Origin of the sequence: Stenotrophomonas sp. ATs4, from assembly GCF_051861585.1 — a bacterium.
Taxonomy (GTDB): Bacteria; Pseudomonadota; Gammaproteobacteria; order Xanthomonadales; family Xanthomonadaceae; genus Stenotrophomonas; species Stenotrophomonas maltophilia_AS.
Genome location: NZ_JBLYPK010000017.1, coordinates 1 through 47,453, shown reverse-complemented (window position 1 = coordinate 47,453; position 47,453 = coordinate 1). Strand labels below are relative to the sequence as shown.

Here is a 47,453-nt window from a genome sequence, read left to right as displayed (position 1 = left end):
CGGGTTTACGGCGTCTCCCGCAACCGGCCCCACCCCGCCAACCCTCAGGAAACCAGCTTCTGCCGTTGCCGTTGCCGTTGCTGTTGCTCTGGATCGTAGCGGGTGCAGGGCGCAGCCCTGCCGACCAACCCTATACTTGCCGCCGTGACTGCCTTCCCTGCCCTCGTTCCGCTGGAAGCGCCGCTGCTGGTGGGCTACAGCGGTGGTGTCGACTCCACCGTGCTGCTGCACTGGCTGTGGCGCTGTGCGCAAGCCTCTGGTATCCCGCTGCGCGCAGTACACATCCACCATGGCCTGCAAGCTGCCGCAGATGAGTGGGTGAAGCACTGCCAGCAGCAATGCGATGCATGGGGCATTGAACTGGCCGTGCATCGCGTGCGGGTCGAGAACGGCACAGGCCTGGGCACCGAGGGCGCGGCGCGACTGGCGCGACGTGCCGCGTTCGCGGCCGAACTGCGCGACGGCGAAACGCTGGCACTGGCGCAGCATCAGGACGACCAGGCCGAGACCTTGCTGTTGCGCGCTCTGCGCGCTTCCGGCGTCGATGGTCTTGCGGCGATGTCCACGCACAGCCGCCTTGGCGAACATCCCTTGTGGCGGCCGCTGCTGGCGGTCCCGCGCAGTGCACTGCTCGATTACGCGCGCCACCACGCACTGCGCTGGATCGAAGACCCCAGCAATGCCGACGACCACGCCGATCGCAACTTCCTGCGCCTGCAGGTACTGCCGCTGTTGCGCCAACGCTGGCCGCAGGCCATTGCGGCACTGGCGGGCAGCGCAGCGCACTGCGGGCAGACCCGCGAACTGCTCGATAAGGAAGACGCCGAGCTGGTCGCACACCTGGAAGTGGCACCCCGTGTGCTGTCACTGCCGCTGCTGCGTCAGGTCTCGCCGGGCCGTGCCGCACGCGTGCTGCGTGCCTGGGTGGTCCTGCACGGTGCGGCACCGCTGCCGGCCACGGTGCTGCAGCAGGCGCTGGACGAGTTGCTGCCGGCCGACAATGATCGCCAAGCGCGCGTTCGCTGGCACGATCACGCGATCCAGCAATGGCGCGACCACGCCTACCTGCTGCCTGCACAATGTCCCACGCTGCCGAACGACTGGCAGGCCGAATGGGATGGACGCGCACCGCTGCCCCTGCCCGATGGCGGCCAGCTGCGCCTGCAGGGCGCCCCAGCCTTCGAACGCCCGCTGCAGGTCCGCGCACGCGTGGGGGGTGAGCGCATTCTGCTGCCCGGTCGCCAGCATTCGCACGCGCTGAAGGACTGCCTGCAACGCGAACATCTCGCACCGTGGCGACGCGCGCAGCTGCCACTGCTCTTTGATGGCCCGCAGTTGCTGGCCGCCGCCGACGTTGTCATTGCTGCGCCCCTGCAGGCCTGGCTGCAGGCCCACGATGCGCAGTTGCACTGGCGCCCGGGCGGCTGGTGAATTGACCCCCGCGCGCGGCCCGTCCACACTTGCCGCATGGCCAAGAAGTCCCCCGAAAACGCCTCCCCTGTCGCCCAGTTCGAGCAGTCGCTCGAATCGCTGGAGCAACTGGTGGAGCAGATGGAAACCGGCGAGCTGAGCCTGGAAGCTTCGCTCAGTGCTTATGAACGCGGCGTGGGCCTGTACCGTCAGTGCCAGCAGGCGCTGGAGCAGGCGGAACTACGCGTGCGCCTGCTCAGCGATCCGGCACAGCCGGAAGCATCCGAGCCTTTTAATCCGCCCAGCCATGACGGCTGAGACGTTGTTCGCGCGCTGGCGCGACCGTATTGAAAGCCAGCTCGACGCCGCCCTGCCCTCGCCAGCCGAGGCTCCGCAGCGCCTGCACCAGGCCATGCGCTATTCGGTGCTCGGCGGTGGCAAACGCATGCGCCCGCTGCTGGTGTACGCCAGTGGCCAGCTGTTCGGCGCGCAACCGGAAAACCTGGACGCGGCGGCGATGGCGGTCGAGCTGATCCACGCCTATTCGCTTGTGCATGACGACCTGCCGGCCATGGACGACGACGCCCTGCGTCGCGGCAAGCCAACCACGCACATCGCCTTCGACGAAGCCACCGCGATCCTCGCCGGCGATGCGCTGCAGACCCGTGCCTTCGGTTTGCTGGCCGATGCACCGCTGCCGGCGACGCTGCGCGTGGCCTGCCTGCAGACCCTGGCCCAGGCATCAGGCGCATCCGGCATGTGCGGCGGCCAGGCGCTGGATATCGATGCCACCGGCCAGCAGCAGACGTTGGCGGCACTGACACGCATGCACGCATTGAAGACCGGCGCGCTGATCCGCGCGGCGGTGCGCATGGGCGCGCTGTGCGGCCAGGCCCACGAACCGCAGCTGGCCCAGCTCGACAGCTTCGCCGATGCACTCGGCCTGGCCTTCCAGGTACGTGACGACATCCTGGATGTCGAAGCCAGTTCCGAGCAGTTGGGCAAGACCGCCGGCAAGGACCAGGCGCAGGACAAGAGCACCTTCCCCGCCCTGCTTGGAATGGACGGGGCGAAGACCCAGCTGCGCGAACTCGCGGCGCGCATGCAGGCCACTCTCGCCGGATACGGCGAGGAAGCCGACGCGCTGCGCGCGCTGGCGACGCTGGCGGTGGAACGCGATCACTGATCGCTGGCGCGGAGCTGCCGCACTGCGCGCTCGCCGGCCATGGCACGGCGCTACCGGCCGTGCAGATAAAAACGCCCGGCAGTGCCGGGCGTTCTTGTTTTCTACGTGCAGCCGACCTTACTTGACCAGGCGCAGTGCGAACGGGTAGCGGTAGGCTTCGCCGTTGTTCGCCTTGACTGCGGCAATGATGCAGAACACCAGGTTCAGGATGCCGACGATCGGGGCCAGGATGCCGCCGATGATCACAATGGTCAGCACGATGCAGATCAGCATCGCGATGGTGATGGTGATCTGGAAGTTCAGCGCTTCCTTGGCCTGGTCGGTCACGAAGGCCTTGCTGGCGTCATCCTTGTTGATCAGCCAGATGATCAGCGGGCCGATGAACCAGGTGAAGATGCCCAGCAGATGGGCGGCCAGAGCCATGGTGCGCTGGTCGGCCGGTGCGGTGGTGGTGGCCGGCGGCGGCGGGACGTTATCGAATTCGCTCACGACAAAACTCCTTTTTATTGGGTGGTCTTGACCCACCAGCACCAAGCTGGCTGCGTCAGGCGGGCATAGCTTACGCCATCGACGCCATCAATCATTACCGGCGATGGTCATCCGCCCCAGCAGAATCGAGCCGGTCCGGATGTGCGAGCGTGGGTCGACATCACTGCCGACCGCCTCGATCGAACGGAACATCTCGCGCAGGTTGCCGGCGATGGTGATGCCGTCGACCGGATACTGGATCTCGCCGTTCTCGACACGGAAGCCACCGGCACCCCGCGAGTAGTCACCGGTGACTCCGTTCACGCCCTGCCCCATCAGCTCGGTCACCAGCAGGCCGTCGCCCATCTGCCGCGCGATGTCCTGCAACGTGCCGGCATTGGCAGCCAGCTGCAGGTTGTGCACGCCACCGGCGTTGGCGGTGGTCTGCAGGCCCAGCTTGCGCGCCGAGTAGCTGCCCAGCACATAGCGCTGCAGTACCCCGTCGCGGACCAGGGCCGAGGCCCGGGTGGCCACGCCGTCGCCGTCGAAGGTGGCCGAACGCAGGCCACGGCGCAGGTGCGGCAGCTCCTCGATCTGCATCCAGTCCGGGAACAGCTGCTGGCCGACGCTGTCCAGCAGGAAGCTGGCCTGGCGGTACAGTGCGCCGCCGGACACGGCCGACAGCAGATGACCAACCAGGCTGCGCGCCACTTCCGGGGCGAACAGCACCGGCATGCTGCCAGTGGGCAGCGACCGTGGCTGCAGGCGGGCGACGGTGCGCTCGGCGGCACGTCGGCCGACCAGGCCCGCATCCTCCAGGTCTTCACGGGCCAGCGCACCGGTATACCAACCGTCGCGCTGCATGCCATCGCCCTGGCCGGCGATCAGCGCACAACCGATCGAATGGTGGGTGCCCCGCTCGCGGCCGATGAAGCCATGCGAATTGGCATACACCGACAGGCTCTGCATGCTCGACACCGAGGCGCCGTCGGAATTGCGGATCTGCGCGTCAGCCTCGCGGCCGGCGGTTTCACAGGCCAGGGCCAGGTCCACCGCCTCATCGGCCTGCAGCGCCCACGGGTGCCAGGCATCCAGATCCGGGAATTCGGTGGCCATCAACGCGGCCTCGGCAAGTCCGGCGGCCGGGTCGTCCTCGGTATGCCGGGCAATCGCGCAGGCCTGCTCGACGGTGGCCGCCAGGCTGGCCTCGTTCAGGTCGCCGGTGCTGGCACTGCCCTTGCGCTGGCCGAAATAGACGGTCACCGCGATGCCGCGGTCGCGGGTGGACTGCACGGTCTCCACTTCACCGAGGCGGACATTGACCTCCAGGCCACGGTCCTCGCTGCAACTGACCTCGGCCTGGCTGGCGCCCAGGGCGCGCGCACGGTCGAGCAGCTGCTGGGAGAAGTCGGCCAGCCGTTCCAGCCGGGCCGGGCTGTCGTCGCCAACGGCGACTTCAGGGGCGATCACGTTCAATGCTTTATCCTGTACAGGTTGGGCCCGGCATCACGCCGGGCGACTTTTTTAGAAATCAGGTATGGACGATGCGCGGACGCGACGAAGAAACCGGTGAATTCCACGACAAGAGCCGCAGCCAGAACCGGCGCGATGCGCTCGATGTTCTGGCCCTGGGCGAGAAGCTGGTGTCGCTGACCCCGGCCCAGCTGGCGCGCCTGCCGGTTCCGGAGGATCTGCTGCCGCACATCGCCGAGTGCAAGCGGATCACCGCCCACATCGCCCACAAGCGCCAGCTGGCGTTCCTGGCCAAGCACATGCGTCGCGAGGAAGATGCCACCCTGGATGCGATCCGCGATGCGCTGGATGCCAACAGTGAGACCGGCCGCCGCGAAGTGGCGATGATGCACCGTGCCGAAGACTGGCGCGAACGCCTGCTTGCCGAGGGCGACAAGGCGCTGGCTGCACTGCTCGATGATTACCCGCAGGCCGACCGCCAGCAGTTGCGCACGCTGGTACGCAACGCCCAGGCCGAGAAGGCCAAGAACAAGCCACCGCGTGCCTACCGCGAGATCTTCCAAGTGCTGCGCACGCTGATGCTGCCTGCCGCGCTGGGTCTGAAGGCCGGCGACGACGGCATCGAAGCCGACGACGCGGCCGACGCCAGCGACGAGGACTGAGTTCCCATCGGGCCTGGCGGTGGCGGTGGCCATCGCCCGGCTCAGGCCTGGGTACCGCCGACGGTAATGCCCTCGATCAGCAGCGAGGGCTGGCCGACGCCCACGGGCACGCTCTGCCCGTCCTTGCCGCAGATGCCCACGCCCTCGTCCAGGGCCAGGTCGTTGCCGACCATGCGCACCTTCTGCATGGTTTCCGGGCCGTTGCCGATCAGGGTCGCCCCCTTCACCGGCGCGGTGATCCGGCCATCCTCGATCAGGTAGGCCTCGGTGGCCGAGAACACATACTTGCCGCTGGTGATGTCGACCTGGCCGCCGCCGAAGTTGACCGCATACAGGCCTTTCTTCACCGACCGGATCATTTCCTGCGGATCGTGCTGGCCGGCACGCATGTAGGTGTTGGTCATGCGCGGCATGGTCAGGTGCGCGAACGATTCACGGCGACCGTTGCCGGTCGGCGCCATGCCCATCAGCCGTGCGTTGAGGCTGTCCTGCATGTAGCCGACCAGGATGCCGTCCTCGATCAGCGTGGTGCACTGGCTCGGGTGGCCTTCATCGTCGATGTTCAACGAGCCACGGCGGCCATCCAGGGTACCGTCGTCGACGATGGTCACGCCCGCTGCGGCCACGCGCTCGCCGATGCGGCCGGCGTAGACGCTGGTGCCCTTGCGGTTGAAATCGCCTTCCAGGCCGTGTCCGACCGCTTCGTGCAGCAGCACACCGGGCCAGCCTGGGCCAAGCACCACCGGCATCACGCCGGCCGGGGCGGGTACCGCGTCCAGGTTCACCAGTGCCTGGCGCAGCGCCTCGCGGGCAAACGCTTCCGGGCGCCCCTCGGCGAACAGCTCTTCATAGCCATAGCGGCCACCGCCACCGGAATAGCCGGATTCACGGCGACCGTTCTGCTCGACGATCACCTGCACGTTCAAGCGCACCAGCGGGCGCACGTCGGCGCCCAGTACTCCGTCGCTGCGGGCGATCAGCACCGTATCGACACCGCCGGACAGGCTGACCATCACCTGCTTCACGCGCGGATCGGCGGCGCGCAGGTAGCCGTCCAGGCGCTTGAGCACCTCGACCTTGGCCTCGTTGCCGATGCCGTCGATCGGGTCCAGTGCCGGGTACAGCGCGCGCGCGTTGCCGCGCAGCAGTGAACGCCCGGACTGGGCACCACCTTCACGCGAGATCGCACGCGCAGACTGTGCTGCCGCCAGCAGTGCGTCGGCATGGATGTCATCGGAGTAGGCGAAGCCGGTCTTCTCCCCGGCAATCGCGCGCACGCCCACCCCCTGCTCGATGGAATGGGCACCATCCTTGACGATGCCGTCTTCCACGCTCCAGCTCTCGCGGCGCGCGTGCTGGAAATAAAGGTCGCCGAAGTCGACACCGGGGCCGAGCAACTGGCCGAAGGTGCGCTCCAGGCCAGCGGTATCCAGGCCACCGGGGCGCAACAGGCGGTCTTGGGCAAGCGTCAGGGCGGTATCAGTCATGGTCTCGATCTGGGGATGCGGGGGCGCTCAGGCAAGCCCCGTGAACAGGAAGGCCACGCTCAGCGCGAGCGCGGCAGGTCGGTGACGGTCGGCGGAATGGCCGGTGCCGGCTTGGGCGCAGGCGGCGGGGTCTTGTCGCGGCTGCGTTCGATCACTTCCACTTTCGGTTCCTTCCATGGACCGGTCACCTTGTACGTGCGGGCGCCGATTTCGCCCAATGGCTTGGACAATACCGCATTGGTGGCGGCACCGAGCGCGGCGCCCACCGGCCCGCCGGCCACCGCACCGACCACGGTCAGCAGGTTGCCGGCACGCGGGTTGACGTCGATGGTCTGATCGAACTGCTGGTTGCGCAGGTCAGCCTGGCCGCGGATGGTGATGTTCGCTGCCGGGCCCTCGATCAATACCTTGTCGGTGCGCGCCATGCCTTGGCCGAACTGCATGCTGCCGTCGATCTGGTTGAACGCGAAGCCCTTGGAGAAGAAGTCGCGGAAGTCGAACATCAGGCGCCGCGGCAGCTGGGTGACACTGAGCAGGCCCAGCACGCGGCCGGCACCGGGTTCCAGCTCCAGCAACTGTCCGTTGCGCGCGTGCAGATCGAGGGTGCCCTGCAGGTTGCCCAGCTGGAAGTCCGACGGGCCGCCGCTCCATGACGCCTGCAACTGCGCCCGGCCCGAACCGCCGCGCAGCTGGCCGCCGTAATCGAGGTTCTGCATGAGTCCGCCCAGATCCTCGCTGCGCACCTGCGCGCTCAGCTCGGTACGGGCACCGCCGGTGCGGCCGAGCCAACGGCCACTGATGTCGATCTCCTGGTCCGGCGCGCGGAAGCGCAGCTCATCCACGTTCAGGCCATTGGCCAGCGGCCGCGTGCGCAGCACCGTCTGGCCGAGCACGACCTTGCCGAACTTCAGGTCGGCGATGTCCAGTGCGAACGGCGGCAGCTTGGCCGGATCCATGTCATCGGCACCGGCCTGCACCCGCGCCGGAGCGGCCGCGCCCGGCGATGGCGGCAGCGATTGCCAATGCACACGGTCGAGCTGGCCACTGATGGTGCCGCCCGCAGCGTTGGGCACGGTCAAACGGCCGGCCAGCGTAGGTCCATCCAGGCGCACGTCCAGTGCCTGCGGGCCGGGCTGCAGCTGCAACCGGGTCTGTTCGAAGACGCCGCCGATCAGCATCAGCTTGCCGACCTGCACATCCACCGCACGCAGCGGCATCGTGTCATCGTCGCCGCCACCACGGGCCAGGCTGATCCACTCCAGCGCATCCAGGGTCGGGCTGCGGCCGTTGACGGTGAGCCCGCTCGGCGGCGGCTCGCGATCGACATGGTCGCTGCCCAGCGTGACCTGCACACCGGTGCGGTTGTTGTGGCTGCGTGCGGCCAGGGCCAGACGCTGGCCGAAGGCCACATCGATACGGCCGGCGCCCATTGGCAGCTGCGCGGCCACCGTGGTCGCCAAAGGCTCCCCGGCCGGTTTATCCAGCGGAGCCGGCAGGTCCAGACGGGTGCCGACCAGGTCCGAGCTCAGCCGCAGTTCGCTGGGAGGTGCCGGTGCACCGGGCGCGACCTTGGGCAGGTTGACCGCGATGGTCCAGGGCGAGACGCCACTGATATAGGGCTTGAGCCAAGCCATCTCCGGTGCGCGGTCGATCAGCACGCCGGCGTCGAGATTGGCCGACAGCTGCGATTCGAACGCCAGCTTGCTGTCGCGCACGTAGCCACCGGCACGCAGGCTCAGGCGACCGTCCTGGCCGAGATGGCGCACCGACAGCTCTTCAGCATCGAAACCGCCGTTGCCGTAGCGCGCCTGCCCGTGCATGTTGTCGAAGGTCAGCTGGAAGCGCTTGTCGACCAGCTTCACCCCCGCCAGATCGACCGTCCCCTGCAGGTGACCGCCACCTTCGTCGTGATGCAGCGGCTGCAGCAGGTCGAAGGTCACATGCGCCGGACCTGCTGCCGTCAGGTTGTCCAGGGTGTCGCCATAATCCTTGTGCAGCGGGCTCTGCCGCAGCATCGCCAACAGCTTGCCGGCCTCGCTCTGCGTGTCGGCACGCACATACAGCGGTTGTTGGCCGAAGTCCTGGATGCCCGCCTCGAATTTCTGCACCGCCACGCCGGCCAGGTCGCCACGCCCGTGCATGTCGAAGCCGGGGCCGATGAAGGCGATATCGGCATCGACCTGGCTCATCAGCGGCCAGTCGTGCTGGAAGCGGATGTCACCATTGGTGATGTGGCCGGTCGCCTCGAAACGGCCATCGTTGTTGTCGAACGGCCAGTCGTCCAGGTCACCACTGACCAGGCCGATGCCGTTGCGCACCTGGCCGCCGGCCAGTGCCATGTCCAGCCAATCGGTGGCGCCCTTGCTCATCCTGGAATGGATCCAGAAGCGCTTGGCCGCGGTCATTGGCACATCGTCCAGCTTGGCCGCCAGCTGCATCCACGGCCGCGTGCCGTCGCCCTGGAACCACAGCCCGCCGCGCACGTCGGCCGCGTAATCGGTTCCCTCCACGCGCATCGCAGCGGTGCCGATGCGCCAGCCGCCGCCTTCATCGCGCCAGCCCACCACCTGGCCCGCCAGGTGCAGATCGTGGCGCACGCCGAAGCCGGTGGGCCAATCGAACTGCAGTTGGCGTTGCGGCTGCAACTGCAGGCTGAAGCCATTGGCATCGCCCTCGAAGCGGCCGCCCAAGCCGCGCAGGCCAGGCGAATTGCCCACGCTGGCAAAACCCAGCGACTGCAGCTCGCCTTGTGCCCACAACGGGCCATCGCGCTCGCCGGACACCTGCAGCTCTGCGACGTCCAGCTGCGGCTTGGACAGGAACAGCCAGCGGCGCAGCCCCGGCTCAAGGCGATCGCTCAGTGCCAGTGCCCGCAGCGCGGTGCCGGCCTGTACTTCACCGGAACTCACCCGCAGCTGCTTGCCGACCTGCAGCTGCAGGCCATCGAGCTGTTGCTCGCCCTCTTCCGTCTTCAGGCGCAGGCGTGGTACCTGCAACGCCCAGCCATCGGCCTGCCGTTGCCAGCGCAGGCGTGCCTGCAACCGCTGCAGCTGCAACCGTGGTGCAGCCAGGCCCGGCATCGGTTCACCGTCGACGCGCACGTCGCGCAGGTCAGAATCGGTGGTCAACGCCACCGGTGCAAAATCACGCAGGGTCAGCCACAGGTTGAGTTCACCCTTGCCCTCGCGCAGGCGCACACCGCCGGCGGCCAGCAGCGGCGACCAGGCATGGAAATCGACCGGATCGGCCCCCAGCCAAGCCTGGCCGTTGCCGTGCACGCGGTCTACGTCCAGCACCGCAGTCAACGGCAGCGCTTCGGTCTGGGCCCAGGCGCGCACGCCCACCCGCAGGCGCTCACCATTGACGCGCAAGCGCAGGTCGATGCGTGGCAACGTGGTGTCGATGCCCAAACCGGGGGCATGCACGCCCAGACGGCCACCAATCACCTGCAGTTCGCCCAGCCGGCGCAACGCCTCCAGCGGGTCCCCGCCATTGTCGGCCTGCGGCAGGCCACGCACCGACCAACGGCCGTCCTCGCCCTGCTGCAGGTCCAGCGCCAGGCCACGCAGGCGCAGCTCGGTCAGCGAGCGGCCCGGCAGCAGGCCGCTGTACATTGACACCAGCACTTCGGCTTCACCAATGGCCAGGCCCTGGCCGGCGCCGATGCGCAGGCCCTTGAGCTGCAGCAGCGGACCGCGCCGGGTCCAGGTGGTATCCAGTTGCTCGAAGCGCACCGGCTGTCCGGCGCGTTCGCTCAGCCACGCAGCAATCTTCTCGGGATGGCGCTCAGCCAGCGGCAACAGCTGGCTGAGGGTGCCGACCAGCAGGGCAAGCCCAACCAGGCCAACCGCGCAGGCGGCGATGAAATGACGGCGGATCCTTCGCAGTCGCAGGCGCGGCGGCGCGCTCATCGGCCACCGAAAGCAGACAGTCGGCCTGGATCAGAGCAGAACAACATCGAACTGCTCCTGCAGGTACTGCTCGTCCGCCTGGAAGCGGATGCTCTTGCCGAGGAACTCCTCCAGCTCGGCCACGGCCGTGGATTCCTCATCGGTGATCCGTGCCACCACCTTGGTGGAGGCAATCACCAGCAGGCGTGCCGCATCGAACTGGCGTACCGCGCGGGTGATTTCGCGGAAGATCTCATAGGTCACCGTTTCGGTGGTCTTGATGGTGCCGCGGCCACTGCACTGCGGGCAGGTTTCCGAGAGCTGGCGTTCCAGGCTTTCCACTGTGCGCTTGCGGGTCATCTCCACCAGGCCCAGCGGCGAGAAGTCGTACACGGTGGTCTTGGCATGGTCACGCGCCAGCGCCTTCTCCAGGGTGCGCAGCACCTGGCGGCGATGTTCGGCATCGTCCATGTCGATGAAGTCGATGATGATGATGCCGCCCAGGTTGCGCAGGCGCAGCTGCCTGGCCACCGCCTGCGCGGCCTCCAGGTTGGTGCGGAACACCGTCTCTTCCAGGTTGCGCTGGCCCAGGAAGGAGCCAGTGTTGACGTCGATGGTAGTCATCGCCTCGGTCTGGTCAATGACCAGGTAGCCGCCGGACTTCAGCGGTACCTGCTTGTCCAGCGCGCGGCCGATCTCGTCCTCCACCCCGAACATGTCAAAGATCGGACGGTCACCACTGTAGAGCTCGATCTTCTCGGCCAGCACCGGCATGTACTTGGCCACGAAGGCCTGCAGCTGGGCGAAGGTCTCCTTGGAGTCCACCTTCACCTTGTCCACGTCCTTGCGGATCAGGTCGCGCACCGAACGCAGCGGCAGGCTCAGGTCTTCGTAGATGTTGCTGCACGAGGCCGCTTCACGGCCGCGTCGCTCAACCACGTTCCAGACCCGCGACAGGTAGGCGACGTCTTCGGCAATGGCTTCGGCCGGCTGGCCTTCGGCATTGGTGCGCACGATGTAGCCGTAACCACCGTGCTGGGCCGACAATTCGGTCACCAGCGCCTTCAACCGCGCGCGCTCGCCTTCGTCCTCGATGCGCGCCGACACGCCCACCACCTTGGACTGGGGCAGCAGCACCATGTAACGCGAGGGAATGCTGATCTGCGTGGTCAGGCGCGCACCCTTGGTCCCGATCGGGTCTTTCACCACCTGTACGACGATGTCCTGTCCATCGCGCAGCAGCTCCACGATCGGCACGCTGGAGGGCGGCGGCAGGGTGGTGTTCTCGGTATCTGCACTGGCCACCGGCGCCGGCCGCACCACGTCATTGGCGTGCAGGAATGCGGCACGCTCCAGACCGACTTCGACGAAGGCGGCCTGCATGCCGGGCATGACCCGTTGCACCTTGCCCTTGTAGATGTTGCCGACCACACCCCGGCGCCAACCGCGCTCGATGTGCAGTTCCTGCAGCATGCCGTTCTCGATCACCGCGACCCGGGTTTCGCGCGGGGTCACATTGACCAGGATTTCCTCAGACATCGGCAGCCTCCCTGGCGGCATCAGCAGTTGTGGCCGGCACGCCGCAGCGCGCCAGCAGACGATCGGTATGCAGCAATGGCAGCCCCATGACGCCGGAATAGCTGCCGGAAAGATGTTCGATCCAACGCTCGGCACCGCCCTGGATGGCGTAGGCGCCAGCCTTGTCCAGCGGCTCGCCGGTAGCCACGTAGGCGGCGATGTCGGCCGCGCTGATCGGGGCGAAGGTCACCTCGGAAACGACCAGCTCGCTGTCCAGGCCCTCCGCACCGACCACCACCACCGCGGTCATCACCTGGTGGGTGCGTCCGGCCAGCCGCGCCAGCATCGCCCGGGCATCGGCGGCGTCGGCCGGCTTGCCGAACACCTCCCCGTCCAGCACCACCTCGGTGTCCGAGCCGAGCACCCGCGCCTGCGGGTCATCGACCAGTACCCGGGACAGCCCGGCGCGCGCCTTGTCGGCAGCGACACGACAGACGTACTGTTCGGCGCTTTCAGCGGGCGCGCGCTGCTCGGCAACCTCCAGGTCCAGGGCCTGGAAGGGGCGTCCGAGTCGGGCCAGCAACTGGTTGCGTCGGGGGGAGCGGGAAGCAAGATAGAGCATCGGCACAGCATAACCTGAGGCCGACACCTGAATCGTCGGCAACCCGTCCCGGAACGCGTTCAACCCCGATCGGGCTCACAGCGCGTTCATCGCTACGACACCACCCTCAATGGCACAACAAGGAGTTCTCCATGCGCCTGACCGCCACCCCGCTGCTGCTTGCCCTGTCCCTCGCCCTTGGAACCTCGATGACCGCCCATGCTGCCCCGCCGTCGCCGTCGATCGCCGCCCCGGCCGAAGGCACCCTGCTGAACATCTCGTCCAACGCCGAAGCCACCCGCGTGCCGGATGTGGCCACCCTGTCGGCCGGCGTGGTCACCCAGGCTGCCGATGGCAACAGTGCCATGCGCCAGAACGCCCAGCAGATGGACAAGGTACTGGCCGCGATCAAGGCCGCCGGCATTGCCGAGCGCGACGTGCAGACCAGCGGCGTCAGCCTCAATCCGCAGTACCGCTATGCCGACAACGAAGCGCCGAAGATCACCGGCTACCAGGCCAGCAACACGGTCAGCCTGAAGGTGCGCGACATCGCCAAGCTGGGCAAGGTGCTCGATGCCCTGGCAGCGCAGGGCGCGAACCAGATCAACGGCCCCAGCTTCGAGATCGACCAGCCGGAACCGGTCTATGACGAAGCCCGCCTGGCCGCGCTGAAGAAGGCCCAGGCCCGTGCCCAGACCTATGCGAAGTCGCTGGGCCTGCAGGTGCGCCGCATCGTCAGCATTTCCGAGAACGCTGGCGGCGGCTACCGTCCGATGCCGATGATGCGGGCCATGTCCGCCGGCGCGGCGATGGACAAGGCCACACCGGTCGCACCGGGCGAATCGACCGTCTCGGTCAACCTGGACGTGGTGTTCGAACTGGGTCGCTGATCCCGTTCGTCTTTACCGACAAAGGCGGGTCCCGCAGGGGATCTGCCTTTTTTCATGCCTGCCGCTGGCGCTGGATGAAGGCCAGCCCAACGATGCCGCCCCTGCCTCTAGGCAGTGGCGGTGGTGCCGCGCTACTGATGCACTGCCAGCCGCGTGCGGCAACCCCGTCATCGGCCCTGGTGCGTTGAGGACTTCGTCACTGGCATGGAGGTGGACCATGGTTCGTACGTATCCCGTTGCATCCCTGCACTTCGACCCCGCCCGCGTTGCCGCCTGGAGCGCGGCCATTGCCCTGCATCTGCTCGCCTTGCTGATGTTGCTGATCCCGGCGACCTACCAGGCCGTCACTGCACTGCCCCGCGACAACACCACGGTGCGGCTGATCCCGAAGGAACAGCCCAGACCACCGGAACCGCCCAAGCTGCCTGCCGACCCGGAACAGGTGCAGGTAAAGGTCGTGCCGCGGCAGCAGGTCATGCCAACGCCATTGCCCGCCCCCACCGCCACCGCCGAGGAGGCACTGGGCATCATCCTGCCTGCTGCTGATCCGGTGCCGGTGCAGACGGCACCGAGCATCGACAGCTCCACGCCGCTGGCAGGTGCGCAGCTGCAGTACCGCAGCGCCCCGCCGCCGGCCTACCCGGTCCCGGCCCTGCGCAACCACGAGCAGGGCACGGTGCTGCTGCGCGTGGAAGTGGACAACAGCGGCCAACCGGTAGCGGTCAGCATCGAGCGCAGCAGCGGCTCACGCAGCCTGGATCAAGCCGCACGCCAGCAGGTGCTGAAGCACTGGCGCTTCGAACCCGCCCAGCGTGAAGGTGTGGCCGTGCCGGCCATCGGCCTGGTGCCGGTGCAGTTCTCGCTGCCGGATTGAGCATCCAACGGTCTCTACAGCCGGCCCGGCACCCGCCGGGCCGGCCCTGGCCATCGAAACGCCAGATTCAGCAAAGCCCACCATCAAGCGTTACCGATTAAGCAAAATTTCACGACTTCGTCACCCATTGGAAACCTAGATTGGCCCGTCCCGGACCCTTCCGGCGACAGCCCTCAACGCTAAGGTTTTCCAGTTAGGAGAGAAGCTGTGAAACACCCGATCCAACGGCCCGCCAGCCGCCGCCGCTCCACCCTGGCATCGTCCATCACCCATATCCTTACCGGCGGCACCCTGCTGCTGGTTGGCGCCGTGGCTTCCACCTCCGCCTTCGCGCAGGAAAAGGCCACCAACCTGGACCGCATCACGGTCACCGGCTCGAACATCCCGCGCACCAACACTGAAACACCGTCCCCGGTGCAGGTGGTGACCCGCCAGGAAATCGACCGTACCGGCAAGACCACGGTTGCTGAATACCTGCAGACCATTACCGCCAATGGCGCCGGCTCGATTCCCAAGTCGTTCGGCAATGGCTTCGCTGGTGGTGGCGCCGGCATTTCGCTGCGCGGCCTCGGCGCCGGTTCGACGCTGGTGCTGTTGAACGGCCGCCGCATGGCGACCTACGGCCTGGCCGATGACGGCCAGAAGGTCTTCACCGACCTGAGCACCATCCCCCTCGACGCCGTTGAACGCGTCGAAGTGCTGAAGGATGGCGCCTCGGCGATCTACGGTTCCGACGCCATCGCTGGCGTGGTCAACATCATCCTGCGCAGCGACTTCCAGGGTGCCATCCTGCGCGGCTCCTATGGCGTTTCCGGTGACGGCGACGGCGACACCCGGAAGGCGACCCTGACCGCTGGTACTGGCGACATGGCCACCGACGGCTGGAATGCCTTCTTCAGCCTGGACGTCGGCAAGAGCGACGCAATCAAGATCAGCGATCGCAAGAACCGCAAGTGGATCGGCACCGGCGACACCCGCCAGTGGGGCTACGGTAACAATGCCCAGTTCCTGGGCGGCGCCTTCCTCAGCGGCAAGACCCGTGGTGGCGTCGGCCCGAACGGTTCGGTGTACGACGATCGCAATGTCACCGAAAAGAATCCTGCCACTCTCGTCCCGCTGCCGGGTTGCCAGGGCCTGACCACCATCGGCGGCCAGACCGATGCCTCGGTCGCCGCGCAGGGCTGCCTGTGGGATCCGGCGCAGCTGTATCGCGATATCTCGCCGGAAGAGAAGTACGTCAACGTGTTCGGCCGCGCCAGCTTCGCTTTTGGTGAGGGCGGCGAAATCTACACCGAGATCGGCTACTCGAAGAAGGAAACGACCTTCAGCAACACGCCTTCGGCCGCTTCTGGTGGCTGGGGTTACCCCGGCGGGCCGGTCAACGGCAACAGCGGCCCGGGGGCAGTCGTGCTCGGTCCCAACCACCCGGACAACCCGATTCCCGGCCAGGCCTCGCGCCTGCGTTATTCGGCCTGGGACGTCGGTCCGCGCGTGACCGACAACACCAATGAGTTCAACCGCTTCCTGGTTGGCGTCAAGGGCAACTGGGGTGATTGGAGCTACGACACCGCCTACCTGCATTCGGGCACCGACCTGGTCAACGAGCGCACCGGCTTCCTGCGCTACAGCGCCGTGCAGTGCGCGCTGGGCAATCCCAACTGTGCCGGTGGCGTATGGCGCATCGGCGACAACGCCAATCTGAATTCCCAGGCGCTGTACGACTACATCTCGCCGAAGATCAGTGCACGTGCCAAGTCCAGCCTCGACATGTTCGACTTCACCGTGTCGCGCAGCCTGATGGACCTGAAGGGCGGCCCGCTGGGCCTGGCGATCGGTACCGAATGGCGCAAGACCAGCAACAGCCTGACCCCGCAGACCTACACCGACACGGGTGACATCATCGGCCTGGGCTACTCGGCCTACGACGGCACGCAGAACGTGTACGCCGGCTACGTTGAACTGTCCGCGCCGGTGCTGGAGCAGTTGGAACTGTCGGCGGCTCTGCGCTACGACAAATACGAGAGCGGTGAAGGCAAGGCCACCCCGAAGCTGGGCGTGAAGTGGACCCCGGCCGACTGGATCGCCGTGCGCGCCAGCTATGCCGAAGGCTTCCGTGCGCCGAACCCGGCCGAAAACGGTGACGGTGGCCTGGCCGCCTTCTCCACTGCTTCGGACCCGATCCGCTGCCCCGGTGGCGAAACTCCGGCACCGGGCGCTTCGCCGGACGATTGCGGCTCGCAGTCAGTGGCGATCATCACCCGTCCGAACAAGGACCTGAAGCCGGAAGAGTCGAAGAGCTACTCGGTAGGTATCGTGCTGCAGCCGACCCGCTCCACCTCGCTGACGGTCGACGCCTGGGAAATCAAGCGCACCAACGAGATCGCCCAGGGCGATACCGATGACGCGATCCGGGCCGGCAACGTGCTGCGCGACAACAACCTGCTCAATGGCGTAGCCGGCACCGGCAGCATCCTGGCGGTCAACACCGCGTACATCAACGCCAGCGCCTCGCGCGTACGCGGTATCGATACCGACATCCGTCAGACCTTCGACATCGGCCCGGGCCAGCTGGAGATGGATCTGCAGTGGAGCCATCTACTGAAGTTCGAGCGCACCAGCGGTGACAGCACCGATGACTTCCTGGGTACGCACGGCAACTGTGACGTCACCAACTGCATCGGCACTCCGAAGGATCGCATCAACTTCGGCACTACCTGGAAGCAGGGTCCGTGGAGCGTAAGCGGCGTTGCCAACTACATCTCCAGCATGGACAACACCGACAAGCGCGGCGGCAAGTACCAGTTCTTCTATGCCGACGGTTCACCGGTGAAGAAGATCTCTTCGTTCACCACCTTCGACCTCTCCGGCCGTTGGGCCATCACGGACGCCTTCGAGTTGAACGCATCGGTGGAGAACGTCTTTGATCGTATCGCTCCGCTGGATCCGCTGACCTATGGCGGCGTGAACTACAACCCGATGCACTTCAGCGGTGCCATCGGTCGCTACTTCACTGTCGGTGCCAAGTACACCTTCAAGTAATACAAGCACCCTCCGTCAACGCAACACCTTCAAAGGCCCGGGCAGATGCCCGGGCCTTTGTCGTTCGGCCTCTTGCAGGCGTGTTCACGAGCACATGGCTACCGTGTGCTCGCGGCATCACCGCCGCAGGGGATCACCATGGCCGCGACATCGCAGCGCCTGGGCCTGCCCGCGTTGATCGCACTGGTGGTCGGCTCGATGGTGGGCGCGGGAATTTTTTCATTGCCACAGAACGTGGCGCGCAGCGCTGGCCCGGCCGCCGCGCTGATCGGTTGGGCGCTGAGCGGCGCCGGCATGCTGATGCTGGCCTTCGTGTTCCAGGCCCTGGCCAACCGCCGGCCTGATCTCGATACCGGCATCTACGCCTACGCGCGCGAGGGCTTCGGCAATTACATCGGCTTCTCTGCTGCGTGGGGTTACTGGGTCGCCTCGGTACTGGGCAACGCCAGCTTCTTCGTGCTGATCTTCAGTGGTCTCGGCCACTTCATGCCGGTCTTCGGCGAGGGCAACACGCCTGCCGCCGTGGCAGCCTCGTCGCTGTTGCTGTGGACCGTACACCTGCTGGTGTTGCGCGGCCTGCGCACCGCAGCCATCGTCAACGGCCTGGTGACCGTCGCCAAGCTGCTGCCGATCGCGCTGTTCCTGATCCTGGCCGCCGGCGCGTTCCGCATGGACGTGTTCCGTGCCGACTTCTTCGGCAGGCCCGCACTGGGCGATCTGGGCCAGCAGCTGCGCGGCATGATGCTGGTCACCGTATGGGTGTTCATCGGCATCGAAGGCGCGAGTATCTACTCACGGCGTGCCGCGCGCCGCGCCGATGTCGGCCGCGCCACGGTGATCGGCTTCTCCGGTGTGTGGCTGCTGCTGGTACTGGTCAGCCTGCTGTCGATGGGCGTGCTGTCGCAGGCGGAACTGGCCGCACTGCCCAATCCGTCGATGGCCTATGTGCTGCGCGCCATCGTCGGCGAATGGGGCGCGACAGTGATCATCGTCGGCTCGATCATCTCCGTGCTGGGTGCGCTGCTGGCTTGGGTACTGCTGTGTGCCGAAGTGCTGTACGCCGCCGCCGGCGATGGCACGATGCCCGCGTTCCTCGGCCGCGAAAACGCCCGCGGCGTACCAGCCAACGCACTCTGGTTGAGCAACGGGCTGATCCAGCTGTTCCTGCTGCTGGTGCTGTTCAAATCGGGCAGCTATACCAGCCTGGTGCTGCTGGCGGCATCGATGAGCCTGGTGCCGTACTTCCTGTCCAGCGCATTCGGCGTGAAGCTGGCCTGGCAGGGCCAAGCTTACTCCAGCGCGCCCGGTGCCCGCTGGCGCGATTTCATCGTTGCGCTGCTGGCCAGCGCCTATGCGTTATGGCTCGTGTATGCCGGTGGCCTGGACAACCTGCTGCTGTCGGTGCTGCTGTATGTGCCGGGCGTGGTGCTGTTCGCACAGACACGGCACCAGCGTGGCGAGCCGGTTTTCACGCGCTGGGAGTGGGTGTTGTTCGGCGCGATCCTGGTGGTGGCGACCATCACGCTGGTGGCGTTCTGCGGAGGCGACCTGAAACTGTAGCGTCGAGCCATGCCCGGCTGCTGCTGGGTAGAGTCGAGCCTGCTCGACTGGCGCGTTCTGTAGAGTCGAGCTTGCTCGACTGGCTTTCCGCAGCAGTCGAGCAAGCTCGACGCTACGAAGCAGAGCAGCCGAACATGGGTTCGGCTCTACAAGACTCTGGGTAGCATGCCGATATCGCGCATCCAACGTTCGGCCAGATGCGGCCACTCCGCCACCGGCGCGTCCTTCACCCGCAGGCCGAAGGCATGGCCGCCACGCGCGAACAGATGCATTTCCACCGGCACGCTCGCGTCGATCAGCGCACGGTAATAGGTCAGCGATTCGCGCACGTCATCGGTCGGGTCATCGGTGGCCTGCACGATGAAGGTAGGCGGTACCGCATCATCCACGGCGATGTCATCGACCAGCGACAGCCCGTGCTTGGCACCGGTCCACAGATGTCCGGAGTACATCACCATCGCGAAATCCGGGCGGCTTTGCAGCGCATCCGCGGCATCGACCGCAGCGTAGCTGCGCGTGCCATGCGTGCTCAATCCAGCCACCACGTGGCCACCCGCGGAAAAGCCGATGACCCCCACCCGCTTCGGATCGATCTTCCAGCGTTCGGCCTGCGAACGCAGCAGGCCCATCGCGCGCTGTGCATCCTGCAGCGCCATCGGCACCGCTGGAATGTCTCGACAGTTGCAGTCGCGATCCCAGTTCGGCCCCGATGCCGGCACACGGTACTTCAGCAGCGCGCAGGTGATGCCCTGGCCGGTCAACCAGTCGCAGATCTCACTGCCTTCCAGGTCCATTGCCAACACGCGGTAGCCTCCGCCGGGCACCACCATCACCGCTGTGCCGTTGGCCGGCCCCTTCGGCGGAAACACGGTGAGGGTCGGCACAGCTACGTTCTGCAGCATCATCCAGTGTTCGCCACTGGCTTCGGAGATCACTTCGCTGACCTGCTCGGGGCCTTTCAACTTCGGCGGCACGCCCACCTTGCCCGGTGGCCACAACGGAATCCCGGTGGTGCCCTGCGGCGGATGCCAGGTAGAGGGCGCGGCCTTCGCTGCGGCGAACGGCGCTATCGCAAGCAGCAGGGAAACCACGAACAGGAGCGCGCGCACAATCAACATCCGTAGTCGATGACGCTGCATTGTAGCGTCGAGCCATGCTCGGATTCGCAGGTGCAGCCGAGCGTGGGCTCGGCTCTACCACAAAGCAAAAAAAAACCTGCATCTCGCGATGCAGGTTTCTCAAAGTGGCGCCCGAAGTTGGACTCGAACCAACGACCCCCTGATTAACAGTCAAGTGCTCTAACCGGCTGAGCTATTCGGGCAGACGAACAGTATAACGACTCTTCACGCGCGATGGTAGGGGTGATTGGCAATCATTGCGGCGGCGCGATACAGCTGCTCGGCAACGACCAGGCGTACCAGCATGTGCGGCAGCGTGAGCGGCCCGATCGACCACTTCTCATCGGCCAGCGCGGAGACTTCCGGCGAATGGCCTTCCGGGCCACCAATCAGGAACGCCAGGTCCCTGCCCTGCCCACGCCAATGTTCCAGGCGCTGTGCGAGCTGCTCGGAACTGAGCTGGCGACCCGGTACATCCAGCGCCACCACGTAAGCATTCTTCGGCAGCGCAGCGATCACCCGTTTGCCTTCATCTTCGGTGGCGCGACGCGGGTCTCGGCCCTTGCCACGCAGGCCGGGCTCGATTTCCACCAGCTCGAAGGGCAACCAGTGCGACAGTCGCTTCTGATACTCGGCAAAGCCCTGCGCCACCCAGCTGGGTGCACGCTCGCCGGTAGCGATCAGTCGGGCTTTCATCAACGGTCCTCCAAAACGTCAACGGCGCCATCGGCGCCGTCGAAGGGATGCATCAACGCGTGGCTCAGGCCACTTCGTCGTCGTCGCGGGACGGCGGCTGGTCGCCGACGGTCCACAGACGCTCGAGCGCGTAGAACTCACGCACGCGGGGAAGCATCACGTGCACGATGACATCGCCCAGGTCCACCAGCACCCACTCGGCCTCGCGCTCGCCTTCCACACCCAGCGGCATGACATCGATCTTCTTGGCGAAACGCACGACTTCATCGGCAATCGACTTGACGTGGCGGGTCGACGTACCCGACACGACCACCATGTAGTCGGCGACGCTGGAGCGACCACGCACGTCGATCTCGACCGGGTCCTTGGCCTTCAGGTCTTCGGTGGCTTGACGGACGCTGGCCAGCAGTTCCGGCACGGACGGCGGCGGGCTGGGCAGATCGACCTTGATGGTCTGGGGCTGGGTCTGGTTGCTCAAAGTGGATCGACTCGATAAACGTAGGGGCGATTATACGGGGATGCTGCGGCCGCGCCATTCACGGCGTAGCCGGGCGGTACAGCCCGTGTGCAGCGACATAGTCGGCCACGGCCGGCGGCAGCAGCGCCCGCCAGGGGCCGGCAGCGGCAATCTGGGCACGTACGGCACTGGCCGATTCCGCGCGCAGCGGATGGTGCAGGCGCAGGATACGCCCGGCCGGACTGGCAAACAGGGCCTGCTCGTTGTCGGCCCAGCGCCCCTCCAGCGCCCGGCCCAGCTCGCCATCCACCGAGGCCTGCAGCGGGCTGCCGGGGCGTTCAGCGACCACGAAATGGGCCAACCCGAACAGGGCCTCCCACTCGTGCCAGCTGGGCAGGCCGAGCAGGCTGTCGGCCCCTACCAGCCAGGCCAGTGGCCGGCTGGGGCCGAGCTCTCCGCGCAGATCGCGCAGGGTGTCGACGGTATAGGACGGGCGGCCGGGAAAGCGCACAGCACGGTCCAGTTCGCGGCGGTCCAGCAGCAGCCCCGGCTCGTCGCCGATGGCCAGCGACAGCATGGTGCAACGCTGTTCGGCGGTAGCCCCGGGCGGCACACGGTGCGGCGGGTCGGCAGCGGGCAACATGCGGACCGCCACCTGCAGTTCATCACGCGCGGCGCGCGCGATCGCCAGGTGGCCGAGGTGCACCGGATCAAAGGTGCCCCCGTAATAGATCCGCAGGCTCATGGCTCAGGCCCGCGCCAGCAGGCGCACGGCACGAGCTTCGGCCACGGCCACCAGCAGGCGCTCCAGCGCCAGCCACGCATCGCCGTCGGCGCGTCCCTTGGCGATACGGTCGACCAGCCCGGCCTCCGCCACGAAGCGCTCCCAGCGCTTGCCTTCCGGGTGCCGTTGCAGCGCGCGCTTGTACGGCGCCTGCCGCGATTCCCAGATACCACGCGATTTCATCTCGGCAGCCAGATTGCCGCCACGCGCCTGCACTCGTGCCAGGCCCGCACCGGCCAGCAGTTCGCGGATCACGATCGGCATCAGCGCGGCGACCGCCTCGCCTTCTCCGCGCAGACCGGCCAGCATGCGCAGGACCGCCGCTGCCTGGCCGGAGAGGGTGGCTTCCACCAGCCGGAACACGTCGTAGCGGGCCGCATCGGCCACCAGCGACTCCATCCGCTCCACATCCAGCGGCTGGCCATCGGCCAGCAGCGCCAGTTTGTCGATTTCCTGCGCGGCAGCCAGCAGGTTGCCTTCCACCCGTTCGGCCAGCCGCTGCACTGCGGCCGGATCGGCACGCAGGCCCTTGCTGCGCAGGCGGCGCTCGATCCAGTCCGGCAGTTCATGCGGCTTGATCGCCCAGGCCACCGACAGCACACCGATACGGTTGGCCGCCTCGGCCCACTTGCCCTGGTGGGCCTTGCTCCATTCATTGGCGGTGATCAGCAGCACCACGTCCGGCGCCGGGTCGGCACAGAACCGGCTGATCACCTCGGCCCCGTCCTTGCCTGGCTTGCCGCTGGGCAGGCGCACCTCGACCAGGCGACGGTCGCTGAACAGGCTGGGCGCGTTGAACGTTGCGTCGAGCTGGTTCCAGTCGAAATCGCGACCATCCGCGTCGAACACCTCGCGCTCACCGATGCCGGTGGCACGTGCACGCGCGCGGATGGCATCCGCCGCTTCCAGCACGCGCAGGGTTTCAGGCCCGGCAATCAGATAGACCGGCGCCAGCGGGGTATCAGCGCCCTGGCTGGCCAGCTGCTCCGGACGCAGTTCCATCGTCGCGGCTCAGTGCTTCACTGCAGGGGCCGGCTCGGCCGGTACCGCATCTTCGACCGGCGTGGTCTTCGGTGCCGACAGGCTGCCCCCCTTCTCGATCTCGGCGCGGACCACACTGTCGATGCGGCGAATGATCGAAGCCGACATCTCGCGGCGCAGCTCATTGGCCAGGATTTCGCGTTCGGTGGTGGTACCGGTGGCGTCGGTAGGCGGCGACACGTAGTCACGCGACAGCTCGATCACCTGCTGCGGTACCAGCTCGCTGCCATCCTCGCGGCGGAAGATGAAGATCACTGCGTAGCGCAGGCTGTATTCCTGTGCACGGCCCTGCGAATCGATGGCGATCGGCAGGTCGCCCCAGCGCTCGGACAGCACCTGCAGCTGGGCACTGGGCTGCTTGCTGTCCTCATCGGCCAGCCTGGCGCCGGAGGCCAGCAGGCTGCGGTTGAGCAGCTTGACCAGTTCACTGTACGGCGCGGTGGAGACCACCTTCACCGGTGCCGTGTTGGTCGGCAGCATCAGCTTGTTGCGCAGGTGGAAACCGCAGCCGGCAAGGCCGAGGGCAAGAACGAGGGCAAGCAGGATTCGGGTCATGGAGACAGTCTGGCGGAGCCGGGCGATCACGGCAACACGCAGCGTGCCCGATGCCGCGTGAATGCAGGGCCATCAAGCGCCTGGCCCTGCACCGGGGAGAGCACCGGCCACCCTGGGAGGGCGGCCGGTGTCTGGCACATCAGGCGACGACGATGTTCACGATCTTGCCCGGGACGATGATGATCTTGCGCACCGTCAGGCCTTCCATGAACTTGGCCGCGTTCGGCTCGGCCAGCGCCAGCGCCTCGACCTGTTCGCGCGCAGCGTCGGCCGCCACGTCGATGGTGCCGCGCAGTTTGCCGTTGACCTGCACGGCCAGGGTCAGCGCATCGCGTACCAGCGCCGCAGCGTCGGCCTGCGGGAACGGCTGGTCTTCCAGCAGCGTTTCGCCATGGCCCAGCACCTGCCACAGCGTGTGGCTGGCGTGCGGGGTGATCGGGTTGAGCAGCAGCACGATGGCCTGCAGCGCTTCCTGGCGCACCGCACGGCCCTGCTCGCTGCCATCCTCGAACTTGGCCAGCGCGTTCATCAGTTCCATCACCGCAGCGATGGCAGTGTTGAAGCTGTGGCGGCGGCCGTAGTCGTCACCGACCTTGCCGATGGTCTCGTGGGTCTTGCGGCGCAGTGCTTTCTGATTGGCGTCCAGCGCGGCCACGTCCAGCGCCGGGGCGGCACCGTCGGCAGCGTGCTTCTGCACCTGGGCCCACAGGCGGCGCAGGAAACGGGCCATGCCGTCCACGCCGGCTTCGTTCCACTCCAGCGACTGTTCCGGCGGCGCGGCGAACATCGAGAACAGGCGGACGGTGTCGGCGCCGTACTTGCCGACCATCGCCTGCGGGTCCACGCCGTTGTTCTTCGACTTGGACATCTTCTCGGTGCCGCCAACCACCACCGGCTGGCCGTCAGCGATCAGCGTGGCACCGGTGATGCGCCCACGCTCGTCGCGCTGCACGTCCACGTCGGCCGGGTTGATCCAGTCCTTCGAGCCGTCCGGGTTCGGGCGGTAATAGGTTTCAGCGATCACCATGCCCTGGCACAGCAGGTTGCGCGCCGGCTCGTTGCTGTCCACCATCCGCGCGTCGCGCAGCAGCTTGTGGTAGAAGCGGAAATACATCAGGTGCAGGATCGCGTGCTCGATGCCACCGATGTACTGGTCCACCGGCAGCCAGTAGTTGCCGCGCTTGTCGACCGCATCGCGGGCACCCGGCGAGGTGTAACGGGCGTAGTACCAGCTCGACTCCATGAAGGTGTCGAAAGTGTCGGTCTCGCGCTCGGCAGCGCCACCGCAGTCCGGGCAGGTGGTCTTGCGCCATTCCGGATCGGTCTTGATCGGCGAACCGGTACCGGCGAACGCCACGTCCTCCGGCAGCACCACCGGCAGCTGTTCTTCCGGCACCGGCACCGCGCCGCACTTGGCGCAGTAGATCACCGGAATCGGGCAGCCCCAGTAACGCTGGCGGCTCACGCCCCAGTCGCGCAGGCGGTAGTTGACGCGGCGCTGGCCCTGCGCCTTGCGCTCGAAACGTTCGGCCAGGGCTTCGAAGGCCCCCTGGAAATCAAGGCCATCGAACTCGGCCGAGTTCACCAGTTCGAAAGCACGGCTCTTGTCGCTGTACCAGTCCTGCCAGCGGGTGGCGTCCCAGGTGCGCTCTTCTTCGGTGCGCGGATCCTTCAGCGCGATGACCTGCACGATCGGCAGACCATACTTGTTGGCCACTTCGTTGTCGCGCTGGTCATGGCCGGGAACGGCCATCACTGCACCGGTGCCGTAGCCCATCAGCACGAAGTTGGCGACCCACACCGGCACCTGCTCGCCGGTAACCGGATGGACGGCGCGCAGGCCGGTATCCATGCCGCGCTTTTCCTGGGTTTCCAGCTCGGCCTCGGACACACCGCCCTGCTTCAGGTCGGCCAGCATGGCCGCCAGGTCGGGGTTGTTCTTCGCTGCGTGCAGCGCCAGCGGATGCTCGGCGGCAATCGACACGAAGGTCACGCCCATCACCGTGTCCGGGCGGGTGGTGAACACGCGCAGCGGGTCCAGCGCGCTGCCGTCGACATCACGCACGTCGAACTGGATTTCCAGGCCCTCGGAACGGCCGATCCAGTTGCGTTGCATGGTCTTGACCGATTCTGGCCAGCCGTCCAGCTCGTCCAGGCCGTCCAGCAGTTCCTGGGCGTAGTCGGTGATGCGCAGGAACCACTGCGGGATCTCGCGCTTCTCGACCAGCGCACCGGAGCGCCAGCCGCGGCCGTCAATGACCTGCTCGTTGGCCAGCACGGTCTGGTCGACCGGGTCCCAGTTCACCACCGCGTTGCGGCGGTAGGCCAGGCCCTTGCGCATCAGGCGGGTGAACATGCGCTGCTCGTGGACGTAGTAATCCGGGCGGCACGTTGCGAATTCGCGCGACCAGTCGATGGCGTAGCCCAGCGATTTCAGCTGGGTGCGCATATGGTCGATGTTCTTGTAGGTCCACGCCGCCGGCGCGGTCTTGTTCTTGATCGCAGCGTTTTCCGCCGGCAGGCCGAATGCGTCCCAGCCCATGGGCTGCAGCACGTTGTGGCCGGTCATGCGCTTGTAGCGGCTGATCACGTCGCCGATCGTGTAGTTGCGAACATGCCCCATGTGCAGCGCGCCGGACGGGTACGGAAGCATCGACAGGCAGTAGTACTTCGGCTTGTCCGAGGCTTCATCGACCTCGAAGGCACGGGTGGCATCCCAGTACTGCTGGGCGGCGGATTCAACCTGCTGCGGATCGTAAACGTTGGGTTCGGCGCTGGTCATGTAACACGCGGTTGCGGCGGCAAAGCGGTACAGCGTACCGCAGTGCGGCAAATGGCTCCAATCCTGCCCGCCAGGCGCAGGCGCCGCCAGCGCCCGGAACCTGTCTCAGCGTGCCCGCGACAGCGGCAGGGCCAGCGCCAGCCAGCCCGCCCAGCAGGCAAAGGCCACCCGCTGCGCCAGCGGTGCCGGCAGCACGCCCTGCAGGGCGAAGGCCGCCAGGGCCGCCAATACGCCGCAGGCGATGGCCAGCCCGCCCAGCGCGCGCCCCTGCACCTGGCGCAACTGGAACATGCCCAGCAGCAGGGTACCGGCGACGAAGCCCAGCACCCATATCATCCAGGCGCTGGCGTGCAGCTGGCTGGCCGGCCCATGCAGGTCGTCCACATCCAGCGGCAGCAGGCCCATCGCGGCAAACGCCAGGCCCGCCAACAGCAGCATCTGGCTGCCGACCCGCGGTGCCCAACCGGCGGTGGCCGGCAGGCGGCGGCGCAGGCGCTCGGCCACCAACGCCGCCAGCAGGCCCGGCAGCACGAAGCCCAGCAGGTTGAAGGCCAGCGCATGCGGCACGCCATCTGCGCCCAGCAGCGCCACCGGATGGCGCGCCTGCGCGTAGCCGTCCAGGCCGGCACCAAAGCCGAGCACCGCCGTCAGGAACAGCAATGCGGCGATCAGGCCCGACAGGCGCAGCAATGGGGACAGGGTCGACATGCAGGCTCCGGAAACAACAGCGACAGGAAGACTGCATTGTCAGGCATTTACTACACCCCGGGTTGAGACCGGCATCGATCGTCACCATAGAATCGGTCTCCAGACGCCAAGCGATGCCTCCCTCATGACCGAGACGACCTACGTATTCGACGCCACCACTGCGACTTTCGAGGCCGACGTCCTGCAGAAGTCGCTGCAGACCCCCGTCCTGGTGGATTTCTGGGCAACCTGGTGCGGGCCGTGCAAGACCCTCGGCCCGATGCTGGAAAAGCTGGCCGCCGAATACAACGGCGCGTTCGAGCTGGCCAAGGTCGATGTCGACGCAGAACAGCAGATCGCCGCCGCTTTCCAGATCCGCTCGGTGCCCACCGTGTTTCTGGTCAAGGGTGGCCAGCTGGTGGACGGTTTCCCCGGCGCCATCCCGGAAGGCCAGCTGCGCGAATTCCTGGCCCAGCATGGTGTCGTGCCGGCCGACGTCGGCGATACCGTCACCGAGGATGAAGCGCCGCTGGACCCGCAGGCACAGGTGGACGTGCTGCGCGCGCAGATCGCCGCCGAGCCGGACAAGGACGAGCTGAAGCTGGACCTGGCCCTGGCCCTGCTGCAGATCGGCGGCGTGGACGAAGCCGGCAGGCTCATCGATGGCCTGCCGGCCAACCTGGCCACCGATGATCGCGCTGTGCGTGGCCGCGCCCGCTTGTCCTTCGCCTCGGCACTGAAGGACGCCCCGGCCGCCGAAGTGCTGGAAGCGCGCATCGCCGTCGACGGCAAAGACCTCAAGGCCCGCCACCTGCGCGGCGTGCAGCTGCTGCTTGGCGGCCACGACGCGGCTGCGTTGGAACAGTTCCTGGAAATGCTGCGGATCGACCGTGGTTTCGAGGAAGGCCTGCCGCGCAAGGCCCTGATCGACGCCTTCAATGTGATCTCCGACGAGGACCTGGTCGGCCAATACCGCCGCCGGATGGCCTCCCTGCTGTTCTGAACGGGAACGCGCTTCGTTCAGAATCCCTGCACTGAACGCGGGCAATAATGCGCGGGATGGCGGCCGTACGGTCGCCACGATCCGTTCGGGGGGATGAGGTCGGGGCCATGGGGTCTTGCAGCTGCGCCCCCGCATTGCCGGGATTGCCAACTGTGACCTTCGTCCGCTCGCTGTCGTTCGCCATGCGCTTCCAGGGCGCACTGCTCTGCGCCCTCTTCCTGCTGCCGGCTGTGGCCGCAGCCCAGGACTGGAACTACCGGGTCCGCCCCGGCGATACCCTGTGGGACCTGGGCGGGGTGTACCTGAAGCCCTCGGTGCGCTGGCAGCAGCTGCAGCAGCACAACCGCATCGACAACCCTTACCAGCTGCCGCCCGGCCAGCTGCTGCGTTTCCCGATCAGCTGGCTGCGCACCGAACCGGCGCCGGCCCGTGTGCTGTCGGTGCGCGGCAAGGTCGAACTGTCCGGCGCCGATGGCAGGGCGACCCGCGCCATTCTGGCCGGCGAGCAATTGCACATTGGCGACACCGTCCAGACCGAAGGCGACTCCAGCGTCACTCTTGAATTCGCCGACGCCTCGCGCCTGCAGCTGCGCGAGTATTCCCGCCTGCGCCTGGACCAGCTCAGCCGCTATGGCCACACCGGCATGGTCGATACCCGCCTGCGCCTGCAGCAGGGCCGCGCCAGCAACCGCGTGACCCCGGCCCGCGGCCCGGCATCGCGTTACATCATCGACGCCCCGACAGCGACCAGCAGCGTGCGCGGCACCGTGTTCCGGGTCAGTGCCGGTGACACCGACCAGGTTGCCGCCACCGAGGTCCTGCAGGGCAAGGTGCAGGTCGGCAACAGCCACGGCCGGCAGCTGGTCAAGCCCGGGCAGGCCAGCCGCAGCAGCAGTGCTGACGCCGCCCCCGATGCCGTCTCCGCGCTGCTGCCGGCACCGCAGCTGCGCAGCAATGAAGTGCGTCTGGCGCCCCTGCCGACCCTGCTTGCCTGGGACCCCATCGACGGCGCTGCGCGCTACCGCGTGGAAGTGGTTCAGGCCGCGACGCCGGAAATCCTGCTGTTTGCCGCCACCACCGCCGACACCCGGCTGGCGATCGGCGACCTGCCCCCCGGCCGGTTGCGCGTGCTGCTGCGCGCGGTTGATGCGCAGGGTGTGGAGGGCCTCGACGCCAGCGCCGATTTCGAACTCAGCGATCAGCCGCCGCCGCCACTGACCGTGGCACCACTGCATGGTCAGACCGTCAACAGCGACCGTCCACGCTTCCGTTGGAGCCAGGCGCCGGGCGCGCGCAGCAGCGTGCTGCAGATCGCCACCGAGCCGAGCTTCGTGCAACCGCTGCAGGAACAGAGCACCCACGGCACCGACCTGCGCCTGGCGCAGCCGCTGGCACCGGGGCAGTACTTCTGGCGGGTGGCCTCACGCGACGGCAACGGCCACCAGGGCCGTTACGGCCAGGCGCTGCCCCTGCAACTGAGCAACGAACCGGTGGACCCCGCCCTGCAGCCTCCGGAGGCCGCGCACGGTGAGCTGACCCTGCGCTGGCAGGCCGGCAGCGAAGGCCAGACGTACCGGGTGCAGGTGGACCGTCGTGGCGACTTCAAGGCGCCCTTGGTCGATCAGACCGTGAGCGAGCCGCAGGTCAGTTTCAAGCGTCCCTGGAGCGGCACCCTGCACGTGCGCGTGCAGTACATCGATGACGACGGTCATGCGGGTGAATACTCACCTGCACAGCAGATCAAGCTGCCGTGCCGCCTGTGCTACGGCGCCGGTGGTGGCGCCCTGCTGCTGTGGCTGTTGTTATGAGGCGCTCGCCGCTGCCGTGGTCGAAACGCATCCTGCTGGCGCTGCTGGCCGGTGTTTTGACTGTGATCGCCAGCCAGGGCCAATGGCTGTGGCGGCAGGACGAAGCCGCCTATGACGCCATGGTCGGCAACTGGGACTACCGCCCCGACCCCAGCATATTGATCGTGGCCATCGACGAAGGCAGCCTGCAGCGTATCGGCCAATGGCCCTGGCCGCGTTCGATCCATGCGCGGTTGCTGGATCGCCTGACCGACGCCGGTGCCGAGCGCGTGGCGCTGGACCTGATGCTGTCCGAACCCGACCGTCGCGACAGCCGCCAGGACGAACAGCTGGCCGCGGCCATCCGGCGCAACGGCCGGGTGGTGCTGCCGGTACTGGCGGCGCCAGCAGCCGGTGATCGCATGGCGGAGGAGATGCTGCCGATTCCACGGATCGCAGCCAGCGCGGCGGCGATCGGCCATACCGACGTCGAAGTGGATGGTGATGGCGTTGCCCGCGGCGTCTACCTGCACGCAGGCATCGGCCGTGCGCATTGGCCTGCACTCGGGCTGGCCCTGGCGGATCTGCCCCCCGACGCGGTACGTGGTCTGCCCGATCCCGATCCGGGCGTGAATTCGCCCTATCAATGGCGGCGCGACGACTACGTGCGGGTGCGCTATGCCGGCCCACCCGAACGCCTGCCACAGGTCTCCTACGCCGACGTGCTTGACGGCCACGTGGACACGGCCATGCTGCATGGCCGCCGCATCGTGGTGGGCATGACCGCCAGTGGTGTCGCGCCGCGGCTGCTGACCCCGACCACCCGCGAATTCTGGATGAGTGGCAGCGAGTACCAGGCCAACGTTGCCTCGATGGTGCTGCAGCACAAGCAGATCGACCTGCTGCCCCGTCTCTGGCAGCACGCCATCGGCGGCGTGCTGGTGGCACTGTGCGTGATCCTGCTTGGCCTGCGCCTGCCGTGGCTGGCCGCGCTGTGTTCGCTGCCGCTGGCACCGCTGCTGAGCTGGCTGCTGCTGCGCACCTGCGATCTGTGGTGGGCGCCGGCCAGCGCTATGCTGGGCATCATCCTGGTGCTGCTGGCCTGGGCGACCTGGCGGATCTCGGCCTGGCACCGCCAGGCCAACCGCGATGCGCTGACCGGCCTCGGCAACCGCCTGCGCTTCGAACAGTCCCTGCAGCAGGAATGCGATGCCGCGCGGCGCAGTGGCAAGCCGCTGAGCCTGGCGCTGATCGACGTCGACCATTTCAAGCGCCACAACGACCGCCACGGCCATCAGGTCGGCGACCGCGTGCTGCGCGATGTCGCCCGCCTGATCGGTGCACATGCGCGGCGCCCACGCGACATGGCTGCACGCTATGGTGGCGATGAATTCGCGCTGGTGCTGCCGGATACACCGGCAGAAGGTGCGCGCCTGGTGATCGAAGACCTGATCGCCTGCGTACGCGCGCTGCCGGCACCCGGTGAAGGCAGCGACGCCGGCGTCACTCTCACCATCGGCGTGTTCACCCGCGTGCCGGACGCCGACCTGCAGCCGCATGACTTCGTGGAAGGTGCCGACACCGCCCTGTACCAGGCCAAGGCCAACGGACGCGACGGTTACGTGGTCGACGGCTCATGAGGCAGGACATGCATGCCACCTGTAGCGTCGAGCTTGCTCGACTGCGTCCACCTCATTCCAGCGGCCAGCGACACCACGCAAACGGATAGTCTCCCAGCCGCGATACCAGGCCTGCGCGCACGGGATTGGCCATTACATACAGTGACTGTTGCCGAACATCCTCCTCATTCCGGATCAGATGATCGTAGTTGCCCCGCTGCCACACCGGCCGTCCTTCACCTGAGTGCGCATTGACTGCAATGGCCACTCTGGACTTGAGTGACTGCATGCATCGCCCGAGGGTTCCCTGATGCAACTGCATGACCCAGTGCAGATGATCGGGCATCACCCCCCAGGCAACTGAGCGCGTGAGTGCACTGCGGTCATTGTCACGAAGGCCTTCCATCAACGCAGCCGCGCAACAAGGCAGGACCGGGCCGTACCTATCGGAAAACCCCGAAAAGGCTATCGGATAGCGTCGAGCGTATTCGTTGCTGCCCCTGAAAGCAGTCGAGCAAGCTTGACTCTACATTTTGCCGGGCCACGCCCGAATCGCACGGACGCCGGACCGGGGTGCAACATACGCATGCGAATGGTTAGACTACAGACCTCGCCCCGCGCCCCCGGACCCGCATGAACGCACGCCTGTTCCGCTTCGGCATCAATCTCTGGCCGCCGTTCCTGTTCACCGGCATCCACGTCACCCGCGTCTCGCCGGACTACCGGCAGATCGATGTCGAACTGCGCATGCGCCCCTGGAACCGCAACTACGTCGGTACGCATTTCGGCGGCAGCCTGTTCGCGATGACCGATCCGTTCTGGATGCTTGGTCTGCTGCACATCCTCGGACGCGATTACTACGTGTGGGATCGTGCCGGAGCGATTGATTTCCTCAAGCCCGGCCGCGGTACCGTGCGCACCTCGTTCCGCATCGACGATGTGCTGCTGGATGAGCTGCGTGCAGAAGCCGCTGGCGGCGACAAGGTCCTGCGTTGGTTCAGCAACGACATCGTCGATGAAAGTGGCGAGGTTGTCGCGCAGGTGCGCAAGCAGGTCTACCTGCGGTTGAAGCCGCACGCACGCTGATCGGCAGCATCGGCGCTATTCTCTGCCTCCCCGCCATGGAGGCTCCGATGCGCCCGCTCGCTCTTGCTGCACTACTGACCCCGCTGTCCTTCGCAGCCCATGCGCTGGACCTGCCCCCGGTGCAGTACCCCACACTGCCGGCGCGGGCAGCCGATGCGGCCGGCTTCGTGCCCAATGGCTGGACGCTGGAATCCGAGCTGGAAGGCGACCTTGACCAGGACGGGCGCGCGGACCTGGTGCTGGTGCTGCGCCAGCAGGACCCGCGCAACGTCATCGAGCACGATGGCTTCGGCCCCTCGCCGTACGACAGCAACCCGCGCATTCTTGCGGTGGCATGGTCGCGCCCGTCCGGCTACGTGCTGGCGACACAGGATCATCAGCTGATTCCACGCCCGGAAAGTCCGGTAATGAGTGATCCGCTCGAAGACGGAGGTGTCAGCATCCAGCGCGGCACACTGAAGATCGCCTTGTTCTCCTTCGCCAGCGCAGGCAGCTGGTCGATGGGCACGACCGCCTTCACCTTCCGCTGGCAGGACGGTGCCTTCACCCTGATCGGCTACGACCGCGATTCGGTGATGCGCAATTCCGGGCAGACCGAATCGCTGAGCGTCAACTTCTCCACCCGCAAGGTGAAACAGGTTGAAGGCAACATCGAGACCGATACCGACCGCGTGCGCTGGCAGCCGCTGCGCAGCAGCCGACGCTGGACGCTTGAGACGGTCGGCGACGGCTGGGCGTTCGATCCATTGGCCGGCGCCGGTTGAACCTGCCCTCAGTCGCGTGCAGCGGCTGAAGGCGCAGCTACGGTCAGCGGTACCGACAGCCAGGCGCTTTCATCATTGCTGCGGAGTGCCGAGCGGCGTGGCACCTGCAATCGGCGGCCATCGGCCGACAGCTGCGGTGCACGCACCGACGAGCGGAACTGCGCCGGCAGCCGTTGCAGTGCATCGGCCGGATCTCCCGCCTGCTGCCGCAGCCAGCGTTGCGCGCCCAGCAGGCGCAGCATCGCTGCAGCGTCCTGGCTCCGGGACGAATATGCCGGATAGATCGGTGCCGCGATGTCGGTCAATACACAGCCCATGACATTGGACAGGCAACCAAAATCCCGCTGCAGGGGCGCCTGCACCGGCAACGGCCGATCCGCTTCCAGCGCAGCCATCGCGGCGGCACCACAGGCCCAGCCAAGATTGCCGGCAACACGTGCCAGGGTACTGCCGCGGTCCAGCACCAGGACGCCACCGAATTCACGGGTGGAGGAATCGATCATTGCCCGGCTCATTGCATACTCACCCTGCATCGCACGGCACAGGCTCTGCTCCTCGGCCAGCATCGGCTGCATCGCGTGCTCGCACGCGGCTGGCAGGGGATGGTCGGCCGGCAGCTCGACCAGCATGTCGGCCAGCAGCTGTGCATTGGCCTGGACCAGGCTGGCGCCGATCATGCTCTCGACCAGATAGCTGCCTCCGGGCACCAGCCGCCGGCCAAGCTGCAGCCCAAGGCAGCCGCCACGCAGGGCACCATCGATGTCGCCCTGTGCGTAGGCCAGCGCGCGGGCGCTGGTGGCATCGACGATCAGACCGTAGGCCGGCAGCGGCACCAGGCTGCCATCTCCCCTGGGCGGGAACGGCGATTGGAAGTAGTCCGCCGTGGCCAGCTGATCCAGCCGCGCATGCAGCCGATCATGGCCGGCGTGGGCATCAACGAAGCGCTTGGGATCGGCACGCACCTGGGAGAGGCAGTCGCTGGCAGTCGGTCCGCAGCTAGCACCCGGCCGCGGGTGCAACGGCACCGGTCCGGCATCCGGATCCGGTTGTGCTGCAACACCTTCACCGGCCTGCCAGCGTCGAACATCCTCGGCCAATGCCTGTTCACGCTGGCCGGCGTCCAGACCGTCATACCGCAGCGTCCACAGCAATGCGTAGCCGTTGCGCCCGGTGGCCGGCAGGCGCGCCTCCAGCCGCTGCTGCGCCTGCAGCCGCGATTCGGGCACCGGCCACATGCGCGAGGCGCACCACACCACGATGGCCAGCACCAGCAGGCCTGCCAGGGTCCAGCCCAGTCCGCGCAGAATCTTCAACACAGCTTCCCTTCCATGTGCCGTTGCCGTAGCCGATTTCGCAGCGTAATCGACCGGCAGTGACCGCTACAATGCGCGCATGTCGCTCGAAGCCCCCGCCCTGGTCCCCCGCCCCTCCCTGCAGCGCCTGTTCCTGACCGGCCTGCTGACCCTGTTGCCGATCTGGCTGACCTGGGTTGTGGTCAAATTCGTGTTCGTGCTGCTGTCGGGCATTTCCAGCCCGCTGGTGGTGCCACTGTCCGAGCAGATCGCGACAAACTTCCCCCATTACCTGGGTTGGGTCCGTGCCGAGTGGATCCAGGACACCATCGCCCTGCTCGCCACCCTGCTGGTGATCCTGGCGGTGGGCGTGGCCAGCCGCCGCGTGCTCGGCCAGCGCCTGCTGCGCTGGGTGGGTGCGGTCATCAAGCGCATTCCGCTGGCCAGCATCATCTACGACAGCGCCAAGAAGCTGCTGGACATGCTGCAGACCGAACCGGGCAGCACCCAGCGCGTGGTGCTGATCGACTTCCCGCACCGCGACATGAAATCGGTGGGCCTGGTCACCCGCGTGATCAAGGAACACGGCACCGACCGTGAGCTGGCCGCGGTGTATGTGCCGACCACACCGAACCCGACCTCGGGCTATCTGGAAATCGTGCCGGTCGAACTGCTCACTCCAACCGACTGGACCGTTGACCAGGCGATGAGCTTCATCATCTCCGGCGGTGCCGTTGCGCCACCCACCGTGCCGTTCACCCGCGCCGGCGATCGCGCCGAATGACCGTGGCGCCGATCGAGCGCCCGCTGCACGACCGTGCGGTCCTGCTGTTCATCGTGCTGGCCGCGTTCTTCTGCGGCAACGCGGTGCTGGCAGAACTGATCGGGGTCAAGATCTTCGCGCTGGAAGACACGCTCGGCATCGATCCGCTGAACTGGAACCTGTTCGGCCAGACCGGCTCGCTCAGCTTCACCGCCGGCACCCTGCTGTGGCCGGTGGTGTTCATCATGACCGACACCATCAACGAGTTCTTCGGCAAGCGCGGCGTGCGCTTCATCTCGTGGCTGGCGGTGGTGCTGATCGGCTACGGCTTCCTGTTCGCCTTCGCGGCCATTTCGCTGGCACCGGCCAGCTGGTGGGTCACCTCGATGAATGGCCACGGCGTGCCCGACTACCAGGCCGCATTCGCGGCGGTGTTCGGCCAGGGCATGTGGACCATTGCCGGTTCGCTGGTGGCGTTCCTGCTCGGCCAGTTGATCGACGTAGCGGTGTTCCACCGCATCCGCCAGGCCACCGGCGAACGCCATGTGTGGCTGCGTGCGACCGGCTCGACAGCGGTCTCGCAGGTGGTGGACAGCTTCGTGGTGATCTGGATCGCCTTCGTGCTTGGACCACAGCATTGGCCAACCTCGCTGTTCCTGGCGGTCAGCAGCGTCAACTACATCTACAAGATGGGTTTTGCGATTGCGCTGATTCCGCTGCTGTACCTGATGCGGCGGGCCATCACCCGCTATCTGGGCGCCGATCGCGCGGCTGCATTGCGTGCCGCCGCCGCGGCTGACTGAAGCCCCAGCGCCATCAAGCTGACTGCGCCTTCACGCTGGCCGTACGCGCGCGGATCGTGCAAGCTCCACGGTCTGTGTTCCACGGAAGCTTCTTGATGCCGCATTCCCCCCGCGTCCTGGCCGCCGCCATTGCCGCGTTGTTCCTGTTCAGCGCCGTTCCGCCGGCCGAAGCAGCGAAGAAGAAGGCCAGCCGTCCTGCCGCCGCGCAGACCCGCCAGGCTGCCAAGCCCAAAGCCAGGCCCGCCCGCGCCACCGCGCCGGCCCGCGGCAGTTCGGCGCGCCGCGCTGCGCCGCGTCCGGTCGCACCGGCCCGTGCCGTGCCCAAGCAGGTGCAGCTGGAGCGCCTGTATGACGAATACTGGGATGCCTCGATGCGGTTGAACCCGCTGCAGGCCACCTTCCAGGGCGAAACCCGCTACAACGACCAGCTGCCCAACATCCTGTCCGCCACCTGGCGCCAGCAGTCGCACGACTTCACCACCGAGTGGTTGGGCAAAGTCGAAAAACTGGGCAATGACGGCCTGCAGGGCCAGGACCTGCTCAGCTACGAGATCTTCGTGCGCGATGCGCGCGCCTCGCTGGCCGCCGAGCGTTACCCGAGCTGGATGATGCCGATCAGCCAGTACTACAACGTCGGCAGCATCATGGCGATCCTCGGCTCCGGCGCCGGCGCACAGCCGTTCAATACCGTGCAGGACTACGACACCTGGTCGCGCCGCTCGCTGGGCATTCCCGAGCTGTTCGACCAGGCCATCGACAACATGCGCCAGGGCGTGAAGGCCGGCGTGGTGCAACCGCGCGACCTGATGGAAAAGGTGCTGCCGCAGCTGGATGCGGTGATCAAGCCGAGTGCGGAAGAGAGCATCTTCTGGTCGCCGATCCGCACCATGCCGAACACCATCGCGGCCGAGGACAAGGCGCGCATCAGTGCCGAATACAAGCGCATGATCGAACTTCGCATCATGCCGGCTTACCGTGCCCTGCGCGGCTTCATCGCCACCGAGTACCTGCCAGCCACCCGTGCCAGCAGCGGCCTGGGCGCATTGCCCGATGGCCAGGCCTGGTATGCCAACCTGATCGTGCAGACCACCGCCAGCGAGCAGACCGCCGCGCAGCTGCATGCGCTGGGCGAACAGCGCGTACAGGAGCTGCAGGCACAGATTGCCACGGTGATGAAGGACGCCAAGCTGCGCGGCACGCCGTCCAAGCTGCTGCGCAGCATGCGCAACGACCGCCAGTTCCAGTACAGCGACGCCAACGCATTGATCAACCGCTACCGCCAGGTGCAGCAGCAGGTCAACGCGCGCCTGCCGCAGGTACTGGATACCCTGCCCAAGTCCACGCTGGAAGTACGCGCCGTGGAACCTGACCGTGCGCTCACCTCCGCTGCGGCGGCCTACCAACCGTCGCCGGCCGGGCAGCCTGGCCTGCTGTACGTCAATACCCGCGACCTGCCCAGCCGCAAGCGCTGGAGCGTGCCGGTGCAGTACCTGCATGAAGCCATTCCTGGCCACCATGTGCAGCTGGGCCTGCAGCAGGAACTGGCCAAGCTGCCGCGCTTCCGCCGCCTGGGTGGCGATCTCGCCTTCGTCGAAGGGTGGGGCCTGTATGCCGAAACGCTGGGCGAGAACCTCGGCATCTACACCGATCCCTACGACCGCATCGGCTACCTGTATTCGCGCCTGCTGCGTGCCGCCCGCGTGGTGGCCGATACCGGCGTGAACGCGCAGGGCTGGAGCAAGCAGCAGGCGGTGGCCTACCTGCAGAAAACCGTGGACATGAGCAGCGACGACGCCAACGCCGAAGTCGAGCGGATCATGGCCCAGCCCGGCCAGGCGCTGTCCAACGTGGCCGGCCTGACCACCATCGTGGCCCTGCGCGACAAGGCCAAGGCACAGCAGGGCGCAGCCTTTGACCTGCGCCGTTTCCACGCCGAACTGCTGAAGGACGGGTCGATGCCCTTGGACGTGCTGAGTCGCAAGATGGAGCGCTGGATGGCGCAGCCGGCCAGCACCACACCGGCCCCTTCACCCTGACCCTTCCGGAGCCGCCATGCGCCCTGCCGTCGCCCTGTTCGCCGTCGTGCTGGGCCTGCTGCCAGTGGCGGGCTCCGCCGCACCGGTGCTGACCCCACCGGATGCGGGCATCGACGGCCTGATGCAGGCCTACGACGGCCAGGTACCCGGTGCTGCGGTACTGGTACTGCACGACGGGCAACCGGTGTTCCGCCGCGGCTACGGCCTGGCGGTAGTGGAAGACGGTACTGCGGTCACCGCGGCCAGCAACTTCCGGCTGGCCTCGGTCAGCAAGCAGTTCACCGCCGCGGCGGTGCTGCTGCTGGTGGAGGACGGCCGTCTGGGGCTGGATCAGCCGGCCCGGCGCTGGCTGCCCGAACTGCCCTCGTCCGCCGCGACCATCACGATCCGGCAGCTGCTCTCGCACACCAGCGGCCTGCTCGACTACGAAGACCTGATGGATCCGGCTGATCCTCGGCAGGTGCACGACGCCGACGTGCTGGCCCTGCTGTCGCACCAGGACCGTCTGAATTTCGCACCCAGCACGCAGTATCGCTACAGCAACAGCGGCTATGCGCTGCTGGCGCTGATCGTCGGCCGCGCTTCCGGCCAGGAATTCGCCACCTTCCTGCAGCAGCGCATCTTCCGCCCGCTGGGCATGGCCCACACCGTGGCCCACCAGGACGGCGTCGACACGGTCGACGCGCGCGCCTATGGCTACAGCCGCATCGATGGCCACTGGCAGCGCACCGATCAAAGCACCACCAGCGCCGTGCTCGGCGATGGCGGCATCTACTCCTCGCTGGATGATCTGGCCCGCTGGGATGCAGCGCTGTATGACGACCGCCTGCTGTCGAAGGCCTCGCGCCGTGCAATGTTCAGCCCGGCCACATCGACGTCCGAAGCCGACGTGCCGCACTACGGCTTCGGCTGGCGCCTGAATGGCCCGGTGCAATGGCACAGCGGCGAGAGCACCGGCTTCCGCAACGTGATCGTGCGCCACCCGGAAAAACACCTGACCGTGATCGTGCTGACCAACCGCAACGATCCCGAACCCTATCCGCTGGCGCAGAAGATCGCCCAGCGCTGGCTGGACACCCTGCAATGACTTCCGATGCCGACGCCCTGCTGGGCATCCATCACGCCGCACTGATCTGCAGCGACTATGCGCGCTCCAAGGATTTCTACGTGCGCATCCTCGGCCTGCGCGTACTGGCCGAGAACCACCGCGCCGCACGCGATTCCTGGAAGCTGGATCTGGCCCTGCCCGACGGAAGCCAACTGGAACTGTTCTCCTTCCCATCGCCGCCCGCCCGTCCCAGCCGCCCGGAAGCCCAGGGCCTGCGCCACCTCGCCTTCCGGGTGGCTGCACTGGAACCCTTCATCCAGCGCCTGGCCGCACATGGTGTCGCGTGCGAACCGATCCGCGTGGACGAATACACCGGCCGCCGCTTCACCTTCTTCGCCGACCCCGACGACCTGCCGCTGGAGCTGTACGAAGTCGGTTGACTGCTCCGGGGTCAGATCCCTTTTCCGCTGGAAAAGGGATCTGACCCCGCATTCCCGCGGTATGTCGTATCCACGCATGGCGTGGATCTACCGTGTCGACCAAGGTCGACACCTACCAACAGCCGCAGAAACCTGTCAGAGGTGGGGCGGTGTGGGTGGGCAGGACCGTTGGCGCCATGGATGGCGCCATCGAGCCCCCAGGGATGGGTTTACGGCGTGTCCTGCCCACCCACACCGCCCCGCCATCCTAGGGAATCCCGCCGCTGCCGTTGCTGTTGCCTCTGCAGGTGCAGGGCGCAGCCCTGCAAAGCCCCCTTCCCCATACCCCGCCGAATGGGTATACAGTCGATCCATACCGGCACCGTGCCGGAATGAACCCTGGGAGGGGACCATGCGCAAGACCTTCAAGACCCTGCTGCTGGCGTTGCCGCTGTGCCTGGCCGCCCTGTCGGCACAGGCTGCCGACGGCGCCGCCGGCCGCTGGAAGACCATCGACGACAAGACCGGCAAGGTGAAGTCGATCGTCGAAATCACCCAGGCCGCCAACGGCACGCTGTCCGGCAAGGTGGTCGACATCCTGCACTCGGACAAGGGCCCGAACCCGGTCTGCGACGGATGTGAAGGCGCCAACAAGAACAAGCCGGTCAAGGGCATGACCATCCTCTGGAACCTGAAGGCCGATGGCGCCAACAAGTGGTCCGGCGGCACCATCCTCGACCCGGCCAACGGCAAGACCTACAAGTCGAAGATGGAACTGCAGGCCGGCGGCACCAAGCTGGACGTGTCCGGCTGCATCGCCTTCATCTGCCGCGCACAGACCTGGCAGCGCGAATAAGCCCCAGGCCCACGGCAGCCCCTCGTGACCCGGCCCCGGCCGGGTCACTGCGTTGCGGGCATGCGATAATCCCCGGTCCCCTCGGCTTCACCCCGTGACCATGACCCGTACCGCGCTCGTCACCACCGCCCTGCCCTATGCCAACGGCCCGCTGCACCTGGGCCATCTGGTCGGCTACATCCAGGCTGACATCTGGGTGCGCGCGCGTCGAATGAGCGGCGGCAAGGCCTGGTTCGTGTGCGCCGACGATACCCACGGCACCCCGATCATGCTGGCGGCCGAGAAGGCCGGGGTCACCCCGGAAACCTTCATCGCCAACATCCAGGCCAGCCACGAGCGCGATTTCGCTGCCTTTGGCGTCGCCTTCGACCATTACGACTCGACCAACTCGGCGGCCAACAAGGCGCTGACCGAGCAGTTCTACCTGAAGCTGGAAGCAGCTGGCCACATCAGCCGCCGTTCGGTGGCGCAGTTCTACGACCCGGCCAAGGGCATGTTCCTGCCCGACCGCTACGTCAAGGGCATCTGCCCCAACTGCGGCAGCGCCGACCAGTACGGCGACAACTGCGAAGTCTGCGGTGCCACCTACGCGCCGACCGACCTGAAGGAGCCGCGTTCGGTCATCTCCGGTGCCACGCCTGAAATGCGCGATTCGGAGCACTTCTTCTTCGAGGTCGGCCACTTCGATGGCTTCCTGCGCGACTGGCTGGCGGGCGACGTCGCCCTGCCCGGCGTGAAGGCCAAGCTCGGTGAATGGCTCAATGCCGAAGGTGGCCTGCGCGCATGGGACATCTCACGCGATGCGCCGTACTTCGGTTTCGAGATTCCCGGCCAGCCGGGCAAGTACTTCTACGTCTGGCTGGATGCGCCGATCGGCTATCTGTCCAGCTTCCAGACCCTGTGCGGGAAGATCGGCGAAGACTTCGAGGCGCATCTGCGCGCCGGCACCAGCACCGAGCTGCACCACTTCCTTGGCAAGGACATCGTCAACTTCCATGGCCTTTTCTGGCCGGCGGTGCTGCACGGCACCGGCCACCGCGCGCCGACCCGCCTGCACGTCAACGGTTACCTGACCGTGGACGGCGCCAAGATGAGCAAGTCGCGCGGCACCTTCGTGATGGCCCGGACCTTCCTCGATGCCGGCCTGGAACCGGAGGCACTGCGCTACTACTTCGCCGCCAAGTCCGGTGGTGGTGTTGACGATCTTGACCTGAACCTGGGTGACTTCATCGCCCGCGTCAACGCCGACCTGGTCGGAAAATTCGTCAACCTGGCCAGCCGCTGCGCCGGCTTCATCAGCAAGCGGTTCGACGGCCTGCTGGCCGCACAGCTGCCCGATGCGGCGCAATACCAGCGCTTCGTCGATGGTCTGGCGCCCATCCGTGAAGCCTACGAGCGCAACGACCCGGCTGCGGCGATCCGCCTGACCATGACCCTGGCCGATGAAGCCAACCGCTACATCGATGATGTGAAGCCGTGGGTCATCGCCAAGCAGGAAGGCGCCGACGCACAGCTGCAGGCCGTGTGCAGCCAGGGCCTGAACCTGTTCCGCGTGCTGGTCACCGCCCTGAAGCCGGTGCTGCCGGCCACCGCCGCACAGGCCGAGGCCTTCCTGGCCGCGCCGGTGAACGACTGGACCGAACTGGCGCAGCCGCTGCTCGGCCACCACATCACCGATTACACCCCGCTGTTCACCCGTATCGACCCGAAGAAGATTGACGCCATGATCGACGCCTCCAAGGACACCCTGCAGCCGGCCGCCGCTGCCGCTCCCGCCGCCAAGACCGAAGCGGTCAAGCCGGCCGCACCGGCACCGGCCAAGGACGAAACCAAGGGCGCCGACGCCCCGGCCTACATCGGCATCGACGACTTCGCCAAGCTCGACCTGCGCATCGGCAAGGTGCTGGTGTGCGAGTTCGTGGAAGGTTCGGACAAGCTGCTGCGTTTCGAACTGGACGCCGGCGAGCTGGGCAAGCGCCAGATCTTCTCCGGCATCCGCGCCAGTTATGCCGAGCCGGAAAAGCTGGTCGGCCGCAGCGTGGTGTTCATCGCCAACCTGGCCCCGCGCAAGATGCGCTTCGGCCTGAGCGAAGGCATGATCCTGTCGGCCGGTTTCGACGGCGGCGCACTGGCGCTGCTGGACGCCGACAGCGGCGCGCAGCCGGGCATGCCGGTCCGCTGATGCCTGCAGCGGGCGTGGCCACGGCAGCGCCCGCCGACAGCACCGGCCACCGGAGGCAACGCGATGGGAAGCAACGGAATGGAACTGGCGCTGTTCGACTTCGACCACACCGTGACCACCTGCGATACCTATGGCCGTTTCCTGCGCCGCGTGGCCACCGCCGAACAACTGGCGCAGGCGTGGTGGAAGATCGGCCCATGGCTGGCCGCGTACAAGCTGAAACTGATCTCGGCCGAACGCATCCGCGCACGCGTCACCCGCCTGACGTTCCGCGACCGCCACAGCGATGACATCGCCACGCTGGCGGCCGGCTTCTCGCGTGAGTTCCTGCCCGACGTGGTGCGCCCGGAAATGCTGGAGCAGATCCGCTGGCACAAGGAACAGCAGCACACCGTGGTGATCGTGTCCGGCTCGCTGGACCTGTACCTGCGGCCGTGGTGCGAACAGCTGGGCCTGCAGTTGATCTGCAACCGGCTGGAAAGCCAGGACGGCCGCCTGACCGGTCGCTATGCTGATGGTGATTGCGGCCCGCGCAAGGTCGATCACATCCGCCGCCAGTTCGATCTGTCGCGCTACGTGCGCATCCATGCCTACGGTGACAGTTCCGAAGACAAGCCGATGCTGGCACTGGCCCACGAGCGCTGGTTCCGTGGCAAACCCCTGAAGTAACCCAACGCGCAGCCTTCGCCACGCATGAGCCTGATTCCGCCCCTGACCGAACGCCTCGACCGCCTGTTGCCGCAGACCCAATGCGGGCAATGCGGCTACGACGGCTGCCGCCCGTACGCGCAGGCGATGGCATGTGGCGAGGTGGGCGTGGACCGCTGCCCGCCCGGTGGCGATGCCGGAGCGCGTGCACTGGCGCAGGTATTGGGCGTACAGGCCATTCCGTTCGACCGATCGCGCGGTGAGCACAAGGCGCCGCAGGTGGCGTCGATCGTGGAAGCCGACTGCATCGGCTGCACCAAATGCATCCAGGCCTGTCCGGTGGATGCCATCGTCGGCGGCGCCAAGTACATGCACACCGTGATTGCCGATCTGTGCACCGGCTGCGAACTGTGCATCCCGCCGTGCCCGGTGGACTGCATCGAGCTGCTGCAGCTGTAACGGGGTCAGATGACTTTTCCAGAGGAAAAGGGATCTGACCCCGCACGACGGTTACGGCACGGCTGCCGTCACTACGATCTCGACCTTCCACTCGGCGTGGGCCAGCTTGGCTTCGAACGTTGCGCGGGCCGGGGTCGCGCCCTCGACCACCCACTCGTCCCACGCCTTGTTCATGCCATCGAAATCGGCGATGTCGGCGAGGAAGACTTCCGCACGCAGCACGTGCTGGCGATCACTGGCCACCAGCGCCAGCAGCTTGTCGATTTCCGCCAGCACCTGCCGGGTCTGGCCGGTGATGTCCTGGCTGGTGTCTTCCGGAATCTGGCCGGAGAGATAGGCGACCTTGTTGTACACGGTCATTTCGGACATGCGCGGTCCGACGTCGTAACGCTCCATCATGGGCGTGGCTCCTGCGGGTGATCAGGCCTGCATTGTCCTCCAAACCGGCCAGTGGTGGGGGCATGGGTGCCCTGCGCGCGATGTCACTGCCAGGCCGCGACAGTTCCGCTGGTCAAATGCCGGTGACAGGCGCACGATGCGCCACGCCCGCGTTGACACCGCCCTCGCCCTTCCTGCCGCACCCTTGCGCCGATGACCGCCCCTACCGATTCCGCTGCAGCCGCTTCCACGCCCGCCTGGAAGCGAGTCGCCACCATTGTCATCCCGCTGCTGATCCTGGCACTGGCCCTGCATGGCCTGGCCGGTGAGTTCGACGAGCACGGCTACCGTGCGATCCGCCAGGCCTTCCGCCAGCTCAGTGGCACCCAGATCGCACTAACCGTGGTGCTCGGCCTGGCCAGCTATGCCTGTCTGATCGGCTTCGACGCCATCGGTCTTCGCCGCAGCGGCATCCGCGTGCATCCGGCACGCATCGGCATCACCGCTTTCCTGGCGCATACGCTGGGCCAGACCGTGGGCTTTGCCGCATTGACCGGCGGCGCGGTACGTCTGCGCGGCTACCGCAGCGCTGGCCTGGACCTGGCGCAGATCGGCCAGGTGGTGCTGATGAGCACGCTCGGCTTCGTATTCGGTGCATGGCTGTTGATCAGCGTGGCCCTGTGCATGGAGCCGGCAGCGGCGGCGCTGGCATTACCGTTGAATCCGGATGCGGTGCGCGTGGTCGGCATCGTCGCCTTGCTCGCATTCCTGGGCACCGTGCTGCTGGTCGGCCGCGAGGGACGGCAGTTCAGCGTGTTCGGCCATGCACTGTGGCTGCCCGACCGCCGCACCATGCTCGGCGTCACCGTGCTCAGCGTCATCGAACTGGTGCTGGCCAGTGCTGCGTTCTATGTGCTGCTGCCCGACTCCACGCCCACCGGCCTGCCCGGCTTCGTCGGCCTGTACCTGGTGGCGGTGCTGGCAGGCCTGGTCTCGACCGTACCGGCGGGCCTGGGCGTGTTCGAGTGGAGCCTGCTGAAGCTGCTGCCACAGGTGGCACCCGCGGCGGTGCTGGCCGCGGCGCTGATCTACCGCGTCACCTACTACGTGCTGCCGCTGGTGCTGGCCACCCTGCTTGCCCTCGCGCCAGCGCTGCGGCAACCGCTGCAGGCCAGTGCCGGGGCAACCCGCGCCGGCTGGAACGCACTGCGCCCGTGGCTGCCGCAGATCATTGCGCTGGCGGTGTTCAGCATCGGTGCCGCGCTGGTCATCGATGGCACGCTGCCAACACCACGCCGTCACCTGGTCGGTGCCTCGCTGCCGATCCTGGAGACCTCACACCTGATCGGCAGTCTCAGCGGCGTTGCGCTGCTGCTGATCGGCCAGGGCCTGGCGCGGCGCAGCCATGCTGCGTGGATGCTGGCGATGGCGGTATGCGTGATCACTCCGCTGCCGTTGTGGCTGCGCGGAGGCCAACTGCTGATCGCCGTATCTGCGCTGCTGGTGGCGATGGCGCTGTGGGCCGCACGCCGCGAGTTCTACCGCCAGGGTGCCTTGCTGGACGAAGCCTGGTCCTGGCCGTGGCTGCGCAACCTCGGCCTGGTGCTGGTGGCGGTCACCTGGCTGCTGTTCTTTACCTACAGCCACGTCGAATACCAGAACGAGCTGTGGTGGCAGTTCGCGGTGTCGGGCAATGCACCGCGCGCGCTGCGTGCATTGCTGGTGGTAGCCATCGCGCTGGTGATGTTTGGCCTGGCGCGGTTGCTGCACAGCACGCGCAGCCCACTGCAACCCGCCGACGAGGCCACGCTGCAGTCATTGGCACCGGTGCTGGCCGGCGCTACCGATACCCAGGCCTGCCTGGTGCTGACGGCCGACAAGGCGGTGCTGCGCGATGATGCCAAGCAGGGCTTCGTGATGATGCAGCGCTATGGCGGTTCGCTGATCGCGATGGGCGATCCGGTCGGTCCACCGGAGGTGGCGCGCGCCTTGATCTGGCGCTTCCGCGAAGAAGCAGATCGGCTCGGGCTGCGCCCGGTGTTCTACCAGGTTGGTGAAACCTACTGGCAGACCTACCTCGACCTCGGCCTGGGCCTGGTCAAGCTGGGTGAAGAAGCGATGGTGCCGCTGCATGACTTCGGCCTGGAGGGGCGCGAACGTGCCGACCTGCGCCAGGCCTGGAACCGCGGCAAGCGCGGCGGCCTGTCATTCCGCGTGGCGTCGGTGGAAGAAATTCCCAGCCTGCTGCCGCGCCTGCATGCAATTTCCAATGCATGGCTGGAAGACAAGTCTGGCGATGAGAAGGGCTTCTCGCTGGGTAGCTACGACCCGGATTACCTGGTGCGCTTCCCGGTGGCGCTGGTCGAGGCCGAAGGCCAGATCGTGGCGTTCGCCAACCTGTGGCAGGCACCGGCCGGTGCGGAGCTGTCGGTGGACCTGATGCGCCACGTCAACGAAGCGCCGAAGGGCACGATGGACTTCCTCTTCATCGAGCTGTTCCTGTGGGGCCGCGCCCAGGGCTATGCACGCTTCTCGCTGGGCATGGCGCCGTTGTCCGGGCTGGCGCAGCACCGGCTGGCCGGTCGCTGGAACCGCTTGGCCGGCCTGCTGGCGCGGCATGGCGAGCGCTTCTACGGGTTCAGTGGCCTGCGCCGTTTCAAGTCGAAGTTCGATCCGCAATGGCGGCCACGCTATCTGGCCGCGCCCGGCGGCATGCACCTGCCGGCCGCGCTGCTGGATGCCACGCGCCTGATCTCGCTGGACCCGCGGCGCAACTGACGCCGCGATCCGCCGGGCATGGCCCGGCGCTACACACCGCCTGGCAGGTGTCGACCTTGGTCGACACGCTCAAGCGCCGACCAAGGTCGGCATCCACCAACAGCGGTCGAGCATGGCCCGCCGCTACACACCGCCTGGTAGGTGTCGACCTTGGTCGACACGCTCAAACGCCGACCAAGGTCGGCCTCTACCAACAGCGGTCGGGCATGGCCCGGCGCTACATCCCGCCTGGTAGGTGTCGACCTTGGTCGACACGCTCAAGCGCCGACCAAGGTCGGCATCCACCAACAGCGGTCGGCATGGCCCGGCGCTACACACCGCCTGGTAGGTGTCGACCTTGGTCGACACGCTCAA

General features: G+C 67.0%; 40 protein-coding genes and 1 tRNA gene. 23 read left to right on the top strand and 18 right to left on the bottom strand.

Annotated elements, in window-relative coordinates; translation table 11 throughout:
* Window positions 1–144: 144 nt before the first annotated feature.
* From tilS to ABR323_RS21335, 3 genes are read left to right on the top strand one after another with little or no spacing between them, the layout of a single operon-like run.
* On the top strand, window positions 145–1,431 hold the full coding sequence (tilS, locus tag ABR323_RS21345; protein ID WP_439450742.1) for a tRNA lysidine(34) synthetase TilS: 1,287 nt from the start codon (window positions 145–147) through the stop codon (window positions 1,429–1,431).
* A gap of 36 nt (window positions 1,432–1,467) precedes the next feature.
* Window positions 1,468–1,728 (top strand): exodeoxyribonuclease VII small subunit, encoded by a 261-nt coding sequence (locus ABR323_RS21340; RefSeq protein WP_439450741.1) that lies wholly within the window; start codon window positions 1,468–1,470, stop codon window positions 1,726–1,728.
* On the top strand, window positions 1,718–2,596 hold the full coding sequence (locus ABR323_RS21335; protein WP_439450740.1) for a polyprenyl synthetase family protein: 879 nt from the start codon (window positions 1,718–1,720) through the stop codon (window positions 2,594–2,596). Before ABR323_RS21340 ends, ABR323_RS21335 begins: the two co-directional genes overlap by 11 nt.
* A gap of 117 nt (window positions 2,597–2,713) precedes the next feature.
* On the opposite strand, the gene ABR323_RS21330 is transcribed toward ABR323_RS21335, so the two are convergent.
* Window positions 2,714–3,085, bottom strand: coding sequence for a DUF4870 domain-containing protein (locus ABR323_RS21330; RefSeq protein ID WP_057496924.1), 372 nt, complete (start codon window positions 3,083–3,085; stop codon window positions 2,714–2,716).
* 87 nt (window positions 3,086–3,172) lie between these two features.
* Window positions 3,173–4,540 (bottom strand): metalloprotease PmbA, encoded by a 1,368-nt coding sequence (gene pmbA / locus ABR323_RS21325; protein WP_439450739.1) that lies wholly within the window; start codon window positions 4,538–4,540, stop codon window positions 3,173–3,175.
* Between the two features lie 68 nt (window positions 4,541–4,608).
* Between pmbA and yjgA the strand changes: the two genes are divergently transcribed.
* Window positions 4,609–5,199, top strand: a complete 591-nt coding sequence (yjgA, locus tag ABR323_RS21320) for a ribosome biogenesis factor YjgA (protein WP_439450738.1) — start codon at window positions 4,609–4,611, stop codon at window positions 5,197–5,199.
* Window positions 5,200–5,240: 41 nt separating this feature from the next.
* Here yjgA and tldD read toward each other — a convergent pair whose 3' ends face one another.
* Genes tldD through ABR323_RS21300 form a run of 4 tightly spaced genes read right to left on the bottom strand, consistent with a single transcriptional unit; the run spans window position 5,241 to window position 12,716 of the window.
* The gene (gene tldD, locus ABR323_RS21315; RefSeq protein ID WP_135274650.1) at window positions 5,241–6,686 is read right to left on the bottom strand and encodes a metalloprotease TldD; all 1,446 of its coding nucleotides are present in this window, start codon (window positions 6,684–6,686) and stop codon (window positions 5,241–5,243) included.
* A gap of 59 nt (window positions 6,687–6,745) precedes the next feature.
* Window positions 6,746–10,597, bottom strand: a complete 3,852-nt coding sequence (locus tag ABR323_RS21310; protein WP_439450737.1) for a YhdP family protein — start codon at window positions 10,595–10,597, stop codon at window positions 6,746–6,748.
* Window positions 10,598–10,627: 30 nt separating this feature from the next.
* Entirely contained in the window at window positions 10,628–12,115 is a 1,488-nt protein-coding gene (gene rng, locus ABR323_RS21305) for a ribonuclease G (protein ID WP_439450736.1), read from the bottom strand.
* A complete protein-coding gene (locus ABR323_RS21300) occupies window positions 12,108–12,716 on the bottom strand; it encodes a Maf family nucleotide pyrophosphatase (RefSeq protein ID WP_135274653.1) in 609 nt (202 codons plus the stop codon). Before ABR323_RS21300 ends, rng begins: the two co-directional genes overlap by 8 nt.
* Window positions 12,717–12,847: 131 nt before the next feature.
* Between ABR323_RS21300 and ABR323_RS21295 the strand changes: the two genes are divergently transcribed.
* The 4 genes from ABR323_RS21295 (at window position 12,848) to arcD (ending at window position 19,058) form a co-directional block, all read left to right on the top strand.
* A complete protein-coding gene (locus tag ABR323_RS21295; protein WP_439450735.1) occupies window positions 12,848–13,585 on the top strand; it encodes an SIMPL domain-containing protein in 738 nt (245 codons plus the stop codon).
* 217 nt (window positions 13,586–13,802) lie between these two features.
* Window positions 13,803–14,459: an energy transducer TonB gene (locus tag ABR323_RS21290; RefSeq protein ID WP_439450734.1), complete on the top strand. Its 657-nt coding sequence runs from the start codon at window positions 13,803–13,805 to the stop codon at window positions 14,457–14,459.
* 207 nt (window positions 14,460–14,666) lie between these two features.
* Entirely contained in the window at window positions 14,667–17,498 is a 2,832-nt protein-coding gene (locus ABR323_RS21285) for a TonB-dependent receptor (RefSeq protein WP_439450733.1), read from the top strand.
* Window positions 17,499–17,636: 138 nt separating this feature from the next.
* Window positions 17,637–19,058: an arginine-ornithine antiporter gene (gene arcD, locus ABR323_RS21280; protein ID WP_439450732.1), complete on the top strand. Its 1,422-nt coding sequence runs from the start codon at window positions 17,637–17,639 to the stop codon at window positions 19,056–19,058.
* A 146-nt stretch (window positions 19,059–19,204) separates the two neighbouring features.
* On the opposite strand, the gene ABR323_RS21275 is transcribed toward arcD, so the two are convergent.
* From ABR323_RS21275 to ABR323_RS21235, 9 genes are all read right to left on the bottom strand, one after another.
* Window positions 19,205–20,149 (bottom strand): alpha/beta hydrolase, encoded by a 945-nt coding sequence (locus tag ABR323_RS21275; protein ID WP_439450744.1) that lies wholly within the window; start codon window positions 20,147–20,149, stop codon window positions 19,205–19,207.
* Between the two features lie 153 nt (window positions 20,150–20,302).
* Window positions 20,303–20,379, bottom strand: a tRNA-Asn gene (locus ABR323_RS21270).
* Between the two features lie 22 nt (window positions 20,380–20,401).
* The gene (gene rlmH / locus ABR323_RS21265) at window positions 20,402–20,872 is read right to left on the bottom strand and encodes a 23S rRNA (pseudouridine(1915)-N(3))-methyltransferase RlmH (protein ID WP_005418108.1); all 471 of its coding nucleotides are present in this window, start codon (window positions 20,870–20,872) and stop codon (window positions 20,402–20,404) included.
* A gap of 64 nt (window positions 20,873–20,936) precedes the next feature.
* Complete coding sequence (gene rsfS, locus ABR323_RS21260; RefSeq protein ID WP_012511764.1) at window positions 20,937–21,350, bottom strand: ribosome silencing factor; 414 nt, start codon at window positions 21,348–21,350, stop codon at window positions 20,937–20,939.
* 58 nt (window positions 21,351–21,408) lie between these two features.
* On the bottom strand, window positions 21,409–22,074 hold the full coding sequence (gene nadD / locus ABR323_RS21255; RefSeq protein WP_439450731.1) for a nicotinate-nucleotide adenylyltransferase: 666 nt from the start codon (window positions 22,072–22,074) through the stop codon (window positions 21,409–21,411).
* Between the two features lie 3 nt (window positions 22,075–22,077).
* Window positions 22,078–23,115, bottom strand: coding sequence for a DNA polymerase III subunit delta (gene holA / locus ABR323_RS21250; protein ID WP_439450730.1), 1,038 nt, complete (start codon window positions 23,113–23,115; stop codon window positions 22,078–22,080).
* Window positions 23,116–23,124: 9 nt separating this feature from the next.
* Window positions 23,125–23,709, bottom strand: coding sequence for an LPS-assembly lipoprotein LptE (locus tag ABR323_RS21245; RefSeq protein ID WP_439450729.1), 585 nt, complete (start codon window positions 23,707–23,709; stop codon window positions 23,125–23,127).
* Window positions 23,710–23,848: 139 nt separating this feature from the next.
* Complete coding sequence (gene leuS, locus ABR323_RS21240; protein WP_439450728.1) at window positions 23,849–26,491, bottom strand: leucine--tRNA ligase; 2,643 nt, start codon at window positions 26,489–26,491, stop codon at window positions 23,849–23,851.
* A gap of 105 nt (window positions 26,492–26,596) precedes the next feature.
* Window positions 26,597–27,199, bottom strand: coding sequence for a DUF998 domain-containing protein (locus ABR323_RS21235; protein WP_439450727.1), 603 nt, complete (start codon window positions 27,197–27,199; stop codon window positions 26,597–26,599).
* A gap of 124 nt (window positions 27,200–27,323) precedes the next feature.
* On the opposite strand from ABR323_RS21235, the gene trxA reads away from it, so the two are divergent.
* The 3 genes from trxA to ABR323_RS21220 all read left to right on the top strand — a co-directional run bounded on the left by trxA (window position 27,324) and on the right by ABR323_RS21220 (window position 31,608).
* The gene (trxA, locus tag ABR323_RS21230) at window positions 27,324–28,181 is read left to right on the top strand and encodes a thioredoxin (protein WP_439450726.1); all 858 of its coding nucleotides are present in this window, start codon (window positions 27,324–27,326) and stop codon (window positions 28,179–28,181) included.
* A 107-nt stretch (window positions 28,182–28,288) separates the two neighbouring features.
* Window positions 28,289–29,989, top strand: a complete 1,701-nt coding sequence (locus tag ABR323_RS21225) for a FecR domain-containing protein (RefSeq protein ID WP_439450725.1) — start codon at window positions 28,289–28,291, stop codon at window positions 29,987–29,989.
* A complete protein-coding gene (locus tag ABR323_RS21220) occupies window positions 29,986–31,608 on the top strand; it encodes a CHASE2 domain-containing protein (protein WP_439450724.1) in 1,623 nt (540 codons plus the stop codon). Before ABR323_RS21225 ends, ABR323_RS21220 begins: the two co-directional genes overlap by 4 nt.
* A 52-nt stretch (window positions 31,609–31,660) precedes the next feature.
* Here ABR323_RS21220 and ABR323_RS21215 read toward each other — a convergent pair whose 3' ends face one another.
* On the bottom strand, window positions 31,661–31,996 hold the full coding sequence (locus tag ABR323_RS21215; RefSeq protein ID WP_439450723.1) for an REP-associated tyrosine transposase: 336 nt from the start codon (window positions 31,994–31,996) through the stop codon (window positions 31,661–31,663).
* 224 nt (window positions 31,997–32,220) lie between these two features.
* Between ABR323_RS21215 and ABR323_RS21210 the strand changes: the two genes are divergently transcribed.
* A complete protein-coding gene (locus ABR323_RS21210) occupies window positions 32,221–32,673 on the top strand; it encodes a DUF4442 domain-containing protein (RefSeq protein WP_135274667.1) in 453 nt (150 codons plus the stop codon).
* A 47-nt stretch (window positions 32,674–32,720) separates the two neighbouring features.
* Window positions 32,721–33,437 (top strand): hypothetical protein, encoded by a 717-nt coding sequence (locus tag ABR323_RS21205; protein WP_135274668.1) that lies wholly within the window; start codon window positions 32,721–32,723, stop codon window positions 33,435–33,437.
* A gap of 8 nt (window positions 33,438–33,445) precedes the next feature.
* Here the strand turns inward: ABR323_RS21205 and ABR323_RS21200 are convergent, their stop codons facing one another.
* A complete protein-coding gene (locus tag ABR323_RS21200) occupies window positions 33,446–34,753 on the bottom strand; it encodes a hypothetical protein (protein WP_439450722.1) in 1,308 nt (435 codons plus the stop codon).
* Between the two features lie 76 nt (window positions 34,754–34,829).
* Between ABR323_RS21200 and ABR323_RS21195 the strand changes: the two genes are divergently transcribed.
* From ABR323_RS21195 to rnfB, 9 genes are all read left to right on the top strand, one after another.
* Window positions 34,830–35,513 (top strand): DUF502 domain-containing protein, encoded by a 684-nt coding sequence (locus tag ABR323_RS21195; protein ID WP_006382401.1) that lies wholly within the window; start codon window positions 34,830–34,832, stop codon window positions 35,511–35,513.
* A complete protein-coding gene (locus ABR323_RS21190) occupies window positions 35,510–36,295 on the top strand; it encodes a queuosine precursor transporter (protein ID WP_135274670.1) in 786 nt (261 codons plus the stop codon). The genes ABR323_RS21195 and ABR323_RS21190 overlap by 4 nt, the downstream gene beginning before the upstream one ends.
* Window positions 36,296–36,390: 95 nt before the next feature.
* The gene (locus tag ABR323_RS21185) at window positions 36,391–38,331 is read left to right on the top strand and encodes a DUF885 domain-containing protein (RefSeq protein WP_439450721.1); all 1,941 of its coding nucleotides are present in this window, start codon (window positions 36,391–36,393) and stop codon (window positions 38,329–38,331) included.
* 16 nt (window positions 38,332–38,347) lie between these two features.
* Window positions 38,348–39,418: a serine hydrolase domain-containing protein gene (locus ABR323_RS21180; protein ID WP_439450720.1), complete on the top strand. Its 1,071-nt coding sequence runs from the start codon at window positions 38,348–38,350 to the stop codon at window positions 39,416–39,418.
* Complete coding sequence (gloA2, locus tag ABR323_RS21175) at window positions 39,415–39,819, top strand: SMU1112c/YaeR family gloxylase I-like metalloprotein (protein ID WP_439450719.1); 405 nt, start codon at window positions 39,415–39,417, stop codon at window positions 39,817–39,819. The genes ABR323_RS21180 and gloA2 overlap by 4 nt, the downstream gene beginning before the upstream one ends.
* A gap of 391 nt (window positions 39,820–40,210) precedes the next feature.
* Complete coding sequence (locus tag ABR323_RS21170) at window positions 40,211–40,654, top strand: DUF2147 domain-containing protein (protein WP_046985605.1); 444 nt, start codon at window positions 40,211–40,213, stop codon at window positions 40,652–40,654.
* 100 nt (window positions 40,655–40,754) lie between these two features.
* Window positions 40,755–42,836 (top strand): methionine--tRNA ligase, encoded by a 2,082-nt coding sequence (gene metG, locus ABR323_RS21165; RefSeq protein WP_439450718.1) that lies wholly within the window; start codon window positions 40,755–40,757, stop codon window positions 42,834–42,836.
* A gap of 78 nt (window positions 42,837–42,914) precedes the next feature.
* Complete coding sequence (locus tag ABR323_RS21160) at window positions 42,915–43,505, top strand: HAD family hydrolase (protein ID WP_439450743.1); 591 nt, start codon at window positions 42,915–42,917, stop codon at window positions 43,503–43,505.
* Between the two features lie 24 nt (window positions 43,506–43,529).
* Window positions 43,530–43,943 (top strand): Rnf electron transport complex subunit RnfB, encoded by a 414-nt coding sequence (gene rnfB / locus ABR323_RS21155; protein WP_439450717.1) that lies wholly within the window; start codon window positions 43,530–43,532, stop codon window positions 43,941–43,943.
* A 51-nt stretch (window positions 43,944–43,994) separates the two neighbouring features.
* Here the strand turns inward: rnfB and ABR323_RS21150 are convergent, their stop codons facing one another.
* The gene (locus tag ABR323_RS21150; RefSeq protein WP_005418155.1) at window positions 43,995–44,342 is read right to left on the bottom strand and encodes a RidA family protein; all 348 of its coding nucleotides are present in this window, start codon (window positions 44,340–44,342) and stop codon (window positions 43,995–43,997) included.
* 192 nt (window positions 44,343–44,534) lie between these two features.
* On the opposite strand from ABR323_RS21150, the gene mprF reads away from it, so the two are divergent.
* Window positions 44,535–47,099: a bifunctional lysylphosphatidylglycerol flippase/synthetase MprF gene (gene mprF / locus ABR323_RS21145; RefSeq protein WP_439450716.1), complete on the top strand. Its 2,565-nt coding sequence runs from the start codon at window positions 44,535–44,537 to the stop codon at window positions 47,097–47,099.
* The last annotated feature ends 354 nt before the right edge of the window (window positions 47,100–47,453 follow it).

What these genes read in the sequence shown, in the direction of transcription:
- ABR323_RS21340 (WP_439450741.1), top strand. Translation starts at nt 1,468, where the DNA reads ATGGCCAAGAAGTCCCCCGAAAACGCCTCCCCTGTCGCCCAGTTCGAG.
- ABR323_RS21335 (WP_439450740.1), top strand. Translation starts at nt 1,718, where the DNA reads ATGACGGCTGAGACGTTGTTCGCGCGCTGGCGCGACCGTATTGAAAGC.
- yjgA (WP_439450738.1), top strand. Translation starts at nt 4,609, where the DNA reads ATGCGCGGACGCGACGAAGAAACCGGTGAATTCCACGACAAGAGCCGC.
- tldD (WP_135274650.1), bottom strand. Translation starts at nt 6,686, where the DNA reads ATGACTGATACCGCCCTGACGCTTGCCCAAGACCGCCTGTTGCGCCCC.
- ABR323_RS21310 (WP_439450737.1), bottom strand. Translation starts at nt 10,597, where the DNA reads ATGAGCGCGCCGCCGCGCCTGCGACTGCGAAGGATCCGCCGTCATTTC.
- rng (WP_439450736.1), bottom strand. Translation starts at nt 12,115, where the DNA reads ATGTCTGAGGAAATCCTGGTCAATGTGACCCCGCGCGAAACCCGGGTC.
- ABR323_RS21300 (WP_135274653.1), bottom strand. Translation starts at nt 12,716, where the DNA reads ATGCTCTATCTTGCTTCCCGCTCCCCCCGACGCAACCAGTTGCTGGCC.
- ABR323_RS21295 (WP_439450735.1), top strand. Translation starts at nt 12,848, where the DNA reads ATGCGCCTGACCGCCACCCCGCTGCTGCTTGCCCTGTCCCTCGCCCTT.
- ABR323_RS21290 (WP_439450734.1), top strand. Translation starts at nt 13,803, where the DNA reads ATGGTTCGTACGTATCCCGTTGCATCCCTGCACTTCGACCCCGCCCGC.
- arcD (WP_439450732.1), top strand. Translation starts at nt 17,637, where the DNA reads ATGGCCGCGACATCGCAGCGCCTGGGCCTGCCCGCGTTGATCGCACTG.
- rlmH (WP_005418108.1), bottom strand. Translation starts at nt 20,872, where the DNA reads ATGAAAGCCCGACTGATCGCTACCGGCGAGCGTGCACCCAGCTGGGTG.
- nadD (WP_439450731.1), bottom strand. Translation starts at nt 22,074, where the DNA reads ATGAGCCTGCGGATCTATTACGGGGGCACCTTTGATCCGGTGCACCTC.
- holA (WP_439450730.1), bottom strand. Translation starts at nt 23,115, where the DNA reads ATGGAACTGCGTCCGGAGCAGCTGGCCAGCCAGGGCGCTGATACCCCG.
- ABR323_RS21245 (WP_439450729.1), bottom strand. Translation starts at nt 23,709, where the DNA reads ATGACCCGAATCCTGCTTGCCCTCGTTCTTGCCCTCGGCCTTGCCGGC.
- leuS (WP_439450728.1), bottom strand. Translation starts at nt 26,491, where the DNA reads ATGACCAGCGCCGAACCCAACGTTTACGATCCGCAGCAGGTTGAATCC.
- ABR323_RS21235 (WP_439450727.1), bottom strand. Translation starts at nt 27,199, where the DNA reads ATGTCGACCCTGTCCCCATTGCTGCGCCTGTCGGGCCTGATCGCCGCA.
- trxA (WP_439450726.1), top strand. Translation starts at nt 27,324, where the DNA reads ATGACCGAGACGACCTACGTATTCGACGCCACCACTGCGACTTTCGAG.
- ABR323_RS21225 (WP_439450725.1), top strand. Translation starts at nt 28,289, where the DNA reads ATGGGGTCTTGCAGCTGCGCCCCCGCATTGCCGGGATTGCCAACTGTG.
- ABR323_RS21220 (WP_439450724.1), top strand. Translation starts at nt 29,986, where the DNA reads ATGAGGCGCTCGCCGCTGCCGTGGTCGAAACGCATCCTGCTGGCGCTG.
- ABR323_RS21210 (WP_135274667.1), top strand. Translation starts at nt 32,221, where the DNA reads ATGAACGCACGCCTGTTCCGCTTCGGCATCAATCTCTGGCCGCCGTTC.
- ABR323_RS21205 (WP_135274668.1), top strand. Translation starts at nt 32,721, where the DNA reads ATGCGCCCGCTCGCTCTTGCTGCACTACTGACCCCGCTGTCCTTCGCA.
- ABR323_RS21195 (WP_006382401.1), top strand. Translation starts at nt 34,830, where the DNA reads ATGTCGCTCGAAGCCCCCGCCCTGGTCCCCCGCCCCTCCCTGCAGCGC.
- ABR323_RS21190 (WP_135274670.1), top strand. Translation starts at nt 35,510, where the DNA reads ATGACCGTGGCGCCGATCGAGCGCCCGCTGCACGACCGTGCGGTCCTG.
- ABR323_RS21185 (WP_439450721.1), top strand. Translation starts at nt 36,391, where the DNA reads ATGCCGCATTCCCCCCGCGTCCTGGCCGCCGCCATTGCCGCGTTGTTC.
- ABR323_RS21180 (WP_439450720.1), top strand. Translation starts at nt 38,348, where the DNA reads ATGCGCCCTGCCGTCGCCCTGTTCGCCGTCGTGCTGGGCCTGCTGCCA.
- gloA2 (WP_439450719.1), top strand. Translation starts at nt 39,415, where the DNA reads ATGACTTCCGATGCCGACGCCCTGCTGGGCATCCATCACGCCGCACTG.
- ABR323_RS21170 (WP_046985605.1), top strand. Translation starts at nt 40,211, where the DNA reads ATGCGCAAGACCTTCAAGACCCTGCTGCTGGCGTTGCCGCTGTGCCTG.
- metG (WP_439450718.1), top strand. Translation starts at nt 40,755, where the DNA reads ATGACCCGTACCGCGCTCGTCACCACCGCCCTGCCCTATGCCAACGGC.
- ABR323_RS21160 (WP_439450743.1), top strand. Translation starts at nt 42,915, where the DNA reads ATGGAACTGGCGCTGTTCGACTTCGACCACACCGTGACCACCTGCGAT.
- rnfB (WP_439450717.1), top strand. Translation starts at nt 43,530, where the DNA reads ATGAGCCTGATTCCGCCCCTGACCGAACGCCTCGACCGCCTGTTGCCG.
- ABR323_RS21150 (WP_005418155.1), bottom strand. Translation starts at nt 44,342, where the DNA reads ATGATGGAGCGTTACGACGTCGGACCGCGCATGTCCGAAATGACCGTG.
- mprF (WP_439450716.1), top strand. Translation starts at nt 44,535, where the DNA reads ATGACCGCCCCTACCGATTCCGCTGCAGCCGCTTCCACGCCCGCCTGG.